Source organism: Marinobacter sp. ELB17 (assembly GCF_000169375.1).
Classification (GTDB): Bacteria; Pseudomonadota; Gammaproteobacteria; order Pseudomonadales; family Oleiphilaceae; genus Marinobacter.
The window spans coordinates 1-57,671 of sequence record NZ_AAXY01000014.1 but is presented as its reverse complement, the minus strand read 5'-3'; the positions used below and the strand labels follow the sequence as shown (position 1 = coordinate 57,671).

Below are 57,671 nucleotides of genomic sequence, written 5' to 3'. Positions count from 1 at the left end.
TTGTCCACCGTTGTGCGCAACGTGGCTGGCCCGTCTAGCCCTCATCGCCGCGTAGCGACCAGCGATCTGCACGCCCAGGGCATTGCCGGTAATCTGGAAAGGGCCTTGGCGGAAGAAGCCGAAGGCAAAATGCCAGACGGCGCGGTGATCATCGCCGCGATTACCTCCTGCACCAACACCTCAAACCCCCGCAACGTGGTTGCTGCTGGCCTGATTGCGAAAAAAGCCAATGAGCTGGGCCTGGTGCGCAAGCCCTGGGTGAAATCTTCCTTTGCACCGGGCTCCAAAGTCGCCCGCCTGTACCTGGAAGAAGCCGGCCTACTTAAAGAAATGGAAAAGCTGGGCTTTGGTATCGTCGGCTACGCCTGCACCACCTGCAACGGCATGTCTGGCGCTCTGGATCCGAAAATCCAGAAAGAAATTATCGACCGCGATCTTTACTCCACCGCGGTACTGTCGGGTAACCGTAACTTCGATGGCCGAATTCACCCCTACGCCAAACAGGCGTTCCTGGCCTCGCCGCCTTTGGTTGTGGCTTACGCCATCGCCGGTACCGTGCGTTTTGACATCGAAAAAGACGTACTGGCCAAAGACAAAGACGGCAATCCGGTTACCCTGAAAGACATCTGGCCAAGCGATGAAGAAATCGACGCCATCGTAAAATCCAGCGTTAAGCCCGAACAGTTCAAACAGGTGTACATCCCGATGTTTGATCTGGGCGCGTTCGAAGAAGCCGAAAGCCCCCTTTACGACTGGCGCCCGAAGAGCACCTACATTCGCCGCCCGCCCTACTGGGAAGGCGCACTGGCAGCTGAGCGCACCATGAAAGGCATGCGCCCACTGGCGATTCTGCCGGATAACATCACTACCGATCACCTGTCGCCGTCTAACGCCATCATGATGGACAGTGCTGCTGGTGAATACCTGCACAAAATGGGCCTGCCAGAGGAAGACTTCAACTCCTACGCAACCCATCGCGGCGACCATCTGACCGCCCAGCGTGCCACCTTTGCCAACCCGAAACTGATGAACGAAATGGTTCGTGACGACAAGGGCGACATTATTCAGGGCTCTATGGCCCGTGTGGAGCCGGAAGGCAAAAACCTGCGCATGTGGGAAGCCATTGAAACCTACATGGAACGCAAGCAGCCGCTGATCATCGTGGCCGGCGCCGACTATGGCCAAGGTTCCTCCCGCGACTGGGCTGCCAAAGGCGTGCGATTAGCGGGCGTAGAAGCCATCGCCGCCGAAGGCTTTGAACGTATCCACCGTACCAACCTGGTCGGAATGGGCGTACTGCCACTGGAATTCAAGCCGGGCACCACCCGCCTGACTCTGAAGCTAGACGGCACAGAAACCTACGACGTAGAAGGCGATATGAGCCCGCGGTCCACCATGACTTTGGTTATTCACCGTACCAACGGCGAAACCCTGAACGTGTCTGTTACTTGCCGCCTGGATACCGCAGACGAAGTGTCTGTGTACGAAGCTGGCGGCGTGCTGCAGCGCTTCGCTCAGGATTTCCTAGAGGCAGAAGGGGCGGTCGTATGAGCGGTCTTATGAGCCAGGCACCACAAGTAAAAATTCCCGCGACCTATATGCGCGGCGGCACCAGCAAAGGCGTGTTCTTCCGTTTGGAAGACCTGCCCGAGCGCGCACAAACCCCGGGCCCGGCCCGGGATAACCTGCTGCTGCGGGTGATCGGCAGCCCCGATCCCTACGTTAAGCAGACCGACGGTATGGGTGGCGCCACCTCTAGCACCAGCAAAACCGTTATCCTGTGCAAAAGCACCCAGCCAGACCACGATGTGGATTATCTGTTCGGCCAGGTCAGCATAGACAAACCCTTTGTGGACTGGAGCGGCAACTGCGGCAACCTCACCGCAGCAGTCGGCGCCTTTGCCATTAGCAGCGGTTATGTGGACAAAGAGCGCATACCAGACAACGGCGCGGTGACAGAAATAGTCACCGTCCGCATCTGGCAGGCTAACATACGCAAAACCATTATAGCCAAAGTACCGGTCACCAACGGCGAAGTGCAGGAAACCGGTGATTTCGAGCTGGATGGCGTGACCTTTCCAGCGGCCGAAGTACAAGTGGAATTCATGGATCCGGCCGACGGCGAAGGCGCCATGTTCCCCACCGGCAACCTGGTGGACGACCTGGACGTACCAGGCGTTGGAACTCTGAAAGCAACCATGATCAACGCCGGTATTCCCACGGTTTTTATTAATGCAGACGCGGTGGGCTACAACGGCACCGAACTGCAGGATGCGATTAATGGCAACCCCGAAGCGCTGGCGATGTTTGAAACCATTCGCGCCTGCGGTGCGGTGAAAATGGGGCTAATTCAGAACATCGAAGAAGCTGCCGCGCGCCAGCACACACCAAAAGTAGCGTTTGTTGCGCCGCCTGCGGACTACAGCGCTTCAAGCGGTAAAGCGATTACAATCAACGACATAGACCTGGTTGTTAGAGCCTTGTCTATGGGCAAACTGCACCATGCCATGATGGGTACAGCGGCCGTCGCTATAGCAACGGCAGCCGCTATTCCCGGAACGCTGGTAAACCTGGCGGCTGGCGGCAGTGACCGTACCTCGGTCACCTTTGGCCATCCGTCTGGCACCTTGCAGGTGGGCGCAGAAGCCAAAGAAGTAAACGGCCAGTGGACAGCCAAAAAGGCCATCATGAGCCGCAGCGCGCGCATTTTGATGGAAGGTTGGGTACGCATACCCGGCGATAGCTTTTAACGCTGCAGCGACTTTTATTGACTCAGGGTTGCCCCAGGGGCGACCTCATGTTGTCGAATAATTTTACAGGTCAGCCCCAGCCAAGCATCACCTGTAAAGGGTCATCATATCTAACTCGCTGACCATAAAACGAAAAACGGTTAGCGAGAACTTAAGGCATCATTATTGCTTGTTTTTCTGAAGCGATCTTGGGATACGTACAATTCAGATACTGGCAGTAATTGTAGATCCCGTTCTTAAAAAGGGAGTGATGCCATGAAATCGTTATTCAGGCGGGTGAGTGCAACCGCTGTTGCGACAGTGTTCAGTGCAGTTGGGTTTGGTGCGTCTGCCGCAACTGTACCTGTAGATTTGGCCAGTTGGACGGCGCTAACAGTCGATTATACAGGCGGTCAGCCAGCAGGTAACTGGGTTCGGTCTGCAGACAACACATCTGTTGTGCAGACAGTCAATGCCGATCCGTCGTTCTTTCTGAACAATCTTAACCAAACGCAATACACAATACAGGGAAGCTGGCAAGTCAACACAACCTCCGATGATGACTTCATGGGGTTTGTATTTGGCTACCAGAACTCCAGCAATTTTTACATGTTTGATTGGAAAAAGGGCGCTCAAAGCTATTCAGGAGCGAGCGCGAATGAGGGAATGACGGTCAAGAAATACGAGGGTGCCACGGGAAATGCCCTCAATGACCTTTCCCTTGGCCAGTTCTGGGAGAACACAACAGATACCTCAGACATGACGATCCTTGCCCAGAATCATGGGTCCGACAAGGGATGGCTCAGTTCGACGGCCTATAACTTCTTTCTTGACTTCAATAACACGGCAAACAGCTTCAATATTATCGTCAAACAGGGCTTGACCGAGCTCTGGAATACTACGATTGTTGACTCAACGTTCACGTCGGGCCAGTTCGGGTTTTACAACTACTCGCAGTCGGCTGTCTCATATGCGGGGTTCGAGCAGGAAGGCGGGGTGATTGTCATTCCGGTTCCGGAGCCGGGCACGTTAGCCCTGCTGTCGCTCGGCCTGGCGGGTCTGGCCTCCCGGCGCCGTTTCAGGCAGCAACCGAATAAGTAAATAGTGACCGGCTCCTTTCGGTGTTTGGGCGTTAAGTTTGCTAGGCTGTAGGCAGCAGATATCCAAATTGAAGGAGCCGGTATTATGTCCGCAACATTCGATCTCAACGAACGCCCAGATTACGACGACATCCTGCAAACCATCGCCGACTACGTCCTCAACCACCAAATTAAAAGTGACGAGGCGTGGACCACTGCCCGCCATTGCTTGATGGACACCCTGGGCTGCGGCCTGCTGGCCTTAAAATTTCCGGAATGCACCAAGCATTTAGGCCCGTTGGTAGAAGGCACCATCGTACCCAACGGCGCGCGCGTACCCGGCACATCGTTCCGTATGGACCCAGTCAAAGCCGCGTGGGACATTGGCTGCATTATTCGCTGGCTGGATTACAACGACACCTGGCTGGCGGCTGAATGGGGCCATCCGTCGGACAACCTGGGCGGCATACTGGCAGTAGCCGACCACCTATCGCAAAAGCGCGTGGCCGAAGGCAAATCCCCGATCGCCATGAAAGCCGTGCTGGAAGCCATGATCATGGCCCACGAAATCCAGGGCGTACTGGCGCTGGAAAACTCCTTCAACAGGGTAGGGCTAGACCACGTTCTGCTGGTCAAAGTGGCGTCTACCGCTGTGGTGGCTCGGCTGATGGGCGCCAACCGCGACCAGTTGCTGTCAGCGCTGTCACACGCCTGGGTAGACGGCCAATCCCTCCGCACCTACCGCCATGCCCCCAATGCCGGTTCCCGTAAATCCTGGGCTGCTGGCGACGCCACCTCCAGGGCCGTTCGCCTTGCGGATATCGCCATGCGCGGCGAAATGGGCATACCTGGCGCACTCACAGCGCCCCAGTGGGGCTTTAACGACGTGCTGTTCAGCAAAACCAACAAAGACCAGAAAATCAAACCTGCGGACAAGTGTCAGCTTTCTTTACCACAGGCATTTGGCTCCTACGTGATGGAAAACATCCTGTTCAAAGTGTCTTTCCCTGCAGAATTCCACGCCCAAACCGCCGCGGAAGCCGCCGTTACACTTCACCCGCAAGTGAAAGACCGCCTGCAAGATATCGATAAAATAGTACTGATCACCCACGAATCCGCTATTCGCATTATTTCTAAAGTGGGCAGCCTCGCCAACGCCGCAGACCGCGACCACTGCCTGCAATACATGACAGCCGTGCCCCTGATATTTGGCGACCTCACAGCCGAGCACTACGAAGACAGCTTTCACAGTGCCCACCCAATGATTGATCAGCTGCGAGGCAAAATGGAAGTGGTCGAAAACGAAGCTTACACAGCGGATTATCTGGACCCAAGCAAGCGCTCCATTGCCAACGCAGTGCAGATTTTCTTCAAAGACGGTTCAAGCACAGAAAACGTGGTCGTCGAGTATCCAATAGGCCATCGTCGCCGTCGCGAAGCCGCGATTCCGCTGCTTAAACAGAAGTTCCAGCAAAACCTCGCAACCCGCTTCCCCGCAGGCCAATGCCAGCGAATCTCCCAGGCGTTACAAAGCCAGGCAGAGCTGGAATGCATGGCGGTTCATGAATTTACAGGCTTGTTTGTGATTTGAAATACTCAATCAATATCTACGCTGGCACACCAGGATGCCAATAGGCACACACTCTGATAGACTCTTTTTATGAAGCCATTTAGCTGGAATGCGGACAAAAATCAGCAGTTGATGAGCGAGAGGGGCGTTTCCTTTGAGGACGCCTTGTTTGCTCTTCAGTCGGATGGTTTGCTTGATGATGGGCCTCATCCCAACAGGGAGAAGTATCCGAATCAGCGAGTTTTCGTGGTTCGGATTGATGATTACGCCTGGCTGGTACCCTACGTTGAGAATGACTATGAGTTTTTTCTCAAAACGATTATTCCCAGCCGCAAGGCCACCAAGAAATTTTTGAGGGGGTAGTATGGCCAACACCAAATTGGATTTAGAAGAGCAAGAGCTCCTGGAGGCGTATGACTCTGGGGAATTTGAATCAGACTTGAGTGCGGATCGTCGGGAGTATGTGGCCAAGGCAGCGGAAGAAACATTCAAGAAAGACAAGCGGATCAATATCCGAATTTCAAGTCGAGACCTGGAAGCACTTCAGCGTCGGGCGCTTGAGGAGGGGCTTCCCTATCAGTCTCTGGTGTCCAGTGTCCTGCACAAGTATGTCTCTGGCGGCCTCAAAGACATCTCTGCTAACAAGTCAGGGAACTCTGCATAAAGTGAATTGACAGTGACAATCATCTACTTTTCCAATTCGGCGACAGGCCACCGGCGTTGAGAGACACAGATTGCATTCGCATCATTTCAGCAAGGAAGGCCGAGAAGCGCGAAAGAAAGATATATGAGAAGTTCCGCCATGCGTGATCACTACGACTTTTCTGACTCCAAGCCCAATCCCTATGCCTCGAAACTCAAGAAGCAGGTAACAATCCGGCTTGATGAAGATACGATAGATTATTTCAAGCAAATGTCTGAGCGCCAGGGAATCCCCTATCGCTACCAAACGGACCGAACGTGCTTGTACGCCCGGATTCTCTCGTCAGTGGTGAATGGCTGCGAGTTCAGACAGCCTAAAATTTTGAGGGGGCGTATGGCCAAAACCAAATTCGATTTAGAAGAGTAAGAGCTCCTGAAAGCGTATGAGTCTGGAGAATTTAAATCAGACTTGAGTGCTGATCGCCGGGAATATGTGGCCAAAAGTGCGCCGCTGGGCTAAAGCCGGCGCGGAAGACGTTGAGATTATTGACTGCCATTAGGAGTCGGATATGGACTTCTGAAGGAAGTTGATGTGGGTTGGTCTCTCGTGCATAACCATATCTATCCATGGACGTCAGTTGATACGTGGCAGTTGGTCAGATGCTCAGCTAAACTTTTGTTTTATGGACCTATAGACTAGAGCTTTTTGCGAGACTGAGCGGCGAGCCACAATATAACAACTATAGCGGCCGATCCCGGACCGCCGACTGTGAAACAAGGAGAAAGCGATGCAATCGGCAGACGCATTCAAGGCGGCTCGTCAGCAACTGCTGGACCTGCGCGAAGACTATGACCGCGCCTACGAGACCTTCAAATGGCCCGAGCTGAACGAGTTCAATTGGGCGCTCGACTGGTTCGATGATTACGCCAGAGACAATGAGAAGATCGCGCTCTGGCTGGTGGATGCCGACGGCAGCGAGTACCGCTACAGCTTCGAACAGATGCGACAGAACTCCAACCAGGTAGCGAATTTTCTGCGCGACCAAGGGCTCAGGCGGGGCGATACCCTGCTGATCATGCTCGATAATGTCATTGAACTCTGGGAAACCATGCTGGCCGCGATCAAGCTGGGTGCCCTCGTTATTCCAGCCAGCACGTTGCTATCGAAGATGGATCTCGGCGACCGGCTTGGGCGTGGTGCTGTCACTCATGTGCTCACCACCAATGAGCATGTTCCCAAATTTGAAGGCGTGGCAGAGGGGCTGACCCGCATCGTCGCAGGTGAGCCTTGCGAGCAGTGGATTAATTACGAAGATGCCTATGACTACGAGAAGACTTTCGAGCCGGAGGGCGTAACCCTCGCCACCGATCCGATGCTGTTGTATTTCACGTCGGGCACCACCTCCCTGCCGAAGCTTGTGCTGCATACGCATCAAAGCTACCCGGTCGGTTCGCTGTCGACCATGTACTGGCTCGGTTTGCAGCCCGATGATATCCATTTCAATATCAGTTCGCCCGGCTGGGCCAAGCATGCCTGGTCCAACCTGTTCGCGCCCTGGGATGCCGGTTGCACGGTGTTCATCTACCGCCAGCCGCGCTTCGACGCGCCCGCCACGCTAAAAGTGATTGCCGACAAGGGCGTAACCTCCCTGTGCGCGCCGCCCACGGTATGGCGCATGCTTATCCAAGAGGACCTGGCGGCTTATGATGTGAAGCTCAAGAGCCTGGTCGGCGCGGGCGAACCGCTTAATCCGGAAGTGATCTCACGCGTAGAAAAAATCTGGGGCCTCACAATCCGCGACGGCTACGGCCAGACTGAAACCACGGCACAGATCGGCAATCCGCCGGCACAGAAAATGAAGTCCGGCTCGATGGGCCGGCCCTTGCCTGGCTACAAGATCACATTGCTCGATCCGCTCGATAAGGAAGTCACCGAAGGCGAGATCGCCATCGATGTGCGTAATCAGCGTCCGCTCGGACTGATGCAGGAATACCGCGACGATCCCGAACGCATGGCCAAGGCGCTGCACGACGGTTTTTACCGCACTGGCGACGTGGCCAGTCGCGACGACGATGGCTATTACTGGTACGTCGGCCGCGCGGACGACGTGTTCAAGAGCTCGGATTACCGCGTTAGCCCATTTGAGTTGGAATCTATTCTCATCGAGCACGAATCCGTGGCCGAGGCCGCAGTTGTGCCGGCACCCGATGAAATGCGACTGAGCGTACCCAAGGCCTATATCGTGCTACGCCGCGACTACGAGCCTGGCCCGGAGGCGGCAAAGGCCCTGTTTGCTTTCATTCGCGAGCGCATGGCGCCGTACATGCGGATTCGACAGATAGAATTTGCCGAGTTGCCCAAAACCATCTCCGGCAAGATTCGTCGTGTTGAACTACGTACCCACGCTGCCAGCAGCGAACAGGGCGAGTATGCCTATACCGAAACAGATTTTCCCGAGTTGAAGGACTGACAAAAAAGAACAGAATCAATCAGCTCTCTGACTAAGCTCCAAACAAGAATACGTCCAGTACCCACGCCAATAAGGCTGCCATTTTCTTGTATAGGGTATCAAAGGATAGCAAAGCCAGCCGGGATGCGATGGAGTCACAACACAATCCCGACGTGGCAGAGATTATCCGCAGTGCGGCGCCTTTTTGTGAAATTCGGCCCCTTGGTGAGTTTGAAGATCCGGAATGGAAGGCATTGCCACACCGAAACCCGATATAAACGTTATCAATGACCGCCTGAAAGCGGCAAAAGAACACGCAGAGGGAGGTGGAAAATGACCACAGTTGAAGAAGAAAGCACCAACGTCTATGCGGACCTGGGCTTTACTAATGCAGATGAAATGCTGGTAAAAGCGCAACTGGCAGCACAAATTCGCAACATTATTAGCGCCAATCAATGGACACAGACAGATGCCTGTAAGATTCTGGATCTGAGCCAGCCAAAGCTTTCCAATCTGCTGAATGGCAAGTTTCGCGGCATCAGTGAAACAAAAATGCTGGACTGTCTCACCCGCCTGGGCCGAGACGTACAAATCGTCATCAGCGCTGATCGTCATACAGCAAAACCAGGGCGTGTATCTGTAGTTGCAGCCTAACACCACGCCTGGATTCTTTCGTCAGCGGTGAATGGTTGCGGGTTCAGATAGCCTATGACACCGAAATTGCGGAAGAAGCCCTTGAGGATCAGTTGAATAACATTCGGCCCGGGCACGTTCTCGAACTGTTTTGTGTTATGGGTGACGACCACCAATTTTTTTGAGTTTTACTCGCAATTGCCGGGTTCTTCGCGGCTTGTCATAAAGTCCTCGGAAACCACTTCGCCGCCAAACCAGCTAGCCCATGTCTCTCCGGCGGGCGTTACAATGCGGGCACGCCCGATGATCACAATGTCCACTTGTTTGACGTCATTAGGGTAGGCTACCGGCTTTGGCAGCCGTAGCGTCTGGCTTTTGTTACTTTTGAAAATGCTTGCACGTTCCATTTGTTGCCTGCCTCGCGATGTATATCCCAACTTAAGTAGTGAGCAGGGAAACGTCAATGGCGTATCTGTGAAATCCGGGGCATACGCAAGTATCACCAAACGGACCGAACGTGCTTGTACGCTCGGATTCTCTCGTCAGCGGTCACCAGCGGCACATTAAAATGCCGGGCCAGCGCGACAATCATTCTGTCGGCTGGATCTTTATGGAAATCCCCAGGCAAACGTGTCGATTCGACACCTACGGCAGTGTCGACGGGCACGAACCTTACCCCATCAATGTCGCCAACAGTCTCAAGCCAGTCATCGAGGTTCATTCCCAGAGTCAGGCGATCCCGACTGACAAGTAATGCGATCTCCCAAGCAGAGATCGCTGAAACCAGGATGACTCCGTCTTCACATTGCTGCTCGTGGTCAATGGCTGCTTTTGCGTTGAGTGAAAGCTGGTTGTCACCGTTTACCCACCAAATCAAAGTGTGCGTATCAACAACAATCAAGCCAGCGCCTCCCAGTCTTCCTCACCCACTGACGCCGTTGGATCGCGAAACTCCACAACGCTTCCGCGCAGACGCTCAAGAGGCGAACGCTGATCGCTGCGATAGCGTCGGATCTCGATCGTTGGCCGGCCGCGATCCGTTATTACAACAGGCTCACCAGACGCTTCTACCTTGCGAAAATATTCAAGGGCTCGGGCCTTGAATTCGGATTTTGTTACATGCCCTTGGTTCATTTTTACACCACCTTCACCGTGAGTAGTCATTGCCGATGGTCATTACTATATAGCAGGACAGTGACCAACACAAACAGTCACACCGATTCTAGTTATGACCGAGTGGAAGTAGCATTCTTGTAGGTAGTACTGGCAAGATAACTACGTCGTAAGTACAATGTAGTTATGATCCATTTTAGCTTTCAATGGGACGCTACAAAATGAGAGGTTCCGCCATGCGTGATCACTACGACTTTTCTGACTCCAAGCCCAATCCCTATGCCTCTAAACTTAAGAAGCAGGTAACAATCCGGCTTGATGAGGATACGGTAGCTTATTTCAAGCAAATGTCTGAGCGCCAGGGAATTCCCTATCAGAGCCTGATCAACTTGTACCTTAGAGACTGCGCAGCTTCGCACAGGGATCTCAAGATGCATTGGCAATAATAGTAAATGTTACCAAATGGACTGAATACGCGCGTACGCCCGGATTCTCTCGTCAGCGGTGAATGGCTGCGTGTTCAGGTAGCCTAAAATTTTGAGAGGGGTAGACTTCGGGATCGCTTAGCTGGCTACTCCTTTCCACGAAGTTATTGCCCCTGCTTTTGTGATGTAGTAACTTAACTACAAAATGACGCATTAGAGGTGCAACCATGACCATCACCACCTTAACAAGCCGCGAGTTCAATCAAGGAGCGAGCGAGGCAAAGCGGGCTGCAAATAATGGACCGGTGTTCATCACAGACCGGGGCCGCCCAGCGCATGTTCTTATGAGTATCGAGCTCTATCAGAGCATTACAGGCAGTCACAAGAAGATTGCCGACTTGCTGGCAATGCCTGGCATTGCTGATGTTGATTTTGAGATTCCGCGCTCGCGTGATCTTGCACGGCCTGCGGATTTTTCCTGATGTTTCTTCTTGATACCAATGTAGCTTCTGAATTGCGAAAAATTCGCCTTGGCCGAGCTGATAAAAATGTAGCGCGGTGGGCTGATAGTGTGGATGCCGTAGACCTTTACTTGTCGGCCATCACCGTTCAAGAGCTGGAAATGGGCGTGTTGTTGGTCGAGCGGCGCGATCCACCACAAGGCGCTATCTTCCGGTCTTGGTTCGAGAGCCATGTGTTGCCTGCCTTCGCCGGCCGCATCCTGCCAGTTGACGCAGCCGTTGCGCAGCGTTGCGCGGCGCTCCATGTGCCCGACCCACGCCCAGCAATGGATAGCCTGATTGCAGCAACCGCACTTGTTCACGGCATGACCTTAGTAACGCGAAACGTGATTGATTTCCAGTCATCCGGCGTGACAATCATCAACCCGTGGGAAATCTAATGATCGACAAAAAATTCGATGAATCTACCGCTTTCTGGTGAACGTCGAGGTCAGCATTCGAATTAGTAAGCAGGTCCGGATGTGCTTCCGCTGAACCAACTACTTCTTCCAGAAGGGCGTAAGTGACTTCACATTGTCAGCGGGTTCTTTTTTTGGGGAGGTCCCTTCTGACGACATCTGCGCCAAACGCTCATCAATGCTCTCAAGAGCACTGGCAATACGTTGCAGGGTTTTTGCCATATCACCGAAGCCTTCCGGTGCTTGTGACATGCCCAGAGTCGGCACGGGGTCTGCTTTGTGGCTTGCAGTCTCCGGAGTTTTCACCTTGGGCACGTCGTCTTCGCCCAGCAAATCCTTGCGGATGTTCTTTAAATCGTGGGGGTCTATAAACGGCCTGTCTTCGGCGTAGGCGCACATCATCATGCCGTCGCACAGCTTGTTAATCAGCCGCGGAATGCCACGGGCCAGCTCGTGAATTTCCTGAACAGTGTCTTTATCAAACAGCTTGTTACCACCGTGACCAGACACCAGCAAACGGTAATCAATGTACTCGGCCGTTTCCTTTGGCGTTAGCCCTTCGAGATGGAAAAACAACTTCACCCGTTGCGACAGCTGGGGAATAGAGGTCACCGCCTTTTTAAGTTCAGGCTGTCCCAGCAAAATCACCCGCATGGAAGGCCCGCCCATACTTTCCATACCGGCCAGCATGCGCACGTCTTCCAGATTTTCCCGGGTCAGATTTTGGGCCTCATCAATGGTCAGCACCACCGGTGTGCCTTCGGCAGCCATCTTTTCCAGATATTCTGTAATCTGAAACAGCATGCCCACCTTGCTGTCGTCTTCGGCCTTTAATCCCGCTTTGCGCAGAATCAGGCTGAACAGGTCTTTGGATTCCAGGTTGGTGTAGGCCACGTTCAACAGCTTTAAATCCGCATTCATATTGCGGATGGTTTTTTTCAGCAGTGTGGTTTTACCAGAGCCAATTTCCCCGCTGATCACCACAAAGCCTTCTGAACTCCAGATAGCCGACGACATGTACACATAAGCCCGCGAGTGCTGCTGGCTCATATAAATAAAGTCGTCTTCCGGGGTAATCCGGAACGGGTGTCTGTGCAGGCCGAAAAAATCTAAATACATGGGCAGTTCCTGTCTGGGTCAGGTAAGCCCGACCATCTGTTGCGTGGTCAGCCGTGTGCTGAACTCAGTGCTCTCGGGCTTATACGCATCGTAGCTTTGCGACACTGTACCAAAGCGGAAGTCTTGCATCAGCCTTTGTAGGCGGTGCTCGCACTTATCCAGGTTGGTGTAATGGCGGAAGCGGGAAAACCAGCTGGCGTTGTTATAGCGCGGCTGGTCTGGGTCTATCTCCCAGGGGTGCAGGTAAAACATCTGCGGCCGGCTGCCACCGCCAGAGGCGTTATTGAACAAATAGCGGAAAACAGGGTAGGGGAACTGGCGAAAATAGCCCCCGCCCGCAGCCGGTATAGACAGCCCTCCGATTTTGGCCGTCGTCAGTGGGAATTCCCGCAGCAAATGGCCTTTTTCCGTTTCGATGGTATAGGGCGCACGGGGCGAGCCCGGAATGCCGTAATTATCATGGCGCACCGGGAAAATACTGGAATCCCAGGTAAATCCGCATTCCGCCAGAATATCCAGCGCCCACAAAGATTTGTGGGTAATCGAATAGCTGGCAGCGCGATAACCGCTCACTTCAGCCCCAATAATATCTTCCAGCAGGACTTTTGAACGCTGGGTTTCCTCGCGAAACACCTCTGGCGTCTGGTTGTAAATCAGCTGGTGGCTGTAGCCGTGGGACGCTACTTCGTGACCCCCAGCGGCAATTTTGCGCACTAACTGCGGGTATTTCTCGGCCACCCAACCCAGCACAAAGAAGGTGGATTTCACGTCATTACGTTCGAACAGTGCCAACAGGCGCTCGGTATTTTGCTCTACACGGCTGGGCAGGCTGCCCCACTGGTCCGGGCGAATCACCTTTGCCAAAGCGGCCACGTGAAAGTAGTCTTCCACATCAATACTCATGGCGTGTAGGGTTTCCGCATCGTTTTTTATGTCGCCGGATGCGGCAGTAGGTGCGTTGGATTCACTATTATGCCGGTCTGACATGGGCACGGGCATCCTTATTGCAAGTAATTTTTTAATTCTCACCTACTGCAGGTTCAAAAACAATCGCCTTACCCGTAATATCTTCTCCACAGTTATAAAGCAGTAAATGCTTGTTACACAGAGATACAAATGGCTTAAAATTGACCAGATCACAGCGTCGATTTTTCGATTAAACAGTTGGCAGGCGGCAAGGAAGTTTGGTGTGTCCTATATTCGTTTTCGGAAACAGTTTCTGCACATTCCGTATCTGTTGCTTGGCGTGTTGGAATTCTGCCTGCTGTTTTTTGTATACCGCCTGCTCGCGTCTGGCGTTCATCTGGTCATTTCTCTACCGCCTGAACTGGCGTCTGGCACCTTAGCCGCGCTGGTTTTCTCGCTTATGCTCAGCGCCGGCACTCTGTCTATGGGCGGCTACTCATCCCTTGCCAATGAAAACACAGCGTCCCTGTTTTTCCGTACCCTGGTGGCTTACTGCTTCGTAGGCGGCCTGGGGCTCACCATTATCTATTTGTTTGTGCCAGCGCTAGACCCGGGCAGTTCCGCGCTATTTTACGCCGTTGCTCTTTCCTCGTTAATTGTCATTCTGTGCCGGCTGGTCTTTTTAAGAGTGGTAGATTCAGAACAACTGGTGCGCCGGGTAGTCGTGTTTGGCGCAGGCCCGTTTGCCGCTAACTTAATGCAAGAGTACGAACAGAACATGCGCGCCATGGGCGTTCGCATCATCGGCTGCATTGCAGACAGCCCGGACCAGGCCGCAGTGAAAAAAGATCAGTTACTGCCAGCCCCCGTCAACTTCCATGAGTTTTGCCGCCACAACAAAGTGTCTGAAATTGTGATCGCCCCACAAGAACGGCGCCAGGCCCAGGGTGGCTTCCTGCCAATGGCGGGCTTAATGGAGTGCAAACTGCGCGGCATCACCGTCACCAGCGGGGTGGATTTTTACGAGCGCGAGCTGAAAAAAGCCAAACTCGATATGGTGCATCCGTCCTGGATCCTGTTTTCCGACGGCTTTAGCGCCTCTCGTAGCCGTGCGTTTGCCAAGCGTTTTGTCGATCTTGCGCTCAGCCTCGCGTTGCTGGCCATCATGTCGCCTTTTATTATACTAACCGCTATTGCAGTATTCCTAGAGACTGGCCGCCCGGTGCTTTATAGTCAGCAAAGAATCGGCCTGCTGGGCAAAGAATTTCGCATCTATAAATTTCGCAGCATGCGCCAGGATGCAGAAAAAGACGGCAAGGCCCGCTGGGCTTCGGCGAACGACAATCGCATCACCCGTGTTGGTGGATTCATACGCAACACCCGGTTGGATGAGCTGCCGCAGATTTACAACGTGATCAAAGGCGAAATGAGTTTTGTCGGGCCGCGCCCGGAACGGCCGGAATTTGTCTCTGAATTAAAAGAGAAAATACCGCTTTACGACACACGGCATTACGTAAAGCCTGGCTTAATGGGCTGGGCCCAACTTAAATACCCTTACGGTGCCTCGGTAGAAGACGCCAAAGGCAAACTGGAATACGACCTTTATTACTCGAAAAATCACAGCCTGCTGATGGACATACTCATCATGATTCAAACAGTGGAAGTGGTGCTTCTGGGCAAAGGCGTGCGATAGCAGCAACGACAAAAAACAGGGATCTGGAGAAAATTATGGGCAGGTTTAAAGCGATTGCAGCAGTATGTACGGCATTGTTCACACTCGTGTTGGCGGGTTGCTCCGGCCTGCCATCTTCCGCACAAATGCCTCCGTCTTCCGAAATGGAAGTCGAAGCCTATGAAATCGGTGTGGGCGACACCATCGCAGTACACGTGTGGCGTAACCCGGAACTGAACCAAACCATCGTGGTTCGCCCGGACGGCTTTATCTCTATGCCCCTGATGGGCGATGTGAAAGCCGAAGGCAAACGCCCTGAAGAACTGGCCAGTGAAGTAGACACCGCCTTGGCTGAGTTCATCCGCACTCCCGAAGTGACGGTAATGGTCACCTCGCCGGCCAGCAAAGAATTCCGCAACCGCCTGCGCATTACCGGCCAGGTAGCCTCGCCACAGTCAGTCGCCTTTCAGCCAGGTATGACCGTGCTTGATTTGGTACTCATCGCCGGTGGCGTGACAGACTTTGCTGCCGACGGCCGGGCTGTTCTGCACCGCCAGGTAGACGGTGAATATAAAAGCTACGGCCTGGATCTGGCCGCCATCCTCACCGAAGGCGACATGAAAACCAACCACACCTTGCAGGCCGGTGACGTCATCAGCGTACCCCGTAAACAGTTGTTCCGAGGCGAGCTCTGATGGATCTACAGTTCATCATCGACACCCTGCGCGCGGTAAAGCTTGAGCTTTATCGCCACAGGTTGGCGGCGGCTGTTATCTTTATGTTGGTAACAGCCGGTGTTTTAACAATGGGGTACGTTACACCCAAAAGCTACACCTCCCACGCGGTGCTCTTTGCCGACCAGTCCAACATTCTTGGACCACTCCTGCGCGGCCAGGCTGAAGTCACCCAGCTTGACCGAATTAATGAAGCCCGCGAGATGATTCAGAGCCGCTCGTTTCTGGAGCAAGTCGCTCTGGACACCGGATTAATCACCGGCGGCGAAACGGATGCGGCCCGTAACGGCATCATCAGCGAATTACGCAACCAGATTCGGCTGAGGGTGTCTAACAGCAGTTTTCTGGATTTGACCTACACCAGCCGTAGTCCAGACACCTCATTTCAGGTGCTCAGCGCAGCGCTAAGCCGCTTTGTTGAGCGCTCCGTGCGCAAAAAACGCTCCGAAAGCCAGGGTGCGTTTGAATTTATCGACTCCCAGGTAAAAACCTACCAACGACAGCTGGAAGAAGCGGAGGAGCGGCTTAAAGTATTTAAAAGTGCCAACCAAGACGGCAACGAAAGCAGTGCCATGGCGCGCATCGAAAGCCTGCGCCGCGAAATTGAAAACCTGAAGCTGGAACTTCAGCAAAGCGAGGCCGAAGTTCGTTTAACCCGCGCCCAGCTGTCTGAAGAACAACCGGTACGCCGCATCACCGTAGACCCCGGCAAGTCCGCCGCGGAGCGCCGTTTATCCTCGATGCGGCTGGAATTAGATTCGCTGCTGCTGCGCTATCAGGATCGCCATCCAGACGTAATCAGCACCCAGGCACAGATTGCCGACCTGGAACGCCAGGTGTCTGGCCAGAGTGAGTCCTCCCGCGAAGGCGGGGTGACCGAAGTTATGGAAAACCCGGTCTACGAGAACCTGAAAATTCAGCTCTCGGAAGGCACCACTCGCTTAGCTGTGCAAACTAACCGCTTGGTGTCTCTTGAGCGGCTGTTAGAAGAAGCTTTTGACCGTTCTCAGCGCGTAGCTGAAAATCAGGCCCAATTCTCTGAGCTAACGCGTGATTACGACGTCACCCGCGGTGTGTACGAAGACATGCTGCAACGCAGGGAGCGCGCAAGACTATCGATGACCCTGGACGTACAGGGCGAGGGCGTAAGCTACAAAATTCAGGAACCGGCGACTTACCCCACCACCTGGGACGGCCTTCAGCTTTACCAAGTTGGTTTGGCCGGCCCGTTTTTGGGTAGCACCATGGTGTTAGGCCTTTTGGTTATGCTGGTAATGTTTGATCAGCGCCTGCGCTCGCCGCGAGCCCTGCAGCTGTCATTGCCTGCCGGCCTTCCGGTACTAACCAGCATCCCCCACTACCGCAGCACCTGGAAAGACCGCCTGTTACGCAAGGATGTCATGGCCATACTGTTTATTCTGGGCGTGTTCATGGCGGTATATCTGAGCGTATTGCTGTTTAGCGTAATGGGAGTCACCCCGGAACAGTTGATCAATAAAGCCCGCGAGTTAACCGGGTTCGGGGGCAGCTAATGGACGACAACAAACTTTACAACGCGTTGCTGAAAAATCAGAAAGAACGCCAAGGCCCGTCCCATTCAGAAGGCGAAGCACGCTCTGAAGACAACTTTCGCAAAGAACGGCCTTTTGCCGGCGTAGAAGCACCAAGGCGCCAGCTGGGTGCGGTACAAGGTGCCGATTCAGAGCGCCCGCCAACGGTTTATGACTCTGCCTTTTCGCTGGAACTGATCGGAAACCCCAATCCCTGGAGCCGGGAGCAGTTGCGGGAAAAGAAAATCATCTATCCAGGCATGCCAGACAAAGAAGTGATGGACGCCTACCGCGAACTGCGAATTCAGCTGCGTAGCCGCCACGGCGAGGGCAATTTTGCGGTTATGTTCAGTTCATTGGGGCAGGACAGCAGTTCCGTCGCCACCGCCTACAACCTGGCGGCGGCCTTTGCGTTGGACTCTCACACGTCAGCGTTGCTGGTAGATTGCGATCCGTACAACCACAGTCTGCAGAACCTGGTGTCGGCAACCCTGGGGGCCGGTGTGACCGACTTCGTCGCCGACCGTTCTTTGAAAATAGGAGACATACTGTACGCCAGCGGCGTTGCCCGTTTAAGCGTGATTCCGGCGGGTACCCAGGCGTCATCGGCCGTAGAGCTGTTTTCAGCCGTGCGCATGCGCGAGCTGATCGGCGAATTGAAAAATCGTTATCCGGACCGCTGCATCGTTATCAACGCTCCGGCGTTCCGGGACAACACCGAAGCACGCATACTCGAACGCTTTGCCGATCAAGTGGTCATGGGTGTGCCCTTTGGCGAAGTAACAGGCGACGAAATCGCAGAAGCGGTTAGTCTGTTAGAAGCGGACAAATTTGCCGGGCTGGTTTTTCAGGAGTAACACATGGAACGCAGAGCAGGGAAACGATTTGGCCGCTCGTCGGTGGCACTCATTGCGGCATGCGGTTTACCACTGCCACTAGCGGCACAGGTGGCCGATGGCAGCGCACTCCAATCCATTTCTGGTTCCGCTTCCGTCTTTACGGCAGCCACCCACACCCGAACCGATACTGCTGGCGGCACAGACACCCGCACGGAACCCAGTATTGGCCTGTCTGGACGGCTTGGTGGCACCTTGGCCAGCGGCGCAAACTCGCTAGCGCTGCAATACGGTGGCACCCTGGAAACCAGGCGCGACACCTCCGTTGGCGACCAAACAGACCGTAGCTCCATTTCAGGCGCGGCCCGCTACGCCTATTTCGATCCGGCTCAGCCTTTAGATTTTAACCTGGGTCACACAGTCAGTTCGGTGCGCAACAACACCGGTTTCGTGGTGAACCCCTCCAGTTATGACACCCGCAATACCTTAAGCGCCGGGGCCGGTTTGCGCTTTAATTCGGGCAGCCTGTCTACCTTGCGCCTGTTTAGCCAGGCAGGCCAAAGCTTTGGTGGCGGTGACTTGAGCGATGAAAACTCCTTAACGGCAGGCGCAGAGCTAACCCGAAGGCTCAGCGAACGCTCCAGTGCCAGCCTCAATGCCAACCGTAGCTGGTCTGACGGGAACAGCGTTGACCAAACAATCGACAGCGCCCAACTGGTGTACCGGCGCGAGCTGGAAAACGGCTCGTTCAGCATCGGTGGCGGTAAAAGTTGGGCAACAACCGAGTTTTCCGACAATAGCGAAAGCGACAGCGATGCATTAACCGGGTTCGTAGACCGCAGCTGGGTAGCCGACCAATACCGCACCTCGGTTCAGTACAACCGAAGGCTGTCAGACAGCACCACAGACCTGTCGCTGAATTTGCCGCCCGAATTTGATTTTTTACCGGAAACTGTCGAGCTGCGAGACCTAGTGGTTAGCGACTCGATACTCGTATCACACAGCACCGATCTATTGTGCAACGCCTGCACGCTCAGCCTGGCCGCAGAAGCCGCCTTGCTGAAATCCCAGAACACCGGCGACAAAACCCACGAGTACCGCTCCAGCGTCAGCTTGGGTGTGCAATTAACCGATCTGCAGCGCATCAGCTTTGGCTACAGCTGGCAGGGCGATGCGGAAGACCAGGCTGGTACCATTGTTGATCAGATACACCGGTTTGATACCCGCTGGTCACGGCAACTGGCAGAAAACACGGAATTCGCAGTGGCGTTTAACCAGGCCTACCTGCGCAGCGATCTGCCCAGCGACGACCGTGATCAATACGTTATCCGGTTAGAGCTAACCCACGGTTTTGCGTTAAGCGGTCAGCGCTAGGCGGCAGGCTTTATGACACAGGAATTTAGGGACGCACCTATGTTTTCACAGCGCCAAGCCATCAACCTGCCCTACGAATTGCCACCGCAATTAATCGTAGTGATCGACACCGAAGAAGAATTTGACTGGAGCGCCGAGCCAAACGCCCAGGCAAACCAGGTGTCGGCCATGGCGCATATTGACCGGGTACAGAGTATTTTTAACGAATACGGCATTTGCCCGTGTTACGTCATCGACTACCCGGTAGCCAGCCAACCCCACGGTTACGGGCTGTTGAAGCAGTTTGCCTCAGACGGCCAGTGCGAAATCGGCGCTCATTTACACCCCTGGGTCAACCCGCCGCAAACCGAAGTGGTCAACCTCACCAACAGCTACCCGGGCAACCTGCCGGCGGATCTGGAACGCCAAAAGCTCAAAATTCTTCAGCAAACCATCTCTGACAACTTCGGCACCAAACCCACCACCTACAAAGCCGGGCGTTACGGCTTTGGGCCAAACACCACCGGCATACTTCAGGAACTGGGTTTCAATATCGATTTGTCGGTGTGTCCGCCTCTGGATTCCCGGGCAGACGGCGGCCCGGATTACCGGCGTTTTAACGCCCACCCGTTCTGGTTTGGGGGCGACAGCGGCGAACGTATCCTGGAAATCCCCTGCAGCGGCGGATTTATAGGCTGGGCCAACGCTCTTGCCATTCCGCTCTACGAATCTGCGCTGGCGCTGAAAAAATTCAGAGCCCCCGGCATTCTGTCGCGCCTGGGCGCGGTTGACCGGTTAATGCTGTCACCAGAGGGCTTCGCCCCGGCAGAACACATAAAACTCACCCGTGCCCTGTATAAACAGGGTGTGCGCACCTTTACCTGGAGCTTTCACAGCCCCAGCGTTGTGCCCGGGCACACCTCTTACGTTCAGAGCGAGGCGCAGTTGCGCTTATTTCTGGACAGTTTTCGGCAGTATTTTGATTTTTTCTTCAATGAATTAGGCGGCCAGGCGTCATCACCGGCCCGCATTCAAACGCTTATGGAGAGAATGGCATGAAGGTGCTTGGCATATCACCCCTGGACAAAGACTCAACGGTATCCATCGTTGAAGACGGCAACATCCTGTTTGCCGCCGGCGAAGAACGGTTTACCCGGGTTAAACAGCAATCCGGATTTCCGCGCCTGGCTCTGGAAAAAGCCCTTGCCTACACTGGCTTGTCCATGTCGGATTTTGACCAGGTGTGCTATCCGTTTCTGACCGCAGAAAACGAGCAGAAACTGTTTTCCAAAAACTTGGAAGACGAAAAAGAATTTATAAAGTCGTTTGAACCCACAGACCTGGGCCCACAAATCAGAGAAGCGCTCGGCCGCGTACCAGACCGCAGCGAAGCCATTCACGGGCTAACCCACCCCAACGCCATGATGGAAAAGAGCTTTTTATACAACTCGTATTACTCCATGACCGGTGCCACAAAAATAGCATCCAACACCATGGCGCTAAAAGCCTCGCGGCAGTGGGGCGAAAACGCAAAAGAGTCCTTCCAGCACTGGCAGAAAGAACTGACCGATGGCCTGGCCTCGGTAGGCTGGAGTGGCCCCATCAAACGCATGGACCACCACCTGTCCCACGCTGCTAACAGCTTTCTGTGCAGCGGTTTTGATCGTGCCCTGTGCGTTACCCTGGATGGCTACGGCACCGGCCTGGCCGGTTCCATCAGCGAAGGCCGCGACGGCAAAATCCATCGTTTGCACGGTCTGCCATTCCCGAATTCTTTGGGCACCCTGTACGAACACGTAACCTCCAGTCTGGGTTTCAAGCCCAGCCGCCACGAAGGCAAAATCGTCGGTTTGGCCTCCTACGGCGATCCGTCCATCCTAGGCGACATACTGCTGTCCCGCATTCAGCAGACGCCGGGTGATTTCCGTATTTATGAAGCCAATAACGTGTTCTTCTCCCGTTACCTGGCGTCCAAGTTTCCAAAAATAGACGTGGCAGCGGCTTATCAGTACGTTCTGGAAAAAGTGGCCACCGATTACATCCGCCATTGGGTCAAAAAAACCGGTATCGATACCATTGTGCTGTCCGGTGGCGTTACCGCCAACGTGAAGTTGAACCAGCGCATTTTTGAAATCGAAGGCGTGAACCACATCTTCGTCTACCCCAACATGGGCGACGGTGGCTGCGGCACCGGCGCGGCGATGTATCACAGCTGGCCGGGCGGGGCAAAGCCATCCATTGATAACAGTTATATGGGGCCGGATTACTCCGAATCCGAAATCGAAACAGCGCTGAAAGCCGAAGGTCTAACGTATCAGCGCCCAGAACACCTGGCGAAAGACGTGGCCGAACTGATCCACAACGGCAACGTAGTGGCCCGTTTTGACGGCCGCATGGAATACGGCCCCCGTGCCCTTGGCAACCGTACCATCATGTACCACGCCCGGGAGCCCGAAGTGAACCAATGGCTGAATAAGCGCCTGGGCCGCACAGAATTCATGCCGTTCGCACCGGTTACCTTGTACGAGGCCCGCGAGAAGTGCTATCACAACATCAAAGGCGCCGAACACGCCGCCGAATTCATGACCATCACTTTTGACTGCACCGAGTTCATGAAAGAAAACTGCCCGGCCGCCGTGCACGTCGACAACACCGCCAGGCCCCAGCTGATTCAGCGCCACGTGAACCCGGGCTACTACGACATTCTCAAAGAATATGAAAAAATCAGCGGCATCCCCAGCCTGATCAACACCAGCTTTAACATGCACGAAGAGCCCATCGTAAGCTCGCCGGAAGACGGCGTTCGTGCGTTTCTGCAGGGAGCACTGGATTATTTGGCCATCGGGCCATTCCTGGTGAAACACCCGAATCCGCAGCATTAAGTGGTGTCAGGAAGCAATGCCATGGCAAAGGCCACCTTATCAGTGACATTGCAGCCAGCCTCTGCGTACGCAGGCTTGAAGGCTGACTGGCAAGATCTGGAAAACCGCGCCGACCCCACGGTGTTTTTGTCGTGGCAGTGGCTGGGGCACTGGTTGGCAACTTACCAGCCCGCTGCGCTGGTGATAAAAGTGAGCGAAGGCGAACGAATTATCGGCCTGGGGCTTCTGGTTGAAACCATCGAGCGCCGTCATGGTGTATTAAAAAGCCGCTGCCTGCGCTTACATCAGACCGGGCAGCGCGTGCAGGACCAGATCTGGATTGAATACAACGGCTTCCTATCTGAAAAAGGGCAGGAAGACCGAGTGGCTGCGGCATCCCTAAAACACGTTTGTGAAGCGCTGCCGGAATGGGATGAGTTTATTGTTGGCGCTATCGACAGCAAAGACGCCGACCGCTATGCCCAGTTAACAGGGCTGCACAAGCACGTCCGTTGGGAAGCGCCCTGTTATGGCGTAGATCTGGACGCACTGCGGCGCGGCGGCGTGCATTACCTCGACACGCTGTCACGTAACACCCGGTATCAGATAAACCGTTGCGAGCGCCGATACCAGAAGCGGGGGCAGGTGCAGTTGCAGCGGCCGGATTCCGTGCAGGGCGCCCTGGCATTGTTTGATCGCATCGGCCCGCGGCATCTGCAACGTTGGGGCACGGGTGCCGACCAGAGTGGCTTCGCTAACCCGGAGTTCGTGCATTTTCATCGCGAGCTAATTCGAACCCAATGGTCAGAGGGCGGAGTAGACCTGGTATCACTGATGGCCGGAGATCAGGAAATCGCGAGCTTCTACAACCTTTTGCACAAAGGCGTTATTTATTTCTACCTCGGCGGCATGGAAACGGAAGCCGATAACCGGCTGAAACCGGGGCTTCTGGGCCACGCTTTGTGCATTGAAGACTATCGCCACCACGGGTTTCACTATTACGATTTTATGGGGGGAGACGAACGTTACAAGGCCAACCTCGGCCAGCTGCACCGGCAGCTCACCCAGGTATCACTGCAACGTGGCCGCTTCAAACTGAAACTGGAAGACGCCGCCCGGCGTACCAAACAGCTTTGGCTGAAGGAAACAGCCCCCAATGAACGCTGAGCTTCAGGTACGTGCGGCACGGCTGTCGGCTTTCCCGTTGAAAGACTACAACGATTACATAGCCGGCCAACCAAACGCCACGCCCTATCACGCCAGCGCCTGGTTAACGGCGGTTGAAAAAGCCTACGGCCACGTTGCCTGGGTGGTAACGGCCCATCAAAACGGCAAGCTTTGCGGAGCCTTGCCGCTGGTGGAAGTAAAACGGCCGTTCCGCGCCAGCACTCTGGTGTCGCTGCCATTTTGCGATCTTGGTGGGCTACTGGCTGACAGCCCGGATATAGCCGCCGAAATTCGATTCGCCGCGCAGAATCTCGCCGCCAGTCTCGGCGGTGCCGCTCTGGAGATTCGCGAAGGTGGGCCAGAACTGCTGCCGGAAGAATGCACCGACCTTACCGGCGACACCAAAGTGCGAATGCTGTGCGAATTGCCCGCTTGTAGTGAAACCCTTTTCAAAAGCTACAAACCCAAACTGCGCAGCCAAATCCGCAAAGCCGAGAAAAATGGCCTGACCGCAGAGGTACGCCAAGGAAGCGAAGCCATCGCATTATTTTATGCGGTGTTTTCACGTAACATGCTGCGCCTGGGGTCACCGGTACACAGCCTTAACTGGTTCAAAGAGCTGGGTAGGGCATACGGCGACAAAATGCTGGTAGGCCTGGTGTTCAAAGGTGAACAGCCGGTAGGTGCTGGCATTGTGCTGGTGCAAGGCAAACAGGCATGCATTCCCTGGGCTTCAACGCTTGAAGAGTACAATCGGCTGGCGCCGAATATGCTGCTGTACTGGACCCTGCTGGCGAAAGTGAATGATATGGGTTGCACCCAATTTGATTTTGGCCGCTCCACTTTGGGAGAGGGGACATTTCGTTTTAAAAAACAGTGGGGTGCAAAGCCGTATAAACTTATATGGGCTGAGTACCTCAATGGCGAGCAAAAGAGAGTCAGTATGGATCTAAGTGGCACTGGCGCAGCGAGCGTATCTCGGCTGCGGCCCCTTATCGAAAATATCTGGCGGAGGTTGCCGCTGGCAATGACAAACTGGCTAGGCCCCAAACTTAGGCGTTACATTACCTTATGACGTTCGTTCTGCTGTTTACACTGCTTTGTCTAGCGGTCCCCGTGTACGTGTACTTCGGGTACCCGGCCTTACTGTGGCTGCTAACCCGTGGCCTGCCGGATATCACTCACCGTCGCGGCGAGCACAAGCCTTCCGTTGCCCTGGTTATCTCCTGCTACAACGAAGAAGGTGTGATCCGCGAGAAACTGCAAAACGCTCTGGAGCTGGATTACCCAGAGGAGCTGCTAAAGATCATAGTAGTATCAGATGGCTCAGACGATGGAACCGATGAAGCGGTAAAGGAGTTTAAGGACAAACGCATTCAGCTCATCCGCCAAGAAGGCCGATTAGGTAAAACCATGGGCATCAACCTGGCCATGGAACATATTGAAGCCGACATAACTGTATTCAGCGACGCCAACGCCATGTATGCCACCGATGCTATCAGTAAGCTGGTGCGCAACTTCGCAGATTTGGACGTGGGCTATGCCGTAGGCGCAGCTCTCTATACCGATGGCAACCAAGGCGCCAGCGCCCGCAACGAAAACCTCTACTGGCGCTATGAACTGGCCATCAAAGCCATGGAATCTCGCCTGCATTCCGTAGTGGGCGGAGACGGCGCCATCTACGCCATTCGCACCAAGCTATGGGAACCATTGCAGCAGCAAGACATCAATGATTTTGTGAACCCCCTGCAGATCATCGCCAAAGGCTACCGGGGTGTGTTCGATGCAGACGCCCGCTGCTTTGAAGAAACCGCCGGTGATTTCGACCGGGAAGTGGCCCGTAAAGAACGCATCGTAAACCGCAGCATTCGCGGCCTGATGCGGGTAGGGCAGGTAATGAACCCCGCGAAAAGCGGTGTGTTCGCCTTTGAGGTTATCTCCCACAAGCTGTTGCGTTGGCTGATTCCTTTGTTTTTGCTCGTTGGAGTGGCAGGCAGCGTTATTCTGGCCTTTGCGGGTTTCGGGCTGTTTCAGCTGATAACTGCAGGGACATTCGTAATACTGGCGCTCACGCTCGCAGGGCACTTATCGGCTAACCGAAACCAACTGCCCGCCTGGGTTGCCACCCCTTATTATTTTGTAATGGTGAACGGCTATGCCGTAAAGGGCATTAGCAAGGCAGTTCAGGGGCGAACTCAGGTAACGTGGAATAGTGCACGAAACACCGAAAAAGGAAATTCCGGAGTGTCAGACCAGTGAGTAAGCTACGAGTACTTCAGTTCATTACCCCAGCGGGTTTCTATGGGGCAGAGCGCTGGGTTCTTGCCATGGCCAACAACATCAACCATGACGACGTTATTTGTGATCTCGCGGTTACCCGGGAATCTCCAGATCAAGACCTGTCAGTGGCCGAATATTATCCTCGCGATCACGGCCAGCAGGTTCACTACCTGGATATGCACGGCCGTTTCGATTTCCGGGTGGTTGGCAAGCTGTGCAAAGTCATACGCGAAAATCAGATTGACGTTATTCATACCCACGGATACAAATCCGACATATTAGGGCTTCTCGCGGCTAAGCGCGCGGGCATTGCCTGTGTGAGCACCCCTCACGGTTTCTCGGGCGATGTTGGCTTCAAGCTTGCGACATTTATCCGCATTGGCACTCACATGCTTCGCTACTTTGACCAGGTCGTTCCTCTTTCCGAGGAGCTGATGGAAGATATGAAGCGGTTCAAAGTGCCCGAGTCTAAAACGTCCTTCATTCGGAACGGCGTTGATCTCACGGAAATTGACGCAGCGCTGGCAAACCTGCCTGAAGATAAAGGCCCAAATACAGACTCCCGAATCATCGGCTTTATTGGCCAGATGATTCCCCGGAAAGGTATCCCAGACCTTATCGAGGTTTTTGATCAGCTCTATCAACAGGAGCCAGACCTGCGTTTGCAACTGCTCGGTGATGGCAGCCAAAGGCAGGAACTGGAACGCCAAGCCAAAACATTGAGCAGTGTGAATGCTGTTGAGTTTTTGGGTTTTCGCAGCGACCGGCTGGCGCTGCTCTCAAAGTTCAGCTTGTTTGTCATGACCTCCTCACTGGAAGGCATTCCCCGATGCATGATGGAAGCCATGGCAGTCGGTGTTCCGGTGGTTGCCTATGATATTCCCGGTGTCGATCAGCTTGTAGAACATGGCAAAACGGGGCTGCTGGCACCGTTTGGTGACAAGGCCGCGCTAGCGGCCTGCTGCAAACAAGTTCTCGGTGACACTGAGTTGGCGGCCATCCTAAGCCGCAATGCCCGGGAAATGGTCAATGTGCGCTATTCAGCCGCCCGCATGGCGAACGAGTATGAGGATCTGTTCCGAAAGCTGACCGGCAAAGCCAAAGAAACACCATCGCATCAAACGGATGCCAACTAATGTGTGGACTGGCTGGTTTTCTGCGTACTGCTTCAACCCCTGATCGGGATGCTCATAAGGGTTGGCTTGAGAACATGGGGCAGGCAATCATTCACCGTGGGCCAGATGCCGGCTCAACGTGGCTGGATGATGCAGTCGGGCTTGTACACCGCAGGCTGAGTATTCTTGATCTCAGTGATGCAGGCACCCAGCCCATGGTGTCTGCCTCTGGGCGCTACGTTGTTGCCTATAACGGCGAGATTTACAACTTTCAGGAATTGCGTGACGAGCTCATCAGCCAAGGCCACAGCTTTCGCACAAGAACCGATACAGAAGTTCTGCTTGCCCTCTACGAGATACATGGCCCGAAGTGTCTCCAACTGCTGAATGGCATGTTTGCCCTGGCCATTTGGGATCGCAAAGCCCAGAAGCTTTTTTTGGCACGGGATCGCCTTGGTAAAAAGCCACTGTATTTTTACGAAGCTGACGGCCAGTTTGCCTTTGCCTCAGAGTTAAAGGCCCTAACACCGGCACCCTTCGTGAAAACCGAGTTGCGCTACGATGCAATCAAAGACTTCTTTTTCTACCAATACATACCGGATCCGAAAACCATCTACAAAAACGTCCACAAACTGGCCCCTGGCCACTGGCTAATGACAGATGGAATTAGCACACACCAGGAACAGTATTGGGATGTGTCTTTCGGGGCTCCCTCAAGCGCCAGCTTAGGCGAACTGGAAGATGGTCTATTCAATCTGATTGACGACGCCGTTCGCCTACGTATGGTCAGTGATGTGCCCCTTGGAGCATTCCTGAGCGGCGGAATTGATTCGAGCGCAGTGGTTGGGCTAATGGCCGGCCACACCAATAAGCCGGTGACAACCTGCGCTATCGGGTTTGATTCCAAACGATTTGATGAAGTGCACTGGGCCAAAAAAGTCGCCGAGCAGTTCAAAACAGATCACCACGAGTTCACCGTAAAAGACAATGTTGCGGAGAGCCTTAGCAGCATTGCGCGCTTCTTTGACGAGCCCTTTGCGGATCCTTCGTTCGTTCCCACGTACTTCGTATCACAACTAGCCCGCCAAAAAGTTACTGTGGCACTGGCTGGCGACGGCGGTGATGAGAACTTTGCAGGCTATAGCAAATACTACACAGACCACGTTGAAAACCGGCTACGAGGTATGTTCCCCACCGCACTTCGCCACAACCTGTTCCCCGGGCTCGCCCGCCTGGCAGGAATGGTAAACAGTGGCCCAACGCGGAAAGCTAAATCTCTCCTAGGAACACTGGCTCTGGATCCGGACGAGGCGTTTTTCGTCACTAACAGCTTCTTCCGAAGAGATGTCTGGAATAGTCTCGTGAAGGGCGAGCTAAAACGGGAAACCCAAGATTACGATCCTGCGGATATTACCCGTGCCCATTACAGGAATGCTGACACGGACGATCATCTTTCCAGCATTCTCTATACAGACATAAAAACCTATCTTCCGGGGGACATTCTGGTAAAGGTAGACCGCATGAGTATGGCAAACTCGCTGGAAACCAGGGCTCCGCTTCTTGATTACCGGGTGGTGGAGTATGCCGCGCAGATACCCGCTGCACTAAAACTCCACGGCAAAGAAAAGAAGTATATTCTAAAAAAAGCGTTTGAACGCATGTTGCCGGAAGACATTCTATACCGAAAGAAAATGGGGTTTTCGGTTCCTTTGGCCCAATGGCTGCGCCAAGAGCTGAAGCCTATTGTTGAACAACTTTTGTTGTCTCCAAATAGTGGCGTTGCAAATTTATTTGAACCTGCCGGTATCCGTAACCTCTGGCAAAGGCATCTGGCAGGGGATGACCAGTTCACTCAGGAACTTTGGTCTCTACTGGCCTTTGAACTCTGGTGGCAGCAGTACCAGGTGGGCGCATGATGGGCGATAGGAATATGGCAACAGAGAGCCCATCTCAAAAGCCCCTGAGGGTTCTGCACGTTACCTTCAATATGGGGATCGGCGGCACAGAGCAGGTTATACGGCAACTTGTTCAGGGCATGATCCCTGAAGGTGTTGAGTCTGAAATTCTCTGTATTGACGGCCAGATAGGGCCTATTGGAGAAACGCTTCAGCAGTCAGGTGTCCCGGTTCATAAATTGACGCGAAAGCAAGGATTTGACTGGTCGTTAGTTGCTGGAATTCGAAAGCGTTTGAGGGAAGGGCGATTTGATGTTGTGCATTGCCATCAGTACACACCTTGGCTTTATGGATGGTTGGCAGCACTAGGAACAGGAGCCAGGGTTGTTTTTACTGAACATGGCCGCTTTTACCCGGACAGGCACCGTTATAAAGCAATGCTCATTAACCCTCTAATAGCCCTGCTCACATCGGCAGTTGTCGCAATTTCAAGCGCGACCAAAGATGCTCTCGTGAGGTACGAGTTCATACCGAGAAAAAAAATTCAGGTCATTTACAATGGAATTTCTCCGCTGAATCGGAACGCTTTGGAAACCCAAAAGGTGAGAGATAGGTTGGGAATCCCGCAAGATGCTTTCGTAGTTGGCACGGTTTCCCGTCTTGATCCCGTTAAAAATCAAAGCATGATGCTCCGAGCTTTTAAAGAGTTTTTCGAGCACTGCCCGGGAAGTTATCTATTAATGGTTGGGGATGGCCCCGACAAAGAGAAGCTGATTAGATTATCTGCAGATCTTGGAATAAGTGAACGTACAATATTTACCGGCTTTATCAATAACCCGGTCAACGAATTATCCGCAATTGACGTTTTTCTATTATCTTCTTTGACTGAAGGGACATCGATGACACTGCTGGAAGCGATGAGCCTTGGGATTCCTTCAGTTGTAACAGACGTTGGAGGGAATCCAGAAATAGTTAATCATAACGTGACTGGGCTTGTTACTAAGTCTAATGAGAAGTCAGAATTTGCATCTGCTATAACAGAAATATACAAGTGTCGGAATAAACGAAAAGAAATCTCTATCGCAGCCCTTGAACAATTTCACGATAAATTCACACGAAAAAAATTCGTATCTGACTATTTGTCAATATATCATTCTGTGAGGAAGCATCACTGATGCTGCCCATAAAGAGAGCGGTAATATATTCGTTACTAACACGATATTTTTTGGTGGCGACGGGTCTTGTGTCAAGCCTCGTGTTCGCGCAGCTTTTAACCTCTGAAGAGATCGGGCCATTTCAACTGATAACCGCTGGGACTTTAGTAGTACTGGCGCTCACGCTTGCAGGACACCTATACGATAACCGAAACCAACTACCAATCTGGATTGCTACGCATTATTACTTCGTGGTTGTTAACGGCTATGCCGTTCGAGGCATTGTAAAGACGCTTCAAGGGCGGGTCCGCGTAACGTGGAATGGTGCCCGGCCTGGCCAGGAGCAACGTTAATGTCGAAGTTTGCGCTTTTGTTTTTAATGGTTTTTTTCGGAGGGGTGTTTTTTTCGCTTTTTATAAACGGGTCGGCTGCTTTTATCCTCTATCAGCTTGTCTATTTTCTAAATCCGGATAATCGATGGTGGTCTGCACAAATTCCAGGAATTAGCTATTCGTTTATTGCATCTCTATTAATGTTATTTGCGTTATTCGTTAAATATCGATTTTATACGGAACGTTCCCCTTGGCGCGACCAACCAGTGTTTAAGTGGATAATATTGCTGCTCCTTATGTACTACCTAATGTATGTTTTCGCGCTCAGTCCAACGATGCATCACATTTTTACGTTCAACTTTACAAAGCTAATTGTCATAGTTTTTGTTGCGTATAAACTCCTTTACTCGGAAAGGGTTCTGAATGCTGCGCTCTGGGCATATATTTTGGGCGCTACATACATCGGTTATCTTGCCACGATAACCGGGCGAAATGAATTTTCCCGTGTAGAAGGTATCGGGCTGGTTGATGCTCCCGACGCTAATGATACCGCCGCAGCGATTGTGCCTGCTGTTGTTTTTTTGATGTATTTTGCTTGGCTCGGAAACAAAAAAGTCAAAATTCTTTGTGTGGTTTGTGGTGCTTTTTTAGCTAACGGTCTAGTTCTGATTAATAGCAGAGGTTCCTTTCTTGGTGTTGTTGGCGGGGCTGGCATATTTTTGCTCTATATGCTTTTTTCAACTTATCAAAGGAAGGGGCAGCGTGGGATGGCTGTTATGATCATCGTCTTGGGGATGTCGGGCGGTTTATATGTAGCCGATGAGCAGTTCTGGTCAAGAATGCAAACTCTTGAAAACTTAGACGACCAGGAGACGAGTGGCTCAAGCCGTGTCAATTTTTGGCTAGCAACGTTCGACATGTTGGAAGAGCATCCCATGGGAATGGGTGTGCATGGCTACAATGTACTCTCTACGCAATTTTTGACCAAAGAACAGGTTGGGCCGAAAGGAAACCGAAGTGTTCATTCACTCTGGTTTCAGGGCTTATCCGAGGTTGGCTGGATCGGTATTGGGATTTTCTTTTGTTTGCTCATTTCGCTTTTTCGCATTTCACAAAAAGCCAAAGCATGGGTTTTGCGAAATGGAAGTAGTGAATCCTATTTCAAATTGGTTGCCCTTGAATGTGCGCTTTTGAGCTATCTGATTCCGGCGACGTTTATCAATCGATTTCGGGCGGAAATTCTTTACTGGATAATTCTTTTGTTAATGGTGGGCATAAACGTCTATTTTTTGCAAAGGCGTAGTGGTGGTGAGGGAAGTCAGATCGAAAAGACCTCTGAGTTGGCAAAGTCTGATATTAAGGAGCGCAGTACCCGATGGAGCCAATGAGAATAATGCAATTTATTACTCCCGCAGGTTTTTATGAGTCCGCGGGCTGGGTGCTGTCTCAAGGCTTACTCCAATTGAAAACTAGGAACTCATGTTGCGAGCCTTTGTACGATTCCGGGAAATCAACTATGACACGATGCTTCTTTCCTCACACAAAGAGGGCACGTCGATGACTTTACTGGAGGTCATGAACTTGGGAAATCAGGTTATCGAAACCAATGTTAGAGGTAACCCCAAAATAGTGGAGCATGAACGGACCGGGTTGCTCGCAAGCCCCGGTTCTGTCGTTGATTTCCTCTCGGCGAAGGATAGTTCCTGATGGGATTGGCATCAAAGCTGATTAAAAGCTCTGGAACGTTGGTTGCGATCAAGTTTCTGCAAAGATCTCTGGGACTAATCAGTACGCTGATACTGGCTCGGCTTCTGACCCCGGAAAGCTTCGGTATTGTTGCCATTGCTGCTCTAGTAATCTATTTCTCTGAAGTCATCTCCAACACCGGAATACAACAGTATCTCGTCCAGACTGAATTCCTGGATGATGGTGTTGTGAATAGTGCATGGACGTTGAACCTGATCATAAAATTCAGCATTTGCCTTATCTTGTATGGGTCGCTACCGGTTCTGGCGCTATTTTATGAAAACCCAGTAGTTATTCAGGCCATTTCTGTATTGATTCCCGTTATTGGTATTCGTGCACTGATGAATCCCGAGCTACACGTGAAAAGACGGAATCTCGATTATAAGGATATCTTCAAGCTCGAAGTATTTTCGAAAATTGGTTCTTTTACCGTTGTTGTAGTAATCGCTCTCGCCTACAAGACGTTTTGGGCAATTATCATAGGGGACATTGTGTCAGCGGCCCTCATGCTTCTGCTCTCATATCGATACTGTGCGCATCGCCCAAGACTATCCTTGAAAAATGTCGGAAAACAGTGGATGTTTTCTCGCTGGATGATGGCACGAGGTTGTTTTGGCTACCTTCGTGCCCAGGTTGATACCTTGCTCATTTCCCAATTTTTCAGTCTGGCGCAACTTGGCCGGTTCAATATCGCGCGAGAATTCACAATCATGCCTGCCAATGAAGTTATACGACCGGCTGTTGAGCCACTGCTGGCGACCTTCTCGAGCGTGCGACAGAACCCTGAAGAGCTCGACAACCAGTTTTCTCTGTCAGTGTTGGTGGTTTCACTTCTTATTGCACCAGTGGTGGCATTTCTATTTTTTGCCAATGAGACGTTTGTGCTGGTGCTGCTGGGGGAAAAATGGCGAGAAACTGCGCCTTTGATACAGGCGATGACACCGTTACTAGCAGCATTTACTTTGAGCGGTCTAATTAACTCTATATTTATAGCTTTTGAAAAGGTAAAGCAAATATTTTATTTCGACGCATCAATTTTTATTATAATCGTAACGGTATTATATATGTTGAAAGATGGAGGATTAATTGAGTTCGTTTGGGTGAGAAGTCTGCTTGCGCTCGGATTCAATGTTTTTCTGCTCTACTTTGCAACGAAGTTATCTAGTTCCACCTTTATTAAGACGTTTGCATACTTTCTATTGCCATATGTCGTAAGCATGACCATCGGGTTTTCGTTGTCTGAAGCCTGGCCCCCCTTGGGTTTATGGGATCTTGCTATTTTTGGAATCGTTCTTGCCTTAGTCTGTTATTTTTTGATGTACCTTGCACTTTCTGTATTGGCTCGTATTGATAGCACCGCTTGCAGGGCTAAATCCTATGTTGATCAAGGTATCAGTATGGTACTGGCTTGGATCAGAAATCGAACCCATAAAACGTTGGACAAAATGGATTTATGAAAATCGCTATCGTCAGGACTGATTGCAGTTCTCAAGATATTACATCCTATAATTCTCAAGAGCTGGGGTTGGCGCTAGGGTTGGCCAAACTCGGGAATACCGTCGATATTTTTCTGGGCTCCAAAGAACGCTCGGGTTCAAGCGTGATAAGTGATCGCGATCCTGGAGTCCGCATCCGATATGTCGGGTTTTGCACCATTCCGATTTTTGATGAGCCTTGTTATAACCAATTCCTGAAGCCAATTTTCAAAGAAGAAAATTATGATCTGGTACAGATAAACGAAGAAGGGAATTTCTCTTCCTATCTTATTACCAGGTTGTGTGTGTCGCTGGGCCTCCCTTTTGTGATTTATCAGGGGATGTATAAAATCTTGTCGGGGCGCAAATGGCACCTCTACGAGAGTATCCATGACCGTTTTCTTCGCCCGTCCATGAAAAGAGGGGCACTAACCGCATTTTGCAAAACAACAGTATCCAAGAGGTTTCTGGAGACAAGGGGCTACCCCAGATGCACGGTTCTTCCTGTTGGCCTAAATTTTGACGTGTTCGATGGCTGTATCGAAACAGATTGGCGGGCTGAGCTGGGGATAGGCGATACAGAAAGGGTTATCCTTTACGTTGGAGCTTTGGAAAACAGGCGTAATCCGGAATTTCTTGTGCGCTTGGCGGAGAGGGCGCCCGAAGGGTATGTTTTTGTTATTGTCGGTGATGGCCCGGAGCGTGTGGCAGTTGAGCGTGCAAGTGTCGACTGTGGACTGAAAAATATATATATATTGGGAAAACTTCCCCAGACGGAGCTTCCTTCGATATATCGCCAGAGCGACGTATTCGTTTTGCCAAGCAATTACGAAATCTACGGAATGGTTGTAATTGAAGCTCTATTTTTTGGGGTCCCGGTAGTATCGACGCCGACGGCGGGCCCCGCTGATATTTTAACCGAATACCGCTTGGGTACTGTGATTCAGGACTTGAATCCGGACGACTGGCTGGATTCGATTGTCGGGTACTGTGAGCAGGGAAACGCTGAGTCCGATCGCTCATGGCGAGCCGAGAAGGCATTGCAGCAGTTTGATTGGGCAGCAATTGCTTGCAGGTACGCCAGTGAAGTAGATGCTGCTCTTCAGGAAGTCCCGAGGCCATAACGCTTGGTGCTTATTAAACGGAAATCTGTGCATATGGAATTATCGTTCGCGACTTTTAGAAATAGATGGATCAAAATCTCAAACTCGATTTTGAATAAGACGCCTGTAGCACATCATGGTATTCAGCGTTCGGGGACAAACTATCTGAACCTTTGCCTGCGTTCGCTGGGTGTGGTGCCCGTCAACAGCTTTGATCCTGCTCGGGGCGCAGCTTCTCATAAACATTGCCGCTGGCAGTCGGCAAAGAAGTCAATAATGCCATGGGATTCTCGGTACCAAAACGACTATCAGGTGGCTGAACTGGAACAGCTCGATTCGCTAGCTAATTACCCCCCCAACTGTCGGCACCTGGTGATTCAGAAAGATTTGGCCTCCTGGCTTCCTTCAATACTAAATTGGGGGTTAAGGGTTGGGTGGCTGCGCAGTAAAGAGGAGGCCATTAAACAAGCTGCAACGCTCGCTAAGGCAGATTACGAAGCCTATTATGACTTCTGGCATGCTCAAGCAAATAAATATCCGGGCAGAGTGGTTGTGATTCAATTCGAATCCATAATTGAAGATCCACGATCGCTCGTGGAAATATGTAGAAAAATGGGCGTAGGGGTTCAAAATTCCGATAGCTTTGATGGCAAGTTTAAGGAGGTACCTCAGTCTCCATCGGGACGTCAGGCTGTTGTCACCAGATTGGATGTTGAACATATGCTGAATTGAGGATAGCCCCCAGCTGTTGGTACTTCCTGAGAGTCGGGGTAATCAACAGAAACTGGACATAATGGCTTGATGTCTATTTTGAGTCCCAGCTAAAGCTGGGGTGGATAGCCGAGCACGTTTTAAGGAAGATTCTTCAGAATGTTCTAGGACTCCTGTTACCAACCGCTCTGCCATTTTTAAGTTTCAGAAAAAAGGAGTAAGAACGTCCCCAAAAATATAAGTAAGAAATAGGAAAATATAATAGAGATTTAGTTATTTTTCTAGTTTTTGAAAAGTGAAATAGAATGGCAAGACCGACTGAAAGTAAGATGCCGAACGCTGCAAGCAATAAATTATTGAAAAATATGATCGAAAAAACAACGAAAACTATCAATAACGATGAAAGAATAGATAAAGTCGCAGTTTTTGATCGAAAAAATGCGTTTAATGAATTTACATCTTGAATGCCGTGCCATGCCTCCCGCAGTATGAACTGGTATGCGGACTCGGGATATCCACGATGCAGCGCTACTAAAGAGCTATCGTTTTCAACGCTAACAGATGCAGACTGAGCCCTTTGACAAATATCTACGTCTTCGGATGTCACCAAACTTTCATTGAACCCTCCAACTAGATCGAAGGTAGTGCGAGACATTATCATATGACCAGAATTGATATAATTACTTTTATCTCCCTGAATAAGAGCGAACCATCCTCTAGACAGGTAGGTATTATTGACAGGCTGGCATTTGCTACCTGTTATTAATCTTTTTTTTAAAACGTAGTCCATTTTATTCTTAAAAAATGGAAACCAAGATTTATGGAGACTTATGTCAGAGTCAATAAATACTAATACCGAACCTTTCGATTTTCCAGTTCCAAAGTTCCTAATCCGTGCAATTGTTCCAACTACAGATGGATATACTCTTACATACTTTTCGTAGGAACGGCAAATCTCAAGAGTTTTGTCCGTAGAGTTGTTGTCAACAACAATTATTTCAAATAACAACTTAGATTCCCGTGATCCCGAAATAACGTCCTCTATCGTTCTTTCAATGTTATTTTCCTCGTTGAACGCAGGTATTATGAAACTTACAATGGGCTCTTCCATAAGCTACTTATTTGGCCTCTATAATAGAGGGTGGGTTCGGGGGGCTGAAGTTTTCATAAAAAGGGCCTATATCCTGAGAAGAGGAGTAGCTCCCATAAAAACCTATCTTTTCTTGAGCTTTCTCGTTTACGACCAGGGCAAGAGCACCTTGGTACGTTACAGATTTTGCCATTGCTGGTATTCCAACGATGATACTATTACCAAGAATTGAGATTTCGGGATCATAAAATCTGTTGTCCAAAGTACTTCCGAGCTGCAAAACTTCATCTTGAATTGACTCAGCTGACCTAGATTCAGAGTACCAGATGTTACTGAGGATCGAATGATTCTTAGTTTCTTTCCGGATTAGCGTTATGTCATCTGAAACTGTAACAATGTTCTTTGAAACTATGATGGTGCTACTTGTGTTCCTTAGAAATAGATTGATTGCTGCCGCAGTCCCATACTCTCGAGCGGAGGGGTCAGAAACATCTAGAATCAAATTGCTGGTGATTTCAACATTGCCACCAATATCTCCGCCAACGCTTATTCCGTAAGGTGCAGTGCCGTTGTTCAGCTCTGACACTGGGCCTAAGCCAGTGTTAATTAGCACATTTTTATCTATTACCACATCAGTTGTCCAGCAAATGTCCTTATCGTCATAATCCTTGGTGCTTAAATTTACCCCAGCGCCTCGTTGATCCTTTATATAATTATGGTGAATGCGAAGGGTTCCAGTGACGTCACCACAATTTCTGCTATCAAAGGGCGACTGGTCGTACGAGTGAATACCGAACTTAGCCTTATTTCCTTCGAGACGATTCCAGCCATATTCCCAGGCAATAGACGGCTGACTGTTAGATGTGTCTCGCTTGGACATATAGGTGGTATGGTGAAAGTGTGATGTCTGCCTACAGCCTAATTCGTAAATATAGTTTCCGAATATTTTCACATTTGACCCTCCCATCTCACCGCTAGAGATTGCTCCATGCCAGCCATTGGAGCACTTTCCGTCCGAATCAGTTAAGCTGTTGCCAACTATTCTGCCATTTTCCGAAGTTTTAACTTGCATTGTTGAGTCGATTGATGAGCCCGCCCCAAACGTAGGGGACGTATCCATGGGATCGTCAAGAAGGCCCCCTTTAACAGTATATTTCGAGAGGACGATTCCAGTAGATACATAGGGATGAACTCCCCAGCGAGGCGATTCAACGATGGGTTGGGTGCCAGGGTATCCCGCTATAGCTATTTGCCGGTCAATAGTGCCTTTCAAGCCTCGCAGAAACATCCCGACATCACGGCCCCCTCCTGTCAGTGATGGTTCTCTTACACCATGGCTGTATACGATATCCCCTGCCTCTAGTCCTTGGTTCCCCGGGGCTGGCTGTGAAGATGGATACCCATTCACGAAACCCCAAGGCAAAGAAAATGATCCGTTTCCGCTCGCGTTACTGCCGTTTTGTTTGACGTGATAGATATTTCCGGGGCGAACATTAAACGATAAAGGGTTTGATGTTTCTCCTGACTGCGTCTGTATCAAAATCTCAGCAGCCCCATTGGGTGATTTTGGAATCGAGAAGGCTACTTCATACATCTGGTGCGAAGAAAATAGATCGGACGGAGATCCCGGGAGGTTTCCGTCAGCAGGCTTCCAGTAATAGATATAGCTAGCTTCACGTTTGACCCCATCGCTATCAGTAAAAAACACTTTTCCCCGCTCTGTTCCAAAGTTTTGCCCCCAAACCGAAACAATAGTCCCTACACCTTTGCCGTCGTTTAATCCGTCACTAGGGCCAGACACAAGATCCGAAAATGCCAGAAATGGCCGTGGTGCGCTCAAAGCGTGAAATGAAGCTAGAATGCCTAAAACAAAAATGACGCCACGAAATATTTTGATCATGATTTTAACCCTCAAAAACCGCCTAACTCCACGGCTAACGATTACATCGAATTAGAGCGCAGGCTTATGTCTGCCCTTAATTAGCTTAGCAGGATTACCGCCACAAACTACAGCGACATCAAATGATTTGGTTATCACAGAGCCTGCGGCTATGACAGTTTGCTCTTTAACCTCAACCATGACAATTGATCCATTTCCGAGCCAGCAATCCTTTCCGATTTCTATTTTTTCGAAATGCCCTCCTTGAAATTGAATTGGCATATCGGGATCATCAAAATTGTGCTGATTCTTCCCGCTTAGAATGTGTACACCGCTCCCAAGTAAGGTATTTGAACCTATTTTGCACTTTCCAATATTACACTGGGGGCCTATGTATACACCTTCCTCAATGGTGGTATCCCTGTGGGAAAAAATAGTTAGAAAGCCGATAGATATGTCCTGTGAAGTATTTGGACATGCAAGATGGTAGAACGCAGCGCGGAGGTAGACGCCGATTTTTCCAGGCAACAAGCTCAGAACTTGTGAGAATGATTGAAACGTCCCATCAGGTTCAAGAATTTTTGAACATGCCCAATAAACGATAAATATTGGCAAGGTCATTAGGGTGAAGCCATATTGAACGAGACGCTTAATAATTTTTTTATTAATCATGAGCGGTTTAGCCTCAGATTAAGCCAAGCTCTTTCTCGTGACGGACTAAAGGTAGCTATGCCTCGCATAAGTCTCAGTGCGATCCGGGTTAGAAGCTGTTTCCAGCTGAGAAGCGGCGCCTTTGAGGGGGGCAGCTGGTCTGGCTGGGAGGGTAGTGTTTCCCTTCCGGATTCGGCTAAGAGGTGGGGGCCATGGTTTTGCATTAGGATAATCATAATTCGAGAAAAGTGGGCTTCGTTGCTTGACGCTAAGCGGGAAACCACATATTGAAGGATCTCGCGGGCGAGAGACAGATATAGTTCATTGTTTAATGGGTCAAATTCTGCTGCCTGAAATAGGAGCATTGCCTTTCGGATATCCTGCGCTGTCCAGGTGTCGTTGGGAAATTCAAGCTGTTCAGGGGTTTCCAGAAAAGGATGTTCGTGATCTTTCATCCATCTGGTGTAGTGGATAAATGCATCACGTGTGGACTTGTATTCCTGATCTAGCTGGCCTTCCCGTCGTTTCAAATGCAGAAATCTCGCGACACTGGTCATGAGTACCAGATAGGACCATCCAGTTTCAGCATTAAGGAGGTTTCGCTTGGATATGTCATCACCCGAATGAATACTGTGCCGGATAACTTGTTCCGCTCTTCGAATCCATGTTGGTTCTCCGGATACCTGCCAAGCGTCGATCAAGGCGTTTATATAGTTTCCGGTACCACGCGTGAAAGGATAGAGGTGGGCATCTGGTGGGGCACCTCTTAGGAGAGCTTTGATAAGGGGAATATCGTACTTTTTTATTGCAACGAGTTGCTCAAGGAGGCCACCCTGACCTTCGTGGAGTGCTACCATCCATCGAGCCAGCTCTAGCACTGTTTCGCGAGAGTTCCGATTCCCAGTCAAAAAATAGTGGTAAAGCAAACCTGTTGTATAACAGTGTTCCGCAGCCGGACCGCCACCTGTTTGACCAGGCGTTGAGCTGGTTTCATTTTGCTTGGAGAAAGTTCTGTGGGTCGCGGAGTGTGCATCCAAATAGTGATCGGTATGCCAGAACAGGCCGTTGTTGTATTCCACTCGATCTTCATCGGTGTGATATATATCGATGTCGACGACGTGCGCTGCTAGATCGTCCATCAGTTTGTACCACTTTCTATCGCCTGTTAGCGCAAACTGTCTTGCAAATCCATATATGGCATCGTATTGGTTGTTGTAGTGAGAGATGAAGGGCGCTGCGCCTTCCTGCCCATACAGTGTCTCGTGATCTGCAAATATATCGCCAAAGTTTCGCCAACCAAATTCGTCGATAAGTTCTCTTTTTGCGAAGAAATTAGAGGGCCCGTTTAGCCCTTCAGCTATGAGTTCGTCGAGAGCGTCGGGCTGAGCATCAGCCTTGAACCAAGGGAAGGCCTCGGCTTGCTCATAGCACTCTGCAGCGAGAACCGGTATTAGAGGTGCATACGCTGTGGCTGCGCTGCTGCAGTCGCGATTAGGGCTGTACGCCATTAAACACCGGAGAGTTTTCTGTTCTCCGCCCTGTAGCTCATAGACATTCTTTGCGTCTTTAGGGAACATGCCGACTGTCAGCTTGCTTCCCTCTTTGCGAAGGCTCGTTGGAAAGTTTTGCCAGAAGTTTGGTGCTGTTACGTCGAGCAGCCTGTGATCATGCTCAATACTAATAAGTGGATTGGCTCGTTTACCTTCATGCAGCAACTCACTAGGAGTGGAGAGTCTATAGCCACAAAATTGAGTGCTGACTTCGCCGTTGCAGTCTATGTGGTTCCGGCTCTTCCAATTTTCGCCACCGCTGGAGTCCTGGTAAAGATTGAAATCGGGCAGCTGGTAAATGCCGGGCGCATCGTCGATCGCCTGAGGTGTGACTTGAGCAATGCTCTTGGCTGGCAGCGTAGTTTCGACGGCAAGTTCCCGAAAGTAAACTGAGCCCGGGTCTCCTAGATCCCATAAACCGCCAGGGTGACGGGCGCGTTTGGGGTTGTGAGTTACCAGTTCCACTTGTACTAGCCCCGTTTCCAGGAAAATACGTAGTTCACATTCAAACCGCGCCAACGGTTCACTATTTTGCTTTAGCCATTCGCCTTTTAAAGTCGCGGCGACAAAAACAGAGCCTTCGTGAGTAATTTTCCAGCTGGCTTCCGTTTTAACCGTGCAGGGCGCGCCATTCTCATCGCTCAAACTCACTACAGATGGAATAGCTGCGCCTTCGTCGTTATCTACGTGCCAAGCCAAGCTGCTGGGCTGCAGAGTAACTCTACCCGTTGCGGTAGAGATCATAAGGCTTTCAGTCGTCTGATCAATAACAGACTCAGGATTACGGGGGGAGGGCGTTTGGTGTTGGGCCAATACCAGGCTCTTCTTGCTGTTTGAGTCCAAGTTGATTAAAAAACTTGCGTGAACCCAACGTATGCTGCCGTCTGGCCAGTGGGCGAGGGGCTGAAGCTGCAAGCTTAGAGGCTTATGGTCATCCAGCAGCGTTAGATTATGGACGGTCTGAATCGTGCCTTTGGGCAGCGGTATACCAAGGCCTACGGGCTCGTTAATGCGAGCTACGCCGTTTACTTCCTCTAGCTGAATGGCTATTTTTTCCATAAATTTGCCTACTACCTAACGTCCTGTGTGGTGCATAGAATAATCTGCCAGCTTGGTAACATAAAGCGAGGTTTTAGAAATGCCTTCCGTGCTACTAAAAACTCCAAACCATAGGAATAAGCGTCAAGCTCACAGCACCGGCAATCAAGCTCAATGGCACGCCAATTTTCACATAATCTGAGAACTTATATCGCCCCGGCCCATACACCATGAGATTGGTCTGGTAGCCCAGCGGGGTAATGAAAGAGGCTGACGCCGCGAACATGACCGCAACCGCAAAAGGCAGCACGCTTACGTCTAGCTTCTGTGCCAGAGCCAGCGCAATAGGGAACATCAGCACGGCGGCCGCATTGTTGGTGATCATCTCAGTAAACATCACTGTTAATACATACACCAGAATCAGCACTTGCCACGGGGATAAATCCCCAATCCCTAACAGCCCACCAACAATCCAATCCGCCGCCCCGGTTACCGTCATCGCGTTACCCAGTGCAAAGGATGCCGCTATGACGACCAACACCGGCAAATCCACACTGCGCCGGGCACGACTCGCTGTCATGCAACCGGAAACAATCATGCCGCCGGCTGCCAGAAAAGCAGCCTCCATAATGGGCAACAAACCACTGGCGCTGGCCAACACCATCAAAGCCAGAATACCCAAAGCGGTTGGCGCTTTGCGAAAGTCTGGAGGCGTTGAGTCATTCAGCGCACTCACCAGCAAGAAGTCACGTCGAAAGCGGTATTGTTCTACAAACTGCTGGCTGGTTTCAAGCAGCAAGGTATCGCCCATGCGAAAGGTAATATCACCAAGCTTACCGGGAACCCGCTGGCCCCCGCGAGCAAGGGAAAAAATCACGGCATTAAAGCGTGTACGAAACTGACTGTCGCGAATGGTTTTTCCAAGGGCGGGAAACTCCGGCCCTAAAACAACTTCTACTAGGCAGCGCTGGTGATTAGCTACGTCCAGCTTATGCACATTGCCACTGGCAGGTTTCAGCCCCTGAATGCGCCGTAGCTCGCTGGCGCATTCAGGGGCACCAATGAAGTACAGCCTGTCACTGGCTTGTAGTACACGATCAGGGTCAACTACCGTAATTAGTCGACCATCGCGCTCGATTTCCGCCAGATAACCATAGCTAAGGGCGCGCAAACCGGCTTCTGCAATGGTTTTTCCTACCAAGGGCCCGGGGCTGACAACTTCAACCTCGACACCGTATTCCCGAACCTGATCCAACTCCTCTCTTATACTGCCGCGATCTGGCAACAGCTTTGATCCAAATAGGACAAGAAAAGCCCCGCCGATGAGTAATAGCGGCACACCAACCCAGGCGAGCTCAAACAACCCCAAGTTGATATCAAGCTCGGACTGCAGCAGACCGTCGACGACCAAGTTGGTGCTGGTACCAATCAATGTGCAAGTGCCGCCCAGAATGGCCGCATAGCTCAGCGGCAACAGCAGCTTGGACACGGGTATGCCTAGGCGCTGGGCCCAGTCCTGAATAGCAGGGATGAACATGGCGACAACGGCTGTATTGTTCATGAAGGCGCTAAGAATGCCCGTTGGCGCTATCATCCTTAATTGGGCGCCTTTCTCGGTTTTCGGGTGCCCCAGCAAGCGCCGTGCAATCCACTGCACCGCACCTGTTTCTTTCAGGCCCGCAGCAACCACGTATAAGGTAGCAATCGTTATAACGCCCGGGTTGCCAAAGCCCGCCAAGGCTTCTACCGGACTGAGAACGCCCACAATCAATAAAAGAGCCAGCGCTGCCATCAGCACAAGGTCTGCCGAATAGCGAGTCAGCATCAGGGTGGACAACACCGAGAGCAGCGTTGCCAATGTGAAAATGCCTTGCCATTCCATATAGTGCGGGGTCTCTTGTCTCGGCGCTTGGCGCAGTGGTTACCCTACGATCAACTTCCGCTCGAGAAGATAATTGATCAACGAGTCCACACAGTCATCCACTGAGGAGCTGGATGTATCTAGGCTGATTTCCGGGTGGGCTGGCGCTTCATACGGCGAGTCGATACCTGTGAAATCACTGATCTCACCGGCGCGTGCTTTTTGATAGAGCCCTTTGGGGTCACGCTCTTCACACGTCGCTAGAGGTGTATCCATGTAAACTTCAATAAATTCACCCGCCGGGAAAAGCTTACGCACCAGGCGTCGATCACTGTTGAAGGGTGAGATGAACGCACTCAATACAATCAACCCTGCATCAGCAAACAGCTTGCTCACTTCACCAATGCGGCGGATGTTTTCCACCCGATCCTCATCGGAAAAACCCAAGTCTCTGCACAAGCCGTGGCGAACATTATCGCCATCCAGCAGGAACGTGTGGTAACCCCGGTTATGCAATGCCACATCCAGCGCATTGGCGATGGTGGATTTTCCGGAACCACTTAGGCCCGTAAACCACAGCAGGCAAGGTTTCTGGTTCTTGTTCTCAGCGCGCTGAGAACGGACAACTTTGTGATCATGCCAAACAATATCGTCTGCCAAAACAGAATCCCTCTGGAATCAAACAGATTTACAGGCCCACTCGGGGTAGTTTTCGCAGATAAATCGGTTGAGGTTCCGCTCTGCCTCGGTGTATTCCCGCTCCGGAAAATCACCCGAGCCATCCAACGCACGCTCCACCATACCCGCTGCCACGGTTACATTGGTAAGACGGTCAATCAGGATGAAAGCTCCGGTGCCCGGATGGCTCTGGTAGTTTTCCATCACCACCGGCTCCGTCAACTGCAGGTCACATAAGCCGATTGCGTTCAACTCCAACCCGCCGGCAATCTGCTTATGGCGCTCCAGCGTGTTTATGTCAACTTCTTCCAGCACCTCATTGACGAAGCAACTGGTCACTTTGGTGCCTATTTTTATTCCGTATTCACGTCCCGGCACCAGCGCTCTCTCGTTCATCCATACCAAATGGGCGGCGACGCGCTCGCCCATGGCAGGTTCCTGGCCGGCGTGCACCAACAGGTCACCCCGGGAAATATCGATTTCATCTTCCAGGGTGATGGTTATCGCATCACCCGGCCATGCAAGCTCAATCTCGCCTTCATAGGTATGAATGCCCTTTACTCGGGAGCTTCTGCCCGAGGGCAATACGGCTAATGTGTCACCCTTATGCACCACACCACTGGCCACGGTGCCGCAGTAGCCACGGAAATCGAGGTTAGGGCGATTCACATACTGCACAGGGAAACGTAAGTCCGTTACGTTCTGGTCTTCACGCAGCTCTACCTGCTCCAGAATGTTCATCAGCGTCTCGCCGTGGTACCAAGGCATGCCTTCGCTCCGGTTAACCACGTTATCGCCGTTCAGGGCAGAGATGGGCACGTAGTAAACATCCTTCAGGCCCAGTTGCGCCGCCAGTTTCTCGTATTCGGCGCGGATTTTATTGAACACTTCTTCGGAGTAATCCACCAGATCCATCTTGTTGATGGCCACAACGATGTGCTTCAGGCCTAGCAAGCTGACAATGAAGCTATGCCTGCGGGATTGCGTAAGCACCCCTTTACGAGCATCAATCATCACCACGGCGAGATCACAGGTGGAGGCACCGGTCGCCATGTTGCGGGTATACTGCTCGTGGCCCGGGCAGTCGGCAATGATGAACTTGCGCTTGTCGGTGGAAAAATATCGATAGGCGACATCAATGGTAATACCTTGCTCACGCTCTGACGCAAGACCATCTACCAGAAGCGCTAAATCAAGCGCTTCACCGGCATTGCCCTGGCGTTCATTGTCTTTATGAAGTGACGCGAGGTGATCTTCAAAAATTAGTTTGGAATCGAACAACAGACGGCCAATCAGCGTCGACTTGCCATCATCCACACTGCCACAGGTTAAAAAGCGTAGCAGGTCTTTGTTTTCGTGTTGATCCAGGTACGCGAGGATATCGGATTCAATCAATTCGGATGCGTGTGACATAACAATTCCTTAGAAGTACCCTTCGCGTTTCTTCTGTTCCATGGAGGCGGCAGAGTCGTGGTCAATGACGCGACCCTGGCGTTCCGATGTTTTGGTCAGAAGCATCTCCTGAATAATCTCTGGCAGGGTGGTTGCATCAGATTCAACGGCGCCGGTCAGTGGGTAGCAGCCCAACGTACGGAACCGGACCCTCTTCATTTGTGGGGTTTCACCGGGCTTCAGAGGCATCCTGTCATCATCCACCATAATCAATGTGCCATCCCGTTCTACCACTGGGCGTTCAGCGGCCAAATATAGAGGCACGATATCGATATTTTCGAGGTAGATGTATTGCCAGATATCCAGCTCGGTCCAGTTAGACAAAGGGAATACCCGAATGCTCTCGCCTTTGTTGACCTTGCCGTTATACAGGTTCCAAAGTTCGGGGCGCTGGTTTTTCGGGTCCCACCGATGAAACTTGTCCCGGAATGAGTAGACGCGTTCCTTGGCACGGGACTTTTCTTCATCACGGCGAGCACCGCCGAAAGCGGCATCAAAGCCGTACTTTTCCAACGCCTGTTTGAGCGCCTGGGTCTTCATTACATCTGTGTGTTTGGCGCTGCCGTGGGTAAACGGCCCGACGCCTTGCTCCACACCTTCCTGATTGGTGTGCACAATCAGCTTCATGCCCACCTTTTTCGCCATCTTGTCCCGAAAGGTAATCATCTCCCGGAACTTCCAGGTGGTATCCACGTGCATCAGCGGGAACGGAGGCTTGCCCGGCGCGAAAGCCTTCATCGCGAGGTGCAGCATGACGGCCGAATCCTTGCCAACTGAATACAGCATCACCGGGTTATCAAACTCGGCGGCCACTTCGCGGATGATGTGAATGGACTCCGCCTCAAGCTGTTTGAGGTGGGTTTTCTTGGGAGGGGTTAAGGTCATATTGATTGCCCATATAACAAAAGTTCAAACATTATAGCCCCTCTCTACTCGCGCGCGAGAGGGCTTAATTCCAGAAGTTCGCCATTACATCTAAAAATGCTTCTAATTGCTCAGCCGGCAGTTCATTAATCCCGGCCGCCGCCTTTCGACCGCCCCCCGTTGGAAACTGGCGAGCCAGTTCATCGGCACCAGTGCGGTTATTCAAAGGGGCACGAATACTCACCAGATAACTGCCGTTGGCGCTTTCGGTAATGATGCCACAGGCCTTATCCGGATTGCGGTTTGCCAGCTCATTGCCCAATACGCCGCTAACGCGGCGAGCCCAGGGTTCATCCGGGAGCTTTACAACGGTAGACGACGCATTCTCGGCTATCACCGGTGCCGCAAGACCGCTGGCCATATCGGCCTCATAGCCTTTTCGCAGTTTTTCCCAAGCCGGCGGCTGGGAAGTTATCAGCTCAAGTGGGTCCTCAAACTTTACAAACTCACGGTAAAGATCTGCCGGGTGGAAGTGCAGGTCGTCCACTGTCGCCCCATAGCCGTTGTAGTTGATGCACACACCGAGGGACTTAAGCGATTTGGCCTGCTTGGAAGATAACCCGGCCGCGTTCGCGAGATCTTCAGCGACGGCATTGAGGTTATCACCAAAGGCAGCGGCAATCGCCCAGTTATGAAATTGGCCGTTCAGGTGTTTATCTATTAGCAAGCTGGTGCACGTGGTGGGCTGAGTATCGATCAGAGCGGTAAAGTTGGGCGCGTCTGGCAACAATTCACCCGGGAAATGGTGATCCACATAAAATACCGCGCTGCCAGCCGCTAAAAGTGCATCTACAGCTTCCCGATTTTTGTCGAGGCTGACATCAAGAATTGTCGCCTTCACCGGTTCGATGGTTGGAACCTGACGCGCAAGAGCAATGTCTCGCTTAACCCCGGTAATCAACGTTGTCACTATAGGCTCAGCTAGCCGCAGCTGTATCAGGGCGCAAATACCATCGGCATCGCCGTTAAACACATCGTATGCATTCATATCAATTCACAATTCAGTAAGTCAAAGAGATGGCTAATCGGCCCAACTTGGAATATGCATGCGATAGTAATAATCAATTGATCTGGGGCATCACTTGATGATGTATTCCAAAACTTCCGTTGGCGCGCTGAACATACCTTTGTCGTCATGCGTACGCATTTGAAAATACCACGTCCCTTTATCAAGATTTTCAATCGTGTAGAGGGTTTCCTGCCCCGGAATATAAACTTTTTCATCTAAAGAATCGGGTTGCTGGCCGTAGCTCAGTTCGTAATCTACGATCTCTCCCAATGACAACGAACCTCCATCAACCCTTGTGAGTGGGGCCGTCCATGTCAGGGTAACTGACGACTGACTTGCTTCATTTGTGGGGGGTAGCGGTTGTGGGCTGATTACGACGGGTGGCGTATCGACCACTTCATCAAGCGCCTCTGCTGTCCACGGGCTCAAATTAGCCTGAAAGGCTTCCAGATTCGAAATACCTGCGGCATTATTAATAACCGATGAGTCGTCGACATAAGCATTCGTACCTTGCTGGTGTTCCCAAGTATCAGGAATACCATCGTTATCAGTATCAACAGATTGACTCACCGTGTCAGACAAATCTAATACCGTGAAAATGTCTTCTGCGTTTAGCGCCGTGCCCGTAACAATGTCAATAAATTGAATGGAAAGATTGGCGTGGCCTCGATACTCATAAAACTCAATGCTGACAGGGTAGCTTTGTCCGGCGCTCGCGGTTATTTGAGCAGAAGCCGGCTCACTCGAGTACATCCATTCATCGATAATGCGCTGGCCGTCGAAGCTCATACGTACGCCATCGTCATGCTCGGCAATAACCTGATAGTCCCTCTCTCCGTCCTTATGGGGCGGAGTAAACAGTGTTAAAAAGCGAGCACTGAACCTATTATCTCGAACCTCAGGTGCCGGGGAGCCTGCACCCCAACTAAAATTTAGTTCCGGCTCTGCACGAGCCAACACAAATTCCTCGAAATTCTGGAACGAAAAGTACTGCGCCCATATCCCTGCTATGCGAGTTTCTGCTTGGACGGGCATATCTTCAATATTTGTTAAATCCGAACCCGCTACATACTCTTCAAGATTACTAAAACCATCATTGTCGAGATCAGCCTGCGCATCGGCGGGATCTAACGCGTCTAGGCCATAAGCAAACTCTGCCCCATCAGGTATTCCGTCCCCATCTGAATCAGCGTTAGTTGGGCTGGAGCCCACCCAAAATTCGTCGTAATTCGTGAGAATGTCATTGTCACTATCGGCGTTGCTGTCGTTCGGGTTGTTAGAATCCAGCCCGTAGAACGCTTCCCAGTTGTCGTATAAACGGTCTTGGTCGTTATCCAACGGCGGGTAGGCTGGCGTAAAAGGCAAAGCCTGTTTGCCGTCAAAAAAACCAACTCGATACCCGAGTTCATAACCGGTAACGGACTGAGCATCGTCAGGGTAGACCTGCGACCCTTGTGAAAACGATGACAAATACTGCCCATCTATTACGGCCTGACTAAAGCCTGGGCCTTCCCAGGCAACAGCAAATTGGTCGCCACCGCCGGCTTCACGGTATCGCATCTCAAAATAATAGCGTTGGCCGGATGATAGAGTGATATCGCCAGACGTCTGAGAACTGTACTTGCTGAATTCTCCGCTTCTGGCCCAACCCGGAACAGAAGCTATAATACGTGCCTCACTGGGGGAGGTAGAGTTGCTCAGTAAAAACTGTCCGTCATCATCGCTGGTCACAAAAAAGCGATATTGCCCATCAGCGGGTGCCGTGATGTAACCCCGCACCAAACCAGCATAACGGTCACCCCTGTTAGTGGGGCCTTCTAAGCGATTAAGCTGTAACACGTCGTCTGGATTGTCGGGGTATCGTGCTAGGCTATCTAAGACATTTACAGATGAGATAGTTACGTTGTTGTAATACCAAATCTCAACAACGCCTTGCTCACTTTTTTCAGGCAAAGCAGCCGGCGCAGGCAAGGTATCGATATCTCGAGGCGTCAACGTGCTACAGCCAGAGGTTATAAGTATAGAAATACAAACAACAAGAAATTTTTTGTTGGCCTGCATGGCCGTACCTCCAGATTTACCTTGCGCACAAAAGGATTATTTTGAGCGCTTGATGTACCACATTAACTTTAGCACAAATTAAAAAAATAGATGATTTAATGAGCCGAACTTTGCGCCGTAACATCGCTGGTATTGATCTACCATCTGCTCTACCGAGAATTTATCTTTAAATCTCGCTTTTGCGGCGCTGCCCATTTTTTTTCGTTGTCCTGGCTGATTCAGTAAGTTCTTTATGGCGCGGGTAAAGGCTTCCTGGTCATCACTTTCAATCAGAAAACCTGTTTCTTTGTCTTCGACAATTTCTGCCGTACCTCCTACTCGAGTGGCTACCGTGGGAATGCCAAGGCTCATGGCTTCTAGCAGGGTCATGGAGGTACCTTCGGTGAAGGACGGAAGAAGGAATATGTCCATCAAGCTGAGGTAGTCGGCAGGCTGGGATTGGAACCCGGTAAAGATGACAGCGCTGTTGAGCTCTAACTGCCGAGTTATTGCTTCCAGGTTTTCGCGCTCGGGGCCGTCGCCGACCAGCAGCAGGCGCACTTTATAACCTTGATTGATCAGGGCGCGGGTGGCTTGCAGCATCATGGGCTGATTTTTGACCGCGTCCAGCCTTGCTACGGTGCCTATAACAACGTCGCCCGATTTAATACCCAGCTCCGTTATGAGTTCCTGTTTGCGGTCTTCTTTTACGGTTAATGGCGTGATGCCGTTGTAGATGACCGCGATTTTGGATGCTGGCAGGTATTCATATTCAATCAGTGCTTCGCGGGTAGCCGCTGATATGGCCACCAGGCGATGAGAGGAGAGTGCAATGATGGGGTTGATCAGCCTTGCTTTTTTCCGGTGTTGGTCTGGGTGAAAGCGGCCGTGTTCGGTGAACACCACTTTTGCGCCTGTGCCCCAGTGTGCAAACCAGCCGTAGGTGTAGGGCGAGTATTGGTGGCAATGCACAAAGTCGAAACGGCCGGACTTGATGAGGCGCCGGAGCCAGCGGATTGTTTTCCAGTCTAGCCCTGGCCCGCGCTTTCTGGAATGGATGGTGATGCCGTTGTCTGCTTCCATGGCCTTGCCTATGGCACCGACTTCGCCATCAATGCAGGCGATTTCGCACCGGAACCGTTGTGGGTCCAGGTTGATGACCAGTTGGCGAATAACCTGTTCGGTGCCGCCGAAGCCCATATTGAAGGTAACGTGCAAGATGCGGGTTGGGATACGGGTTGGAGAGTGATTGTCAGCCACGGGCAGGGTCGCTTTGTGGGACAAAAGGTTTCATCAGGCTCTGCCGTATTGATCTTGTAAGCGCACAATGTCGTCTTCGCCCAAATACGAGCCGGATTGCACTTCAATCAATTCCAAAGGAATAACGCCCGGGTTTTCGAGGCTGTGAATCTCGCCAATGGGAATGTAAGTCGACTGGTTCTCGGTGACCAGGTACTGCTTTTCGCCATTGGTGACCATGGCGGTTCCGCTGACCACAATCCAGTGTTCTGCCCGGTGGTGGTGTTTTTGCACCGAGAGCTTCGCACCGGGGTTCACGGTTATGCGTTTTACCTGATAGCGGTGGCCGTTGTCGATTGAATCAAACACGCCCCAGGGCCGGTACACTTCGCGATGGTTTATGTGTTCGTGGCGCCCGTCCGATTCAATGGACGCGACCAGGGCTTTTACATCTTCTACGTGGTCTTTGTGGGCAACCATAATCGCGTCTTTGGTTTCGACCACGATGAGGTTCTCAACGCCGACCAATGCAACCAGCCGGTGATCGGCGCGGACCAGTGAATTGCTGGCGTTGTGAAGCATGACATCGCCGTTGCAGGCGTTGCCGTTCGCATCTTTGTCCAGTTTTTCCCAAAGTGCAGACCAGGATCCGATGTCACTCCAGCCGGCGTCCATCTCGATGACTACGCCTGCGCCAGTTTTCTCCATAACGGCGTAATCGACGGATTCACTTGGGCACGCACGAAACGCCTCTTCGTTGATTCGAATAAACGTTAGGTCCGGCACGGGGTTTGCCATTGCTTGTGTGCAGGCTTCAAGGATATCCGGCCGCCACTGCTTAAGTTCTTCCAGGTATCTGTCGGCCCTGAACAGGAACATGCCGCTGTTCCAGGTGTAGTTTCCTTCTGTCAGATAGCTTTGTGCGGTTTCTTTGGAGGGCTTCTCTACGAATTCGTCTAATTCACAGGCAGCTGGCCCCAGGGTTTTTCCTGCGCGGATGTAGCCATAGCCGGTGTGGGCCATGTCTGGTTTTATGCCAAAGGTAACGAGCTTTCCCTGGGCTGCATAGCGGGCAGCGTTTTCTACCGCGGCGCGAAAAGCCGCTTCATCATCTATAACGTGATCGGCCGCCAGCACCAGTAATACCGCGTTTGGGTTTTCCCTCACCAGAGCCAGCGCTGCCAGGGCAATGGCTGGCGCTGTATTGCGCCCGACAGGTTCCAGCAGAACTTTGGCATCGTTTATTCCGGCGGCCCGCAGTTGCTCGGCGGCCAGGAAGCGGTGTTCGTTGTTACAGATGATCGTTGGTGGTGCGGTCTCTAAGCCCTTCAGGCGCGCTATTGTGGCTTGCAGCATGGAATTTTTGCCCAGCAAGGGTAGGAACTGCTTGGGGTGCAGTTGCCGTGATAACGGCCATAAACGTGAGCCGCTGCCGCCTGCAAGAACGATTGGGAAAAGCATAAAAATGACCTTGTAAACTGGGTGAATGTCGTTGTGTGCCGGCTTCAGATTTGCTGGTAGATCCACTTCATACCCGCGCGGGTAATCTGGCCCATTTCACGGTTGGTGTTCCACGAAAACGTCTTTCGCCCGCGGTGCTGGGCTTCCAGATGAGCCAAGAAATTGTATACCAGATTGGCGCGAAAATAAGGGGTTTCAGCAATCAGAGGCGGCAATCCGTAGGCTTTCAAGAACCTGGTAGGCAACTCGCGGAGCAGGCTACGACGGGTGCGGTTGGTTTGCGCGATGGCCCAGAGGGTGCTGTAGAAACGCGCCACGTCTTCCAGGTTGCTTGAGATCCGGGTTTTGCTGAAATCCAGTATGTGCATGTTCTGCTGGCTGTCCACCAACACGTTATAAAGCACAAAGTCGCCATGGACCTGGCACGGGAAGGCGTTATTGAAGGACAGGTAGTCGGGAGTGGTGAGTTTCTGTAATTCTGTAGAATATTTTTGCTCGATTTTTTTGAGATTGGGCTCTGGTATCAGTTTGCTTGCCCGGATTCCGCGAATTTTTTGTGCGAATGCTGTTACCAGCCAGCTACCATCGGTACTTTCTGGCGTTAGCCCGGCGGAACTGTTGTGGTACTTGCGTAGCCAGGTGCCGATCTCTGTAATGCGATGGACCAGGGTATCTGGATTCTGCAACCGGTGGCCTTGTAGGCGGCCGAGCAGATTGGTTGGGTTCCAGAGGGCATGAAACAGTTCCTTGCCGATGACCTTTTTTGTGATCAGGCGGTTTTTGGCTTCGTTAAAGCTGACAAGTTCGATGGCTTTGACGTGGGTTGTTTGAATATTCAGGTGCCGGCACCGGATGAGCTCCATCGCCTCTGGCTTCAGGCTGCATTTTAAAGTGTGTTTTGCATAAGTGTTAGACGACAGGATGCCAGTGCTGCTTGCGTTGCTGCGTAATCTGCCGCGCATTTCGCCCTGGCTTGTGCTCATTGGGACGTGCTCTGTATCAGCGTGAACGATTGGGCCTGTAGCGTCGTCTTTTGGTTAATGACGGCGTTGTAAGCGCTTTCACAATTTCGCTGCTGGCAAGAGGCTTGAAGGGTTACCAGCGCAAAGTGCGTTGCACCCTCAAGCAGCGCCGGTATCTGCAGAAGTTTGGCGTTGCGGTAGCTGTCGGCACGGTAGTCACCCACCTGATACCACTGCGCCATAACCACCTGTTCCCGCGTGAGTATGTTGCGATAAACCGTTGCGCCGGGCTGTTGATGGCTCTCGCGCAGCCATTGTGAGCGGTTGAACTGTGCTGGCAGGTAAGGCACCAGCTTGTCGTCGGCGCTGGTGCGTTGGTTTTGGGCCAATAATATCCAAGTGCCTGCGGTGCGCCAGGCTTGCTGGTTTAGGGCTTCCGGCATGCTTAGGGGGATCGGTAGCGACTGCAGTTCGGCTTTTGGGCTGTTCGCCATGTTCAGCGACCAGAGCCCGGGTTGGGTGGTTGTGGTGGTTGCCAGCGTTAGGGCAACGGGGCCGATCAGAACGGCAACGGCGATGGCGATGTAGCCTTTTTTGTTGATGTTTGCTGGCTGGGTTTGGCTGTCGGGGCTGCGCTTCATGACCGGTGAGAAGTACATAACCGGGATGATGAAGGCGCCGTATACTAGCCAGCCCATCAGTTCATGGTCTGTCAGCAGGTCGCTTTGCATTTCGGACTGATAGCCAACTACCACCAGGATGGTAATGCGAACCCAGTTTACGATCAGCGCAAGCGTGATGGCGACGCTGAGGCTTGCCAGCCAGCCGCGCCAGCGGTAGTCGTTCAATACGGAGGTCATCGCCGCCAGTAGAATAGAGATGGCGAAGTAGCGAATACCGGAGCAGCCGTCTTCAATAACCAATCGGCCGAAGGGCACGGTAATGCTGTTGCCTTCGATGAGGGCCGGCATATTCAACCAGCTTACCCAGGTGCCTACTACTGCGCTGGCCAGGTGAACCAGTGCCGGTATTAAGTCGCCCCAGAATGGCAGTGATAGTGACAAAACCAGAATGTAGGGCACAAAGCTAATCATGCGCTGCCAGCCCAGTAGCGCCCAGGTTATGCCAGCAACGCCCGCAGGCAATGCAAAGTAGGCGAGGGTGTCGATGCGGGCAAGTTCCAGCACTGCCCAACCCAAGGTGATGACAATCAGCGCCAGAGCGCCAGTTTTGTAAAAGGGCCTTTGCCGATGGGTTGACGCTTTATTGGGTGCCGGTGGGTGGGTGATCACCAGCCAGAGAAAAATGAGTGCGGTTGCCAGCCCGTGGGCGAGTACTTGTTCGAAGTCTAGCCATTCGCCGATCAAACGGAGCCAGGTGGGTAGAAACAGACCAATGGCGAGCACAGTGGCCAGAATGTAGGGCGTTGCGGTTGGTAGGTTTTGTTGCGCTTTCCGTAGCATTGGGTGTCCACCGGAACGGATGAAGGCGTTAGGGTAACGTGTATTTAAGCGTTGGAAAACACAAATAAAAAGTAAAAAAGCCAGCCGAAGCTGGCTTTTTTCAAGCTTGATTAGATCAAGACTTTTGACGACGACGGGCAGCGCCCAGGCCGGCTAAGCCGAGGCCTAGGAGAGCAAGGGTGCCGGGTTCTGGAGCGTCGATAACTATGACATTGTCCAGAAAGTTCCCTACGGTGCCAGTAGATGGAACGATGGCTGTGAACGCTATCTTAGAAGTTTCTGATGTCGCCATAAAGTTGTAAGTAGGGTTGGTCCAGTCATTTGTGTTTCCGTTAGCGATGTTAAAGGTGTCGCCGGAACCGTTTACGTCCCCAAAGTAAAAGCTGAACTCTTCTGCTGGGTTTGTGTTTGCTCTCGCGCTGTAAGCGAAAGACACCTCATAGATGGTTCCGATTACTGAATCGAAGCTTTGAAAAATTGAGTAAGGGCCGCCATCACGCGAGTTCAACTCGAGGTATTGAGATCCATCGGCTGGGGCAGGGCCATTCGGTTGGGCGCCAATATCGCGGTTCCAAAACTCTACATCTCCAGTTGATTTCCACCCTAACAGCTCTTCGGGTGTTAAGAACTCATATCCTGAAACCCCAGGGTTTTCGAAGCTACCATTTGTGAGAATGCTTGCACTGGCTATTGAACTCATGCCCAAAGCGGCAGCAACGACAACGCTCGTAAGGAGTGCGGTTTTCAGTTGTGCTTTCTTCATGATTGTTTCCCTGTTTTTCGTCAATCCCTGCTTTCCATAATTATTTTGAGCAGAGAGGATTTGCGTTTGGTTTTAAGTGGTTTGTAACTTATTCTATATTAAGCAATAAAAAAGCCAATTTATAAAAAAATCAATAAATACAGAAAGATAGACTGGGTTTAAAAGCAATTGAAACGGCTAGGCTGGGGGTGTGTATAAAATCTCGACGCTTTGGCTGCCTTGAGTTCAATATAATGCGGTGGGCGCGGATTTGGGTGCTTGTGTAGGGTAGGGGACAGATTTGAAATCTGTCCCCGGTCTGTCCCCGGTCTGGCCCATAAAAAAGTCAGCCGAAGCCAGTAAGCCCGAGGCTGAGCAGGGCTAGGGTGCCTGGCTCTGGTATGCGGGCTACGTCGAAGGCTACGCCACCTGACCTGCTAAGTTCTACTTTGTCGGAGTCATCTGAGTTACAAAAGTATACAAAATACAGAATGGTAGAATCGGTTAAAAAGTAATCGAGGGGGCGAGGACATTATAAGTGTATAAAATTTCGACTTCGTGCCTGTCGTGGGTTTGCGGTTCTGGCGTGGAGAGCGTAATTCGCTAGGGAATACAACGATATACCTTTACAGAGGGATTTTCGTTCTCGGCAGCTGCATTGCTCTATCGCTCGTTCAAGTTGCGTTAGTTCTCCATGATAAGTTTTAAAATCAATAGGTTGAGGTAATGTAAGGTGATGAACGACAGCGTAAAGAAAATCGACGCTCGTTTTAAGGGGGTGTTGGTAGTGTTGAGGGTGCTGGTTGTTCAGAATTGAGAAAACACAAATTTAAAACAAAAAAAGTCAGCCGAAGCTGACTTTTTCAAATACCCTGTCGTAATCAGGCTTTCTGACGACGACGTGAAGCGCCAAGACCGGCAAGGCCGAGGCCAAGGAGGGCCAGGGTGCCTGGCTCTGGTACTGGAGTGATGTCCTCGACGTAAACCATCAAGTCGTTGAAGTCGAAATCGCCTCCATCTTCAAACGCGACGATATAGTCGTCATCTTCCCAAAGCGTACAGTTGCCAGTAGCCATTGCAGTGCAGCCGAAATCAAGCTCTGATCCAAGGTTCAAGTACTGGCCTTGGCCTTGAATAGAAACCATGCGCTCAGCGCCGCCTACGTTTTTGGTCGCGTCAGAGTAGATAACTGGAGCGCCGCCTCCACCAAGATAAAAGCCGAAGGTATCGCTGCTGAAAGTGGTTGCCAAGACGTTGTCTACGAAGACGTCGACACCGGCTCCAGACAATTCGAACCCAACTCTGGCTCGATTGCTGGCGTCGACTACTGTGCCTGTATAGCCACCAGAAGTCTCGAAGGCACCTGAATCACTGCCAGCAAAAAGCTGAACGTAGTCGTTGCCATTGAAAATACCGAAGGATTGAGTGGCGGCATTTCCAGTGATTTCAATCAAAAACGTTGCCGAGCTGTCGCCTTCGGACGATCTGAAATAGCCATTCGTTGAGGCGTCGTTCGTAGCCGTGTCACCTAACGCATTGACCGCGTTGCCGGTAACGAGCAGCGTTCCGTTAATGATTTCGTTTAGGTTCGCCTCTCCACCATTATTAATAACTACAGCCTGTGCCGACATCGCGGCTGCGGATAGTGCGATTACAGCCACTAGTTTCTTGAGTTTCATGAGTGTTCTCCGGTTGAGTCGCTTTTTAACGTTATAGTTCGCTAGGCAACCAGGCTGTCTCTTTTCCCCAGAGATCCTTGGCTTTCCGTCCCATCCTCACAAATGGTTTGGCTGCTGGTTAGGCGCTTGCCTTTTCCATATCTAATACGAAGCGATTACCGTGCCAACTTTTAAGCTTGTTGTTTCTTATAGGTTTTTTATTACTCTGATTTATGGGCTGTAAAGAAATTCGACATCGCCATACAAAAAGCCGCTGAATGCGGGATTCAGCGGCTTTTGGGTTATGCAGGGTAGTTGGTGGGGCATTAAATAGGGGACAGATTTGAAATCGATTTCTCGGGGTCAGGTCTTGCGTTTTGCCTCTCGAATAATCCGGCTTACGCG

General features: G+C 51.7%; 53 protein-coding genes, 1 pseudogene and 1 riboswitch (1 of these 55 running past the window's edge). Of the genes and pseudogenes, 31 read left to right on the top strand and 23 right to left on the bottom strand.

The features are described 5' to 3' along the window. The 10 genes and pseudogenes from acnD to MELB17_RS15060 form a co-directional block, all read left to right on the top strand. A protein-coding gene (gene acnD, locus MELB17_RS15100) for a Fe/S-dependent 2-methylisocitrate dehydratase AcnD (RefSeq protein WP_007351160.1) crosses the window boundary here: on the top strand, positions 1–1,551 show its 3' portion. Its footprint begins 1,062 nt before the window's first position; the window shows 1,551 of its 2,613 coding nt (coding positions 1,063–2,613); its start codon lies beyond the left edge, outside the window; its stop codon occupies positions 1,549–1,551. 8 nt (positions 1,552–1,559) lie between these two features. After that, complete coding sequence (gene prpF, locus MELB17_RS15095) at positions 1,560–2,750, top strand: 2-methylaconitate cis-trans isomerase PrpF (protein ID WP_007351159.1); 1,191 nt, start codon at positions 1,560–1,562, stop codon at positions 2,748–2,750. 255 nt (positions 2,751–3,005) lie between these two features. Continuing rightward, positions 3,006–3,830: a PEP-CTERM sorting domain-containing protein gene (locus MELB17_RS15090; protein WP_007351158.1), complete on the top strand. Its 825-nt coding sequence runs from the start codon at positions 3,006–3,008 to the stop codon at positions 3,828–3,830. 84 nt (positions 3,831–3,914) lie between these two features. Next, positions 3,915–5,399 carry a 2-methylcitrate dehydratase gene (gene prpD / locus MELB17_RS15085; protein ID WP_007351157.1) on the top strand — a complete coding sequence of 495 codons (1,485 nt, stop codon included), beginning with the start codon at positions 3,915–3,917 and terminating at the stop codon, positions 5,397–5,399. Positions 5,400–5,468: 69 nt separating this feature from the next. Next, complete coding sequence (locus MELB17_RS15080) at positions 5,469–5,741, top strand: BrnT family toxin (protein ID WP_007351156.1); 273 nt, start codon at positions 5,469–5,471, stop codon at positions 5,739–5,741. Position 5,742: 1 nt separating this feature from the next. Further along, positions 5,743–6,042, top strand: a complete 300-nt coding sequence (locus MELB17_RS15075; RefSeq protein ID WP_007351155.1) for a CopG family antitoxin — start codon at positions 5,743–5,745, stop codon at positions 6,040–6,042. A gap of 123 nt (positions 6,043–6,165) precedes the next feature. Then, entirely contained in the window at positions 6,166–6,447 is a 282-nt protein-coding gene (locus MELB17_RS25710) for a BrnA antitoxin family protein (protein WP_227498927.1), read from the top strand. Between the two features lie 361 nt (positions 6,448–6,808). Beyond that, positions 6,809–8,491 (top strand): AMP-binding protein, encoded by a 1,683-nt coding sequence (locus MELB17_RS15065; RefSeq protein WP_007351153.1) that lies wholly within the window; start codon positions 6,809–6,811, stop codon positions 8,489–8,491. A 104-nt stretch (positions 8,492–8,595) separates the two neighbouring features. Further along, positions 8,596–8,748: pseudogene (locus MELB17_RS26185) on the top strand (antibiotic biosynthesis monooxygenase); the annotation flags it as partial. Between the two features lie 55 nt (positions 8,749–8,803). Beyond that, on the top strand, positions 8,804–9,124 hold the full coding sequence (locus MELB17_RS15060) for a helix-turn-helix domain-containing protein (RefSeq protein ID WP_007351150.1): 321 nt from the start codon (positions 8,804–8,806) through the stop codon (positions 9,122–9,124). A 167-nt stretch (positions 9,125–9,291) separates the two neighbouring features. Here the strand turns inward: MELB17_RS15060 and vapB are convergent, their stop codons facing one another. The 3 genes from vapB to MELB17_RS15045 form a co-directional block, all read right to left on the bottom strand. Next, positions 9,292–9,510, bottom strand: coding sequence for a type II toxin-antitoxin system VapB family antitoxin (gene vapB, locus MELB17_RS15055; protein ID WP_007351148.1), 219 nt, complete (start codon positions 9,508–9,510; stop codon positions 9,292–9,294). Between the two features lie 92 nt (positions 9,511–9,602). Beyond that, on the bottom strand, positions 9,603–10,004 hold the full coding sequence (locus MELB17_RS15050; RefSeq protein ID WP_007351147.1) for a type II toxin-antitoxin system VapC family toxin: 402 nt from the start codon (positions 10,002–10,004) through the stop codon (positions 9,603–9,605). Further along, the gene (locus MELB17_RS15045; protein ID WP_007351146.1) at positions 10,001–10,237 is read right to left on the bottom strand and encodes a type II toxin-antitoxin system Phd/YefM family antitoxin; all 237 of its coding nucleotides are present in this window, start codon (positions 10,235–10,237) and stop codon (positions 10,001–10,003) included. The genes MELB17_RS15050 and MELB17_RS15045 overlap by 4 nt, the downstream gene beginning before the upstream one ends. A 185-nt stretch (positions 10,238–10,422) precedes the next feature. On the opposite strand from MELB17_RS15045, the gene MELB17_RS15040 reads away from it, so the two are divergent. From MELB17_RS15040 to MELB17_RS15030, 3 genes are all read left to right on the top strand, one after another. Then, positions 10,423–10,662: a BrnA antitoxin family protein gene (locus MELB17_RS15040; protein WP_319795887.1), complete on the top strand. Its 240-nt coding sequence runs from the start codon at positions 10,423–10,425 to the stop codon at positions 10,660–10,662. A gap of 206 nt (positions 10,663–10,868) precedes the next feature. Further along, the gene (locus tag MELB17_RS15035; protein ID WP_007351144.1) at positions 10,869–11,123 is read left to right on the top strand and encodes a type II toxin-antitoxin system Phd/YefM family antitoxin; all 255 of its coding nucleotides are present in this window, start codon (positions 10,869–10,871) and stop codon (positions 11,121–11,123) included. Further along, on the top strand, positions 11,123–11,542 hold the full coding sequence (locus MELB17_RS15030) for a type II toxin-antitoxin system VapC family toxin (RefSeq protein ID WP_007351143.1): 420 nt from the start codon (positions 11,123–11,125) through the stop codon (positions 11,540–11,542). Before MELB17_RS15035 ends, MELB17_RS15030 begins: the two co-directional genes overlap by 1 nt. A gap of 99 nt (positions 11,543–11,641) precedes the next feature. Here the strand turns inward: MELB17_RS15030 and MELB17_RS15025 are convergent, their stop codons facing one another. After that, positions 11,642–12,679, bottom strand: a complete 1,038-nt coding sequence (locus tag MELB17_RS15025) for an ExeA family protein (RefSeq protein WP_007351142.1) — start codon at positions 12,677–12,679, stop codon at positions 11,642–11,644. Positions 12,680–12,697: 18 nt separating this feature from the next. Then, positions 12,698–13,666 carry an XrtA system polysaccharide deacetylase gene (locus MELB17_RS15020; RefSeq protein WP_007351141.1) on the bottom strand — a complete coding sequence of 323 codons (969 nt, stop codon included), beginning with the start codon at positions 13,664–13,666 and terminating at the stop codon, positions 12,698–12,700. A 202-nt stretch (positions 13,667–13,868) separates the two neighbouring features. Here MELB17_RS15020 and MELB17_RS15015 point away from each other — a divergent pair, with 202 nt between their 5' ends. From MELB17_RS15015 to MELB17_RS14925, 18 genes are all read left to right on the top strand, one after another. Then, a complete protein-coding gene (locus MELB17_RS15015) occupies positions 13,869–15,278 on the top strand; it encodes a TIGR03013 family XrtA/PEP-CTERM system glycosyltransferase (RefSeq protein ID WP_007351140.1) in 1,410 nt (469 codons plus the stop codon). Positions 15,279–15,313: 35 nt separating this feature from the next. Then, on the top strand, positions 15,314–15,952 hold the full coding sequence (locus tag MELB17_RS15010) for an XrtA/PEP-CTERM system exopolysaccharide export protein (protein WP_007351139.1): 639 nt from the start codon (positions 15,314–15,316) through the stop codon (positions 15,950–15,952). After that, positions 15,952–17,523: an XrtA system polysaccharide chain length determinant gene (locus MELB17_RS15005; protein WP_007351138.1), complete on the top strand. Its 1,572-nt coding sequence runs from the start codon at positions 15,952–15,954 to the stop codon at positions 17,521–17,523. Before MELB17_RS15010 ends, MELB17_RS15005 begins: the two co-directional genes overlap by 1 nt. Continuing rightward, the gene (locus MELB17_RS15000) at positions 17,523–18,398 is read left to right on the top strand and encodes a hypothetical protein (RefSeq protein WP_007351137.1); all 876 of its coding nucleotides are present in this window, start codon (positions 17,523–17,525) and stop codon (positions 18,396–18,398) included. Before MELB17_RS15005 ends, MELB17_RS15000 begins: the two co-directional genes overlap by 1 nt. Positions 18,399–18,401: 3 nt before the next feature. Then, positions 18,402–19,751, top strand: a complete 1,350-nt coding sequence (locus MELB17_RS14995; protein WP_007351136.1) for a hypothetical protein — start codon at positions 18,402–18,404, stop codon at positions 19,749–19,751. 39 nt (positions 19,752–19,790) lie between these two features. Then, positions 19,791–20,789 carry a polysaccharide deacetylase family protein gene (locus MELB17_RS14990; RefSeq protein ID WP_007351135.1) on the top strand — a complete coding sequence of 333 codons (999 nt, stop codon included), beginning with the start codon at positions 19,791–19,793 and terminating at the stop codon, positions 20,787–20,789. Further along, positions 20,786–22,612, top strand: a complete 1,827-nt coding sequence (locus MELB17_RS14985) for a carbamoyltransferase (protein ID WP_007351134.1) — start codon at positions 20,786–20,788, stop codon at positions 22,610–22,612. The genes MELB17_RS14990 and MELB17_RS14985 overlap by 4 nt, the downstream gene beginning before the upstream one ends. Before the next feature lie 21 nt (positions 22,613–22,633). Then, the gene (locus MELB17_RS14980) at positions 22,634–23,758 is read left to right on the top strand and encodes a GNAT family N-acetyltransferase (protein WP_007351133.1); all 1,125 of its coding nucleotides are present in this window, start codon (positions 22,634–22,636) and stop codon (positions 23,756–23,758) included. Beyond that, positions 23,748–24,833 (top strand): FemAB family XrtA/PEP-CTERM system-associated protein, encoded by a 1,086-nt coding sequence (locus tag MELB17_RS14975; protein ID WP_007351132.1) that lies wholly within the window; start codon positions 23,748–23,750, stop codon positions 24,831–24,833. The genes MELB17_RS14980 and MELB17_RS14975 overlap by 11 nt, the downstream gene beginning before the upstream one ends. Then, entirely contained in the window at positions 24,830–26,017 is a 1,188-nt protein-coding gene (locus tag MELB17_RS14970) for a glycosyltransferase family 2 protein (protein ID WP_007351131.1), read from the top strand. The genes MELB17_RS14975 and MELB17_RS14970 overlap by 4 nt, the downstream gene beginning before the upstream one ends. Next, positions 26,014–27,174, top strand: a complete 1,161-nt coding sequence (locus tag MELB17_RS14965) for a glycosyltransferase family 4 protein (protein ID WP_007351130.1) — start codon at positions 26,014–26,016, stop codon at positions 27,172–27,174. Before MELB17_RS14970 ends, MELB17_RS14965 begins: the two co-directional genes overlap by 4 nt. Continuing rightward, a complete protein-coding gene (asnB, locus tag MELB17_RS14960; protein ID WP_007351129.1) occupies positions 27,174–29,069 on the top strand; it encodes an asparagine synthase (glutamine-hydrolyzing) in 1,896 nt (631 codons plus the stop codon). The genes MELB17_RS14965 and asnB overlap by 1 nt, the downstream gene beginning before the upstream one ends. Continuing rightward, a complete protein-coding gene (locus MELB17_RS14955) occupies positions 29,066–30,223 on the top strand; it encodes a glycosyltransferase family 4 protein (RefSeq protein ID WP_227498926.1) in 1,158 nt (385 codons plus the stop codon). Before asnB ends, MELB17_RS14955 begins: the two co-directional genes overlap by 4 nt. A 331-nt stretch (positions 30,224–30,554) precedes the next feature. Beyond that, positions 30,555–31,922 (top strand): O-antigen ligase family protein, encoded by a 1,368-nt coding sequence (locus MELB17_RS14945; RefSeq protein ID WP_007351126.1) that lies wholly within the window; start codon positions 30,555–30,557, stop codon positions 31,920–31,922. Between the two features lie 91 nt (positions 31,923–32,013). Continuing rightward, complete coding sequence (locus tag MELB17_RS14940) at positions 32,014–32,241, top strand: glycosyltransferase (protein ID WP_036184966.1); 228 nt, start codon at positions 32,014–32,016, stop codon at positions 32,239–32,241. After that, complete coding sequence (locus MELB17_RS14935) at positions 32,241–33,737, top strand: oligosaccharide flippase family protein (RefSeq protein WP_007351124.1); 1,497 nt, start codon at positions 32,241–32,243, stop codon at positions 33,735–33,737. Before MELB17_RS14940 ends, MELB17_RS14935 begins: the two co-directional genes overlap by 1 nt. Continuing rightward, positions 33,734–34,879 carry a glycosyltransferase family 4 protein gene (locus MELB17_RS23290; protein WP_007351123.1) on the top strand — a complete coding sequence of 382 codons (1,146 nt, stop codon included), beginning with the start codon at positions 33,734–33,736 and terminating at the stop codon, positions 34,877–34,879. The genes MELB17_RS14935 and MELB17_RS23290 overlap by 4 nt, the downstream gene beginning before the upstream one ends. Before the next feature lie 33 nt (positions 34,880–34,912). Continuing rightward, positions 34,913–35,590: a hypothetical protein gene (locus MELB17_RS14925; RefSeq protein ID WP_157133316.1), complete on the top strand. Its 678-nt coding sequence runs from the start codon at positions 34,913–34,915 to the stop codon at positions 35,588–35,590. A 133-nt stretch (positions 35,591–35,723) separates the two neighbouring features. Here MELB17_RS14925 and MELB17_RS23925 read toward each other — a convergent pair whose 3' ends face one another. The 18 genes from MELB17_RS23925 to MELB17_RS25695 all read right to left on the bottom strand — a co-directional run. Beyond that, complete coding sequence (locus MELB17_RS23925) at positions 35,724–36,680, bottom strand: glycosyltransferase (RefSeq protein ID WP_083796403.1); 957 nt, start codon at positions 36,678–36,680, stop codon at positions 35,724–35,726. Positions 36,681–36,687: 7 nt separating this feature from the next. Beyond that, a complete protein-coding gene (locus MELB17_RS14920; protein ID WP_157133315.1) occupies positions 36,688–38,559 on the bottom strand; it encodes a hypothetical protein in 1,872 nt (623 codons plus the stop codon). A gap of 51 nt (positions 38,560–38,610) precedes the next feature. After that, on the bottom strand, positions 38,611–39,210 hold the full coding sequence (locus MELB17_RS14915; RefSeq protein WP_007351120.1) for an acyltransferase: 600 nt from the start codon (positions 39,208–39,210) through the stop codon (positions 38,611–38,613). Next, positions 39,207–41,798 carry a hypothetical protein gene (locus MELB17_RS14910; protein ID WP_007351119.1) on the bottom strand — a complete coding sequence of 864 codons (2,592 nt, stop codon included), beginning with the start codon at positions 41,796–41,798 and terminating at the stop codon, positions 39,207–39,209. Before MELB17_RS14910 ends, MELB17_RS14915 begins: the two co-directional genes overlap by 4 nt. 94 nt (positions 41,799–41,892) lie before the next feature. Continuing rightward, the gene (locus tag MELB17_RS14905) at positions 41,893–43,659 is read right to left on the bottom strand and encodes an SLC13 family permease (RefSeq protein ID WP_007351118.1); all 1,767 of its coding nucleotides are present in this window, start codon (positions 43,657–43,659) and stop codon (positions 41,893–41,895) included. A 39-nt stretch (positions 43,660–43,698) separates the two neighbouring features. Beyond that, complete coding sequence (cysC, locus tag MELB17_RS14900; RefSeq protein ID WP_007351117.1) at positions 43,699–44,298, bottom strand: adenylyl-sulfate kinase; 600 nt, start codon at positions 44,296–44,298, stop codon at positions 43,699–43,701. Between the two features lie 18 nt (positions 44,299–44,316). Further along, positions 44,317–45,729 (bottom strand): sulfate adenylyltransferase subunit CysN, encoded by a 1,413-nt coding sequence (cysN, locus tag MELB17_RS14895; protein ID WP_007351116.1) that lies wholly within the window; start codon positions 45,727–45,729, stop codon positions 44,317–44,319. A 9-nt stretch (positions 45,730–45,738) separates the two neighbouring features. Next, positions 45,739–46,653, bottom strand: a complete 915-nt coding sequence (gene cysD, locus MELB17_RS14890; protein WP_007351115.1) for a sulfate adenylyltransferase subunit CysD — start codon at positions 46,651–46,653, stop codon at positions 45,739–45,741. 64 nt (positions 46,654–46,717) lie between these two features. Beyond that, complete coding sequence (locus MELB17_RS14885) at positions 46,718–47,680, bottom strand: DHH family phosphoesterase (RefSeq protein WP_007351114.1); 963 nt, start codon at positions 47,678–47,680, stop codon at positions 46,718–46,720. 90 nt (positions 47,681–47,770) lie between these two features. Then, positions 47,771–49,762, bottom strand: coding sequence for a PA14 domain-containing protein (locus MELB17_RS14880; protein WP_007351113.1), 1,992 nt, complete (start codon positions 49,760–49,762; stop codon positions 47,771–47,773). A 78-nt stretch (positions 49,763–49,840) separates the two neighbouring features. Then, on the bottom strand, positions 49,841–51,001 hold the full coding sequence (locus MELB17_RS14875; RefSeq protein ID WP_007351112.1) for a glycosyltransferase: 1,161 nt from the start codon (positions 50,999–51,001) through the stop codon (positions 49,841–49,843). 33 nt (positions 51,002–51,034) lie between these two features. Beyond that, positions 51,035–52,441 (bottom strand): mannose-1-phosphate guanylyltransferase/mannose-6-phosphate isomerase, encoded by a 1,407-nt coding sequence (locus MELB17_RS14870; protein WP_036184993.1) that lies wholly within the window; start codon positions 52,439–52,441, stop codon positions 51,035–51,037. 44 nt (positions 52,442–52,485) lie between these two features. Further along, positions 52,486–53,424 carry a phosphotransferase gene (locus MELB17_RS14865; protein WP_007351110.1) on the bottom strand — a complete coding sequence of 313 codons (939 nt, stop codon included), beginning with the start codon at positions 53,422–53,424 and terminating at the stop codon, positions 52,486–52,488. Then, positions 53,421–54,866: an exosortase/archaeosortase family protein gene (locus MELB17_RS14860; protein ID WP_007351109.1), complete on the bottom strand. Its 1,446-nt coding sequence runs from the start codon at positions 54,864–54,866 to the stop codon at positions 53,421–53,423. Before MELB17_RS14860 ends, MELB17_RS14865 begins: the two co-directional genes overlap by 4 nt. Positions 54,867–54,981: 115 nt before the next feature. After that, positions 54,982–55,629: a DUF642 domain-containing protein gene (locus MELB17_RS25705; RefSeq protein WP_007351108.1), complete on the bottom strand. Its 648-nt coding sequence runs from the start codon at positions 55,627–55,629 to the stop codon at positions 54,982–54,984. A 325-nt stretch (positions 55,630–55,954) separates the two neighbouring features. After that, entirely contained in the window at positions 55,955–56,011 is a 57-nt protein-coding gene (locus MELB17_RS26525; protein WP_227498930.1) for a PEP-CTERM sorting domain-containing protein, read from the bottom strand. A gap of 478 nt (positions 56,012–56,489) precedes the next feature. After that, positions 56,490–57,287, bottom strand: coding sequence for a PEP-CTERM sorting domain-containing protein (locus MELB17_RS14850; RefSeq protein WP_007351107.1), 798 nt, complete (start codon positions 57,285–57,287; stop codon positions 56,490–56,492). A gap of 41 nt (positions 57,288–57,328) precedes the next feature. Beyond that, positions 57,329–57,409, bottom strand: a riboswitch (cyclic di-GMP riboswitch). Continuing rightward, the coding region (locus tag MELB17_RS25695; RefSeq protein WP_227498925.1) for a hypothetical protein at positions 57,406–57,671 on the bottom strand (266 nt) is incomplete at its 5' end. (Overlaps the previous riboswitch by 4 nt.)

Coding starts and splice junctions, on each gene's coding strand:
- MELB17_RS14915 (WP_007351120.1), bottom strand. CDS start 39,210: ATGATTAATAAAAAAATTATTAAGCGTCTCGTTCAATATGGCTTCACC.
- MELB17_RS15005 (WP_007351138.1), top strand. CDS start 15,952: ATGGATCTACAGTTCATCATCGACACCCTGCGCGCGGTAAAGCTTGAG.
- MELB17_RS15025 (WP_007351142.1), bottom strand. CDS start 12,679: ATGTATTTAGATTTTTTCGGCCTGCACAGACACCCGTTCCGGATTACC.
- MELB17_RS14885 (WP_007351114.1), bottom strand. CDS start 47,680: ATGAATGCATACGATGTGTTTAACGGCGATGCCGATGGTATTTGCGCC.
- MELB17_RS14980 (WP_007351133.1), top strand. CDS start 22,634: ATGGCAAAGGCCACCTTATCAGTGACATTGCAGCCAGCCTCTGCGTAC.
- MELB17_RS14905 (WP_007351118.1), bottom strand. CDS start 43,659: ATGGAATGGCAAGGCATTTTCACATTGGCAACGCTGCTCTCGGTGTTG.
- MELB17_RS15075 (WP_007351155.1), top strand. CDS start 5,743: ATGGCCAACACCAAATTGGATTTAGAAGAGCAAGAGCTCCTGGAGGCG.
- MELB17_RS15020 (WP_007351141.1), bottom strand. CDS start 13,666: ATGTCAGACCGGCATAATAGTGAATCCAACGCACCTACTGCCGCATCC.
- MELB17_RS14860 (WP_007351109.1), bottom strand. CDS start 54,866: ATGCTACGGAAAGCGCAACAAAACCTACCAACCGCAACGCCCTACATT.
- MELB17_RS14850 (WP_007351107.1), bottom strand. CDS start 57,287: ATGAAACTCAAGAAACTAGTGGCTGTAATCGCACTATCCGCAGCCGCG.
- MELB17_RS25705 (WP_007351108.1), bottom strand. CDS start 55,629: ATGAAGAAAGCACAACTGAAAACCGCACTCCTTACGAGCGTTGTCGTT.
- MELB17_RS14935 (WP_007351124.1), top strand. CDS start 32,241: ATGGGATTGGCATCAAAGCTGATTAAAAGCTCTGGAACGTTGGTTGCG.
- MELB17_RS15000 (WP_007351137.1), top strand. CDS start 17,523: ATGGACGACAACAAACTTTACAACGCGTTGCTGAAAAATCAGAAAGAA.
- MELB17_RS14880 (WP_007351113.1), bottom strand. CDS start 49,762: ATGCAGGCCAACAAAAAATTTCTTGTTGTTTGTATTTCTATACTTATA.
- MELB17_RS15045 (WP_007351146.1), bottom strand. CDS start 10,237: ATGAACCAAGGGCATGTAACAAAATCCGAATTCAAGGCCCGAGCCCTT.
- vapB (WP_007351148.1), bottom strand. CDS start 9,510: ATGGAACGTGCAAGCATTTTCAAAAGTAACAAAAGCCAGACGCTACGG.
- MELB17_RS14925 (WP_157133316.1), top strand. CDS start 34,913: ATGGAATTATCGTTCGCGACTTTTAGAAATAGATGGATCAAAATCTCA.
- MELB17_RS14940 (WP_036184966.1), top strand. CDS start 32,014: ATGTTGCGAGCCTTTGTACGATTCCGGGAAATCAACTATGACACGATG.
- MELB17_RS14970 (WP_007351131.1), top strand. CDS start 24,830: ATGACGTTCGTTCTGCTGTTTACACTGCTTTGTCTAGCGGTCCCCGTG.
- MELB17_RS14920 (WP_157133315.1), bottom strand. CDS start 38,559: ATGATCAAAATATTTCGTGGCGTCATTTTTGTTTTAGGCATTCTAGCT.
- MELB17_RS14870 (WP_036184993.1), bottom strand. CDS start 52,441: ATGCTTTTCCCAATCGTTCTTGCAGGCGGCAGCGGCTCACGTTTATGG.
- cysN (WP_007351116.1), bottom strand. CDS start 45,729: ATGTCACACGCATCCGAATTGATTGAATCCGATATCCTCGCGTACCTG.
- MELB17_RS14945 (WP_007351126.1), top strand. CDS start 30,555: ATGTCGAAGTTTGCGCTTTTGTTTTTAATGGTTTTTTTCGGAGGGGTG.
- asnB (WP_007351129.1), top strand. CDS start 27,174: ATGTGTGGACTGGCTGGTTTTCTGCGTACTGCTTCAACCCCTGATCGG.
- MELB17_RS15035 (WP_007351144.1), top strand. CDS start 10,869: ATGACCATCACCACCTTAACAAGCCGCGAGTTCAATCAAGGAGCGAGC.
- MELB17_RS14865 (WP_007351110.1), bottom strand. CDS start 53,424: ATGAGCACAAGCCAGGGCGAAATGCGCGGCAGATTACGCAGCAACGCA.
- MELB17_RS15080 (WP_007351156.1), top strand. CDS start 5,469: ATGAAGCCATTTAGCTGGAATGCGGACAAAAATCAGCAGTTGATGAGC.
- MELB17_RS14990 (WP_007351135.1), top strand. CDS start 19,791: ATGTTTTCACAGCGCCAAGCCATCAACCTGCCCTACGAATTGCCACCG.
- MELB17_RS15090 (WP_007351158.1), top strand. CDS start 3,006: ATGAAATCGTTATTCAGGCGGGTGAGTGCAACCGCTGTTGCGACAGTG.
- MELB17_RS15060 (WP_007351150.1), top strand. CDS start 8,804: ATGACCACAGTTGAAGAAGAAAGCACCAACGTCTATGCGGACCTGGGC.
- MELB17_RS14985 (WP_007351134.1), top strand. CDS start 20,786: ATGAAGGTGCTTGGCATATCACCCCTGGACAAAGACTCAACGGTATCC.
- MELB17_RS14910 (WP_007351119.1), bottom strand. CDS start 41,798: ATGGAAAAAATAGCCATTCAGCTAGAGGAAGTAAACGGCGTAGCTCGC.
- prpF (WP_007351159.1), top strand. CDS start 1,560: ATGAGCCAGGCACCACAAGTAAAAATTCCCGCGACCTATATGCGCGGC.
- MELB17_RS23290 (WP_007351123.1), top strand. CDS start 33,734: ATGAAAATCGCTATCGTCAGGACTGATTGCAGTTCTCAAGATATTACA.
- MELB17_RS14995 (WP_007351136.1), top strand. CDS start 18,402: ATGGAACGCAGAGCAGGGAAACGATTTGGCCGCTCGTCGGTGGCACTC.
- MELB17_RS15065 (WP_007351153.1), top strand. CDS start 6,809: ATGCAATCGGCAGACGCATTCAAGGCGGCTCGTCAGCAACTGCTGGAC.
- MELB17_RS23925 (WP_083796403.1), bottom strand. CDS start 36,680: ATGGAAGAGCCCATTGTAAGTTTCATAATACCTGCGTTCAACGAGGAA.
- MELB17_RS15040 (WP_319795887.1), top strand. CDS start 10,423: ATGGGACGCTACAAAATGAGAGGTTCCGCCATGCGTGATCACTACGAC.
- MELB17_RS14975 (WP_007351132.1), top strand. CDS start 23,748: ATGAACGCTGAGCTTCAGGTACGTGCGGCACGGCTGTCGGCTTTCCCG.
- MELB17_RS14955 (WP_227498926.1), top strand. CDS start 29,066: ATGATGGGCGATAGGAATATGGCAACAGAGAGCCCATCTCAAAAGCCC.
- cysD (WP_007351115.1), bottom strand. CDS start 46,653: ATGACCTTAACCCCTCCCAAGAAAACCCACCTCAAACAGCTTGAGGCG.
- MELB17_RS15030 (WP_007351143.1), top strand. CDS start 11,123: ATGTTTCTTCTTGATACCAATGTAGCTTCTGAATTGCGAAAAATTCGC.
- prpD (WP_007351157.1), top strand. CDS start 3,915: ATGTCCGCAACATTCGATCTCAACGAACGCCCAGATTACGACGACATC.
- MELB17_RS15010 (WP_007351139.1), top strand. CDS start 15,314: ATGGGCAGGTTTAAAGCGATTGCAGCAGTATGTACGGCATTGTTCACA.
- MELB17_RS25710 (WP_227498927.1), top strand. CDS start 6,166: ATGAGAAGTTCCGCCATGCGTGATCACTACGACTTTTCTGACTCCAAG.